Annotated in this window: 44 protein-coding genes (2 of these 44 cut by a window edge); 23 read left to right on the forward strand and 21 right to left on the reverse strand. The window is 60.4% G+C overall.

Features of this window, described 5'->3' with window-relative positions:
- The 6 genes from VSP_RS18180 to VSP_RS18205 form a co-directional block, all read right to left on the reverse strand.
- On the reverse strand, nucleotides 1–34 hold the beginning of the coding sequence (locus tag VSP_RS18180) for a dihydrodipicolinate synthase family protein (RefSeq protein WP_009962480.1). 917 nt of this gene lie to the left of the window's left edge; the window shows 34 of its 951 coding nt (coding positions 1–34); it begins with the start codon at nucleotides 32–34; its stop codon lies off the left edge, out of view.
- A gap of 8 nt (nucleotides 35–42) precedes the next feature.
- Complete coding sequence (locus VSP_RS18185; RefSeq protein ID WP_009962482.1) at nucleotides 43–1,338, reverse strand: MFS transporter; 1,296 nt, start codon at nucleotides 1,336–1,338, stop codon at nucleotides 43–45.
- 64 nt (nucleotides 1,339–1,402) lie between these two features.
- Entirely contained in the window at nucleotides 1,403–2,554 is a 1,152-nt protein-coding gene (locus VSP_RS18190; protein ID WP_044134566.1) for a sialidase family protein, read from the reverse strand.
- A gap of 82 nt (nucleotides 2,555–2,636) precedes the next feature.
- A complete protein-coding gene (locus VSP_RS18195; protein WP_156345429.1) occupies nucleotides 2,637–3,104 on the reverse strand; it encodes a nuclear transport factor 2 family protein in 468 nt (155 codons plus the stop codon).
- Nucleotides 3,105–3,136: 32 nt separating this feature from the next.
- Nucleotides 3,137–6,157: an exo-alpha-sialidase gene (locus VSP_RS18200; protein ID WP_009962485.1), complete on the reverse strand. Its 3,021-nt coding sequence runs from the start codon at nucleotides 6,155–6,157 to the stop codon at nucleotides 3,137–3,139.
- Nucleotides 6,158–6,197: 40 nt separating this feature from the next.
- A complete protein-coding gene (locus VSP_RS18205) occupies nucleotides 6,198–6,995 on the reverse strand; it encodes a GntR family transcriptional regulator (RefSeq protein WP_009962486.1) in 798 nt (265 codons plus the stop codon).
- A gap of 162 nt (nucleotides 6,996–7,157) precedes the next feature.
- Between VSP_RS18205 and VSP_RS18210 the strand changes: the two genes are divergently transcribed.
- The 6 genes from VSP_RS18210 (at nucleotide 7,158) to VSP_RS18235 (ending at nucleotide 15,863) form a co-directional block, all read left to right on the forward strand.
- Nucleotides 7,158–7,616, forward strand: coding sequence for a type III secretion system chaperone (locus VSP_RS18210; protein ID WP_009962487.1), 459 nt, complete (start codon nucleotides 7,158–7,160; stop codon nucleotides 7,614–7,616).
- A gap of 185 nt (nucleotides 7,617–7,801) precedes the next feature.
- Nucleotides 7,802–10,138, forward strand: a complete 2,337-nt coding sequence (locus VSP_RS18215) for a hypothetical protein (protein ID WP_009962489.1) — start codon at nucleotides 7,802–7,804, stop codon at nucleotides 10,136–10,138.
- Between the two features lie 354 nt (nucleotides 10,139–10,492).
- Entirely contained in the window at nucleotides 10,493–12,106 is a 1,614-nt protein-coding gene (locus VSP_RS18220) for a PA14 domain-containing protein (protein ID WP_009962490.1), read from the forward strand.
- A 45-nt stretch (nucleotides 12,107–12,151) separates the two neighbouring features.
- On the forward strand, nucleotides 12,152–13,615 hold the full coding sequence (locus VSP_RS18225) for a PQQ-dependent sugar dehydrogenase (protein ID WP_009962491.1): 1,464 nt from the start codon (nucleotides 12,152–12,154) through the stop codon (nucleotides 13,613–13,615).
- Between the two features lie 207 nt (nucleotides 13,616–13,822).
- A complete protein-coding gene (locus VSP_RS18230; protein WP_053332354.1) occupies nucleotides 13,823–14,389 on the forward strand; it encodes an RNA polymerase sigma factor in 567 nt (188 codons plus the stop codon).
- A 43-nt stretch (nucleotides 14,390–14,432) separates the two neighbouring features.
- Entirely contained in the window at nucleotides 14,433–15,863 is a 1,431-nt protein-coding gene (locus VSP_RS18235) for an anti-sigma factor family protein (RefSeq protein WP_009962493.1), read from the forward strand.
- 1,116 nt (nucleotides 15,864–16,979) lie between these two features.
- Here the strand turns inward: VSP_RS18235 and VSP_RS18240 are convergent.
- Together VSP_RS18240 and VSP_RS18245 are read right to left on the reverse strand one after the other, a co-directional pair.
- On the reverse strand, nucleotides 16,980–18,437 hold the full coding sequence (locus tag VSP_RS18240; RefSeq protein WP_009962494.1) for a DNRLRE domain-containing protein: 1,458 nt from the start codon (nucleotides 18,435–18,437) through the stop codon (nucleotides 16,980–16,982).
- Between the two features lie 55 nt (nucleotides 18,438–18,492).
- Nucleotides 18,493–19,020: a sigma-70 family RNA polymerase sigma factor gene (locus VSP_RS18245; RefSeq protein ID WP_232289492.1), complete on the reverse strand. Its 528-nt coding sequence runs from the start codon at nucleotides 19,018–19,020 to the stop codon at nucleotides 18,493–18,495.
- A gap of 104 nt (nucleotides 19,021–19,124) precedes the next feature.
- Between VSP_RS18245 and VSP_RS18250 the strand changes: the two genes are divergently transcribed.
- Both VSP_RS18250 and VSP_RS18255 read left to right on the forward strand, forming a co-directional pair.
- Entirely contained in the window at nucleotides 19,125–22,127 is a 3,003-nt protein-coding gene (locus tag VSP_RS18250) for a DUF1553 domain-containing protein (RefSeq protein ID WP_009962497.1), read from the forward strand.
- Between the two features lie 21 nt (nucleotides 22,128–22,148).
- Nucleotides 22,149–23,564 carry a DUF1501 domain-containing protein gene (locus VSP_RS18255; RefSeq protein ID WP_009962498.1) on the forward strand — a complete coding sequence of 472 codons (1,416 nt, stop codon included), beginning with the start codon at nucleotides 22,149–22,151 and terminating at the stop codon, nucleotides 23,562–23,564.
- Nucleotides 23,565–23,832: 268 nt separating this feature from the next.
- Here VSP_RS18255 and VSP_RS18260 read toward each other — a convergent pair whose 3' ends face one another.
- The 3 genes from VSP_RS18260 to VSP_RS18270 all read right to left on the reverse strand — a co-directional run bounded on the left by VSP_RS18260 (nucleotide 23,833) and on the right by VSP_RS18270 (nucleotide 26,876).
- Complete coding sequence (locus VSP_RS18260; RefSeq protein ID WP_198141183.1) at nucleotides 23,833–25,167, reverse strand: glycosyltransferase family 4 protein; 1,335 nt, start codon at nucleotides 25,165–25,167, stop codon at nucleotides 23,833–23,835.
- 150 nt (nucleotides 25,168–25,317) lie between these two features.
- Nucleotides 25,318–25,686: a 50S ribosomal protein L19 gene (gene rplS / locus VSP_RS18265; protein WP_009962501.1), complete on the reverse strand. Its 369-nt coding sequence runs from the start codon at nucleotides 25,684–25,686 to the stop codon at nucleotides 25,318–25,320.
- 302 nt (nucleotides 25,687–25,988) lie between these two features.
- Nucleotides 25,989–26,876: a M48 family metallopeptidase gene (locus VSP_RS18270; RefSeq protein ID WP_009962502.1), complete on the reverse strand. Its 888-nt coding sequence runs from the start codon at nucleotides 26,874–26,876 to the stop codon at nucleotides 25,989–25,991.
- 124 nt (nucleotides 26,877–27,000) lie between these two features.
- Here VSP_RS18270 and asnS point away from each other — a divergent pair, with 124 nt between their 5' ends.
- Both asnS and VSP_RS18280 read left to right on the forward strand, forming a co-directional pair.
- Complete coding sequence (gene asnS, locus VSP_RS18275; RefSeq protein WP_009962503.1) at nucleotides 27,001–28,365, forward strand: asparagine--tRNA ligase; 1,365 nt, start codon at nucleotides 27,001–27,003, stop codon at nucleotides 28,363–28,365.
- A 23-nt stretch (nucleotides 28,366–28,388) separates the two neighbouring features.
- Nucleotides 28,389–29,288, forward strand: a complete 900-nt coding sequence (locus VSP_RS18280; protein WP_009962504.1) for a protein-disulfide reductase DsbD domain-containing protein — start codon at nucleotides 28,389–28,391, stop codon at nucleotides 29,286–29,288.
- 844 nt (nucleotides 29,289–30,132) lie between these two features.
- Here the strand turns inward: VSP_RS18280 and VSP_RS18285 are convergent.
- The 4 genes from VSP_RS18285 to VSP_RS18300 form a co-directional block, all read right to left on the reverse strand.
- Nucleotides 30,133–30,606, reverse strand: a complete 474-nt coding sequence (locus VSP_RS18285) for a hypothetical protein (protein WP_009962506.1) — start codon at nucleotides 30,604–30,606, stop codon at nucleotides 30,133–30,135.
- Entirely contained in the window at nucleotides 30,603–31,550 is a 948-nt protein-coding gene (locus VSP_RS18290) for an LpxL/LpxP family acyltransferase (RefSeq protein ID WP_157210955.1), read from the reverse strand. Before VSP_RS18290 ends, VSP_RS18285 begins: the two co-directional genes overlap by 4 nt.
- 135 nt (nucleotides 31,551–31,685) lie before the next feature.
- Nucleotides 31,686–33,719: a BamA/OMP85 family outer membrane protein gene (locus tag VSP_RS18295; protein WP_081452593.1), complete on the reverse strand. Its 2,034-nt coding sequence runs from the start codon at nucleotides 33,717–33,719 to the stop codon at nucleotides 31,686–31,688.
- 67 nt (nucleotides 33,720–33,786) lie between these two features.
- The gene (locus tag VSP_RS18300; RefSeq protein WP_009962512.1) at nucleotides 33,787–37,950 is read right to left on the reverse strand and encodes a translocation/assembly module TamB domain-containing protein; all 4,164 of its coding nucleotides are present in this window, start codon (nucleotides 37,948–37,950) and stop codon (nucleotides 33,787–33,789) included.
- A gap of 331 nt (nucleotides 37,951–38,281) precedes the next feature.
- Here VSP_RS18300 and VSP_RS18305 point away from each other — a divergent pair, with 331 nt between their 5' ends.
- The gene (locus VSP_RS18305) at nucleotides 38,282–38,968 is read left to right on the forward strand and encodes a phospholipase D-like domain-containing protein (RefSeq protein WP_081452594.1); all 687 of its coding nucleotides are present in this window, start codon (nucleotides 38,282–38,284) and stop codon (nucleotides 38,966–38,968) included.
- A 250-nt stretch (nucleotides 38,969–39,218) separates the two neighbouring features.
- Here the strand turns inward: VSP_RS18305 and VSP_RS18310 are convergent, their stop codons facing one another.
- Nucleotides 39,219–40,139 (reverse strand): NAD(P)/FAD-dependent oxidoreductase, encoded by a 921-nt coding sequence (locus VSP_RS18310; RefSeq protein ID WP_198141184.1) that lies wholly within the window; start codon nucleotides 40,137–40,139, stop codon nucleotides 39,219–39,221.
- Nucleotides 40,140–40,355: 216 nt separating this feature from the next.
- Between VSP_RS18310 and VSP_RS18315 the strand changes: the two genes are divergently transcribed.
- Nucleotides 40,356–41,273 (forward strand): LysR family transcriptional regulator, encoded by a 918-nt coding sequence (locus VSP_RS18315; protein WP_009962516.1) that lies wholly within the window; start codon nucleotides 40,356–40,358, stop codon nucleotides 41,271–41,273.
- Nucleotides 41,274–41,414: 141 nt separating this feature from the next.
- Here the strand turns inward: VSP_RS18315 and VSP_RS18320 are convergent, their stop codons facing one another.
- Nucleotides 41,415–42,248 carry an arylamine N-acetyltransferase family protein gene (locus VSP_RS18320; RefSeq protein WP_009962517.1) on the reverse strand — a complete coding sequence of 278 codons (834 nt, stop codon included), beginning with the start codon at nucleotides 42,246–42,248 and terminating at the stop codon, nucleotides 41,415–41,417.
- Nucleotides 42,249–42,477: 229 nt separating this feature from the next.
- Between VSP_RS18320 and VSP_RS18325 the strand changes: the two genes are divergently transcribed.
- Nucleotides 42,478–42,798 (forward strand): DMT family transporter, encoded by a 321-nt coding sequence (locus tag VSP_RS18325; protein WP_009962518.1) that lies wholly within the window; start codon nucleotides 42,478–42,480, stop codon nucleotides 42,796–42,798.
- 889 nt (nucleotides 42,799–43,687) lie between these two features.
- Here the strand turns inward: VSP_RS18325 and VSP_RS18330 are convergent.
- The 4 genes from VSP_RS18330 to VSP_RS18345 all read right to left on the reverse strand — a co-directional run bounded on the left by VSP_RS18330 (nucleotide 43,688) and on the right by VSP_RS18345 (nucleotide 48,848).
- Nucleotides 43,688–45,136 (reverse strand): hypothetical protein, encoded by a 1,449-nt coding sequence (locus VSP_RS18330; RefSeq protein ID WP_009962520.1) that lies wholly within the window; start codon nucleotides 45,134–45,136, stop codon nucleotides 43,688–43,690.
- Between the two features lie 35 nt (nucleotides 45,137–45,171).
- Nucleotides 45,172–46,437: a vWA domain-containing protein gene (locus VSP_RS18335; protein WP_232289493.1), complete on the reverse strand. Its 1,266-nt coding sequence runs from the start codon at nucleotides 46,435–46,437 to the stop codon at nucleotides 45,172–45,174.
- Between the two features lie 117 nt (nucleotides 46,438–46,554).
- Nucleotides 46,555–47,793, reverse strand: coding sequence for a hypothetical protein (locus tag VSP_RS18340; RefSeq protein ID WP_009962522.1), 1,239 nt, complete (start codon nucleotides 47,791–47,793; stop codon nucleotides 46,555–46,557).
- A gap of 776 nt (nucleotides 47,794–48,569) precedes the next feature.
- Nucleotides 48,570–48,848: a hypothetical protein gene (locus VSP_RS18345; RefSeq protein WP_009962524.1), complete on the reverse strand. Its 279-nt coding sequence runs from the start codon at nucleotides 48,846–48,848 to the stop codon at nucleotides 48,570–48,572.
- Between the two features lie 158 nt (nucleotides 48,849–49,006).
- On the opposite strand from VSP_RS18345, the gene VSP_RS18350 reads away from it, so the two are divergent.
- From VSP_RS18350 to VSP_RS18395, 10 genes are all read left to right on the forward strand, one after another.
- A complete protein-coding gene (locus VSP_RS18350; protein WP_009962525.1) occupies nucleotides 49,007–50,701 on the forward strand; it encodes a GspE/PulE family protein in 1,695 nt (564 codons plus the stop codon).
- Between the two features lie 63 nt (nucleotides 50,702–50,764).
- Nucleotides 50,765–51,193 carry a four helix bundle protein gene (locus VSP_RS18355; protein WP_009962526.1) on the forward strand — a complete coding sequence of 143 codons (429 nt, stop codon included), beginning with the start codon at nucleotides 50,765–50,767 and terminating at the stop codon, nucleotides 51,191–51,193.
- A 45-nt stretch (nucleotides 51,194–51,238) separates the two neighbouring features.
- Nucleotides 51,239–52,474, forward strand: coding sequence for a type II secretion system F family protein (locus tag VSP_RS18360; RefSeq protein ID WP_009962527.1), 1,236 nt, complete (start codon nucleotides 51,239–51,241; stop codon nucleotides 52,472–52,474).
- 64 nt (nucleotides 52,475–52,538) lie between these two features.
- Nucleotides 52,539–53,003, forward strand: a complete 465-nt coding sequence (gene gspG, locus VSP_RS18365) for a type II secretion system major pseudopilin GspG (RefSeq protein WP_029190559.1) — start codon at nucleotides 52,539–52,541, stop codon at nucleotides 53,001–53,003.
- Between the two features lie 31 nt (nucleotides 53,004–53,034).
- Nucleotides 53,035–53,745, forward strand: coding sequence for a hypothetical protein (locus tag VSP_RS36115; RefSeq protein WP_009962530.1), 711 nt, complete (start codon nucleotides 53,035–53,037; stop codon nucleotides 53,743–53,745).
- Between the two features lie 8 nt (nucleotides 53,746–53,753).
- Complete coding sequence (locus VSP_RS18375; RefSeq protein WP_009962531.1) at nucleotides 53,754–54,191, forward strand: hypothetical protein; 438 nt, start codon at nucleotides 53,754–53,756, stop codon at nucleotides 54,189–54,191.
- On the forward strand, nucleotides 54,154–55,233 hold the full coding sequence (locus tag VSP_RS43625) for a PulJ/GspJ family protein (RefSeq protein WP_269724120.1): 1,080 nt from the start codon (nucleotides 54,154–54,156) through the stop codon (nucleotides 55,231–55,233). The genes VSP_RS18375 and VSP_RS43625 overlap by 38 nt, the downstream gene beginning before the upstream one ends.
- Before the next feature lie 11 nt (nucleotides 55,234–55,244).
- Complete coding sequence (locus tag VSP_RS18385; protein ID WP_081452595.1) at nucleotides 55,245–56,192, forward strand: type II secretion system minor pseudopilin; 948 nt, start codon at nucleotides 55,245–55,247, stop codon at nucleotides 56,190–56,192.
- Between the two features lie 10 nt (nucleotides 56,193–56,202).
- Nucleotides 56,203–57,420 carry a PilN domain-containing protein gene (locus VSP_RS18390; protein WP_009962533.1) on the forward strand — a complete coding sequence of 406 codons (1,218 nt, stop codon included), beginning with the start codon at nucleotides 56,203–56,205 and terminating at the stop codon, nucleotides 57,418–57,420.
- Nucleotides 57,421–57,471: 51 nt separating this feature from the next.
- Nucleotides 57,472–57,671: the beginning of a hypothetical protein gene (locus VSP_RS18395; protein WP_009962534.1), read on the forward strand. 487 nt of this gene lie beyond the right edge of the window; the window shows 200 of its 687 coding nt (coding positions 1–200); its start codon is at nucleotides 57,472–57,474; the stop codon falls past the right edge of the window.

Raw genomic sequence — 57,671 nt, forward strand, 5'->3', positions numbered from 1 at the left:
TGCCGTGGTAGGCGGGTGCAGATGATGTCTTCATGTCGAAATTCAGGGAGCAGCGCCACCGTCGCGCTCAGTGTCGCGGGGGCGGATCAGCAGCACCAGGACGGTGGAAAGCACGCAGATGCCGGCAAAGGTGGAGAAGATGATGTTGAGGCCCACACCGCGATCCCGCATGATGCCAAAGATCCAGTCCGCCATGCCGCCAGCGGTCATGCTCACGAAGTTCATGAACCCATAGCCCGTGGCCCGCTGTTGGGGACCCACGATCTGGGAGAGGATGGGCATGTTGTTGCAGTCAAAGAAGCCCCAGCCAATGCCGAAGAGGATCAGGCCAAAGATGGCCAGACCAAACGAGTGTTGCCCAGGGGCATTGCCGACGCTGAAGAGAGCGGGCACGATGAGCATCATGCCCATGGCGCTCACATAGATGCGTCCCCGCTGAGTACGCCGCATGAGCCGGTCTGCGAGGACCCCAGCCCCCACCGCCGCCACCAGAGCTGCGGCCTGCCAGTAGAGTGCGGCAGAGACCCCGGCATGCCCCTGGCTGATGTTAAACTCCTTCTGCAAAATGGCCGGCATCCAGTCCCGGACCACCCACGCGGCAATGGCCGGCAACGTGAAGTAGAGCACCAGCAGGAGGTAAGAACTGTTCGAGAACAAGGCACCGAGCGCCTTCCCCATTTTCCCAAACTCGCCCGATTTCGAAGGAGCCACTGGGACCCATGCCTCAACTGGTTTGTCTCGCAGCAGCATCAACAGCGGCACGGCGTAGAGCACCCCGACCAGACCCGTGACATCGAATGCAATACGCCACCCCAACGAAGGTGCGTCCGCAACATATCCCGCGAAGCCCCCCACGATCACGCCGCAATAGATGCCCATCTGGTGAATGCTGACCGCTTTCGACCGGGTGAGTACCCCATGATAGTCGGCAATCAAAGCCAGCGCAGCCGGAATATAGAAGGCCTCACTGATGCCCATCAGAGACCGGGCCCAGATCAGTTCCTCGAACGACTGCACATGCCCTGTCCACCAGGTAATCCCCGACCAGACGAACAAGCTCGCGCAGATGGTGTATCGCTTGCTGAATCGGTCGGCAATGTACCCGCCAACCACACTGAAGACGGCATAAACCCACTTGAACTGCGCCAGCATGTGCCCCCAGTTCGCCTCGGACCCCACGCTGGGAATGTCCCGCATGACGGAGACCTTCATGGAGGCGATCATCTGCCGGTCCAGGTAGTTCAAGAGGGCCACAGGAAATAACAGAGCCACCACCGTCCAGGCATAGCGGCTGGTGGTCATGGCGGCGGAAGGCTTGAGAGTGTCGGGATGGCTCATGGACTCGTTCTAACGACTGAGGATCTTCCGCCTCTTGCATGTCATAAAATCTGACAAGTTCAGATCAGGGGGCCAGCACCACGATTTCGCCCCGCTCCAGGCGGTCAATCTCATCCAGGCTGACGGAGACAACCTCAATGCCCCGCTTGCCCCGGGAGTAGGCAATCAGCAAACTCCCATCATGCTCGATGACATGGGGGTACTGCAGGGAAGGCACCTCTGCCACCGGCACGGGCAGTCGCCCCATGCGAGTGAAGGTCACGCCATCCCTGGAAACCGAAAGGCAGAGCGGATAGCGCCCGGCAGGATTGGCGTTGGAAACCAGCACATAGGAGCCTCGAGAGGTGCGAAGACCAAAGAACTTGGAGGTCGCATCGGGGAAGTTCGTGAGCTCTGGCGTGCTCCAGGTGCGCCCATTGTCGCTGGAGAGGGTGCGAAACAGCCGCTTGGAGCCGCCATTGTCGCGAATGATGCCCAGCGACCGGCCATCCGGCAACTGCCACCACTCCGGTTCATCAGGCTTGAAGGCATTTGCCCGGGTACGATCGAACACCGGACGGGACTCCCATTTCAACGGAGACTCCACCCCGCCAATGAGCATGGAGACATTGTTCAGGTGATCCCGCCGCATCATGGCCCACTCACCGGTGGCCAACTTCTGCGGAGGAAAGTTGTTGATGGCGTCGTCAAACATCACGCCTAGTGGCCGCCATGTACCGGAATCAGGCAGCCATTCGAAGGCGAGAAGCTGCAGGCTATTGCCAAAGAAATGCACCTTCCCCATCTCGTTGTAAGCCTCATCATGACTGGCCAGCGCGAGCAGTTTGCCATCCCGTACCCAGAATCCACGAGCGATGTAACGAAAGCCTTCTTTTGACGAGGAGGGCATGATCTCCTGAGGCTCACTCCACTTCACGCCATCCGGGCTGGTGGCATAGCGCACGTGCTGGGTGGGATGATCCTCCACCCGGGGGCCGTGGCTCCACATGCACCAGTACCTGCCGTCATAAAAGGCCAGGTAGTTGTGCAGGCGAAACTGCCAGGCGGCGTCCCCTTGAGTTACCAGAGCACAGGTGCCGGAAAGCTCCGGCAGGAGGTTGTAGTCGATCTTGGCGGGATCGGTGCCAGCCCCCGCCAGATCGAGCATGGGTGGCAGGCCCGAGGGGCCGGGCTCTGCCAGTGCGACACCGGCCATCACCCATGACAGCAGTGCCATGCCCAATCTTCGAGGAAGGACCGGGCGGCGCATGATGTCTTGGATGCTGGCCAGATGCATGGAGGTCTTTCGATCTTGACGATTATTTGGCTGGAGCTTCTGCCGGAGGCAGCTTGCAGGACTGCCAGGCAAGGAACTTCCACTGCCCCTTTTCCTCACGCCAAACGGCGAGGTAGCTCATGGCGAGGTCACTGGTTTCCGCGCCTTTGCCAACCTTCAGATTCACGCGACCGTGCATGAGGGCGATGCCCGGTGCCGGGAACGAGAAGTTCTGGCTCTCATAGTTGAAGCCGAGGTACTTCGTCTTGCCACTGAGCACCAGGTCAATGAGTGATGCCTTGGTATCCACCACTCCGCTGGAGTGGGCATAGTTCAGGTCGTCAGACAGCACCGCTTCCAGCGCCTCCTTGGTGGGGGCTTGCATGGCTTTCACGCGGGCGGCGTCAGCCGCCTTGACCGCCGTGAGTGCGGCGTCATCAGCAGCAGACAGGGATCCGGTGAGCAATGCACCGAGGCAAACAATAGCGGCGAAGAAGGAGGATCGGGTCATGATAGTAGGTAATTTCACAATGCCCAGTCTGCTCACTGAGGCCAGTTGCCGTCAACCAAGTCTTTTGGCTCAAGCTTTGCCGGATCGATCACGGCGTGCTTCACCTTCTCACGCTTCCAGGTGTAGGTGACATGCACCTTGCCATCCGGCGTCTGGATGATCGCCGGGTAGGAATACTCCCCCTTCTCACTCTCCAGCACCAGGGCGGCCTGCCAGGTCACCCCGTCCTTGGAAATGGCCAGATTCAGAGGCGAGCGCCCCTTGGACGTGTGGTTGTAGATCAGCAGGTGCCGTCCGTCCTTCAGTGTCACCGCATCCGTGCCGGAGTTGGGGTTGGGCAGCGAGCCGAGACGAATCGTGCCCCAGGTTTTCCCAAGATCGTTGGATTCGATCTCAAAGACCTTCCCCTGGGCAGAGCGGCCCAGCGCAATGAGCTTGTCACCTCCGGCAAGAAGGACGCTGGGCTGGATGGCGCGAATGGCCTCCCCGTCGTGAAGAGCTGGGGTCGCAGTCCACGTCTTGCCCATGTCGGAGGTCCGCTCAAAATGGACGGCCCATTTGCTGGGCTTGGTGGGAGATTCCGTGCTGGTCGGGCAGAGGATGTCCCCGTTGGCCAGTTGCACCGGCTTGTTCTTGATCGGTCCAAGGATGCCGTCAGGGAGACGCACGGCCTCACCCCAGGTCTTGCCACCGTCCGTGCTGGTGCGCAACATGCCCCACCAGGTTTGCGGAGAAGGTCCCACCTTGTAGAAGAGCCAGAGCGGGCCTTGCTTGGGCTGGAAGAGCACGGGGTTCCAGCAGGGATGGCGCGTGCCGTCTGCCTGCAATCCATTGGCCACTTCCACGGGCTCGCTCCACTTGCCACCGACTTGACGGGACACCCAGATCCCTACATCCGGCTTCCCTTCTGCGGTGCCGCCAAACCATGAGGTGAGGAGCGTGCCGTCTGCAGCCTGGGCAATGGTGGAGGCGTGACAGGACGGGAAAGGTGCCTTGTCATAAATGAACTCACTTGATGTCAGACCAGCCGCAGCCGCCTGAGTCTTCGGGACCGGGGCGGCCGAACCAGGATTCTTCAGGTAGTAGAAATAACCATCCTCCGCTCCACCCAGGAAGTCTGGCACTCCATCCCCATTGAAATCCACCACCGCAGGGCTCACATCATGGCCCTCGATGTTCATGGGCGAGATCAGTCCGCGGTCCTTGAAGTACCACTTGCCATCTGCCGCCGCCGTCTGCTGGACGAAGCTGGCATTGGCCGCATTGATCAGCAAGTCCAGCTTGCCGTCACCATCCCAATCCGTGGCACAGAGCTTGCGACGACCGCTCCCTCCGGCGATCTTTTTGTTCATCCATAGCGGTTCACCCCCACTGGCTTGGAAGAACTTCGGCCCGGCTTCGCCCTCATTGAGCTTGTCAGCAAGCATGACGCGCTGCGGGGCCAGGAGCTTAAGCTCACCGTCCACCTTCGCCCGTTGGAAGAAGGCCAGATACCCCTCCTGATCCAGCATCACCAAGTCCGGCAGACCGTCCTTGTTCCAGTCCACCCCCACCGGGGTGGTGCGCCACTGCGTGAGGAGGGCCTTGCCCTGCGGGCGGAGCCAGCCGTACGCCAGTTCGGGTTGTTTCCCCTTCCACTCCACCGCCACAGGCTTGGCGGCAGCGAGTTTCGGCGCGGTACGGGTGCCGGTGTTTTTGTAGAAGAGCACCTTGCCCCAGATGGAGTTCACCAGCAGGTCCGGCAGGCCGTCCAGATCCCAGTCCACCACGGTCTGGGTGGTGTAGCCCCACTTGGCCTCGCAGGGCCCCTGAATGCTGCCATTCGGTCCGGCCATGATGCGGAGCACCTTGCCACCAGCCTTGAGCAGCTGTGGTTTGTTCCACTTGGGCTTCTCGACGCCTATGCCGCTAAGGTTTTCAATGAACGCAATGTTACCGGCGGTGTTGCCGCTGATGATGTCGATGTCGCCATCGCCATCCCAGTCAAATCCCACCGGTGTGGCCAGGGAGCCGAACTTCACGTCATCCGCCTCCTGCTGGAAATAGCGCGGGGCCAGAAACAACGGCGACTTGTCTTTTTCCTCGAACTTTCCGGTATTCTCCACGAACGCGACGCGACCGTCTTCATCCCCCACGATCAGATCCAGGTCTCCGTCCTTGTCCCAGTCGATCGCCGTGGGAGTGATCATCTCCAGATCCATCTTGAGGTACTTGCCCTCTGCCGTTTTGACTTTTTTGCCGTAGGCGTACTTTGGCTTGTCCCGCGTGCCGGTGTTCTGGAAGTAAGTGAAGCCATCCAGGAATTCACCGCAGAGCAAGTCCAGATCCCCGTCGCCGTCGAAGTCGGCAAAGTTTGGCGAGGGCCAGCCGAAGGTCTCCACCGGTCGATCCATAGCCATCACCTTCACGGGATTGGCATACTTGGGCTGCTCATTCGTGCCCTCATTGCGGGCCACATACACGTACCCGCGAATGGGTCCATTGCACCAGTGACCGTTCTCATCGTAGGCATTGTCCCAGCCGTACTCTGTCCAGTCGCCCACGCCCACAATGACGTCCTGCAGACCGTCGCCATCGTAGTCCACCATGCGCCACATGTTGGCCCGGACCTTGTTGGGATGCACATTGGCGGGCAAATCCAGCTTCGTTCCCTGATCGATGCCCGTCTTGAGGAAATCGGGATGGATCATGCCAGGGCTCATCACCACCGGCTTGCCATCCACGTAGGAGACCTGGACGTTCTGCATCCCCTTGCTGATGCGCCGCCCTGCCTGGAAGACCGGCATCTTGTTCTTGGCCGTGTCCCCAGCCGCATTTTCAAAGAAGTACGTGCCATTGTAGGGCTTGTCTGGGCAGTTCACCACCAGGTCGAGGTCACCATCGCCGTCGAAGTCCATCGGCAACGGCCAGGCCCACAGCCCAACACCCAGGTCCACCTTGAGACCTGGGTTGTTGTATTTGAGGCGTTCCAGGCCGGAAGCGGCCCCTGCACAGAGCAAGGAAAGCCCGGCCGCAAGCACGGGAAGACGTGAGGATACGTGTCTCAGGTTCATGGATTGGTTTTAGGAAACTTGCAAGAATGGCAATAGGGCATCAGGCGGGGCGGCTCCGGCGTCTGGTCGCACCGGGCTTGGCTTGCTTTTCGATGCGGTGAAACTCGGTGAGCAATTCGTCCGGCAATCCCAGCGACATGTCCTGGGTGCCGATCGCAGCGCTCCGCGTGTCATAGTGCTCCAGCGCCTCCTCCATGCTGGCGCGGATGTGCTCGCTCATCAAGCGGCGGGCCTGCTCGCCCTTGCCCGTCTCCACCGCCTGGAGAATCTCCACGTGGTAGCGGTAGGTCTGCTCGATGACCTTGAGGTCATGCTCCTGGCGGGAGGTGGTAAAGATGCGCGCCAGCACCCGGCTGTCCGCCACGATCTTCATCATGCGCCGGTTGCCCGCTGCGCGGATGAGGAGCTGATGGAAGGCCATGTCTGCGGACATCAGTCGTTTCATCATGCCCGCGTCTGGGCGGGTCTTGCCCTTGTGGCGAAGTTCCCCAGCAATGGTCTTGAACTCCGCACACAGCGCGCGAAGGCGGTCGCGGTCCTCGGGCACCAGTTTCCCGGCTGCCTGCGCCACGGCATACGGCTCCAACGCTTCACGCAGTTCGTACAGTTCCACCAAGTCGCGCCGGTCCAGCGCCTTCACCCGGGTGCCAAATCTCGGCACCTGCTCCAGCACCCCCTCCTGCTCAAGGTTGCGAAACGCCTCCCGCACCGGCGTGCGGCTGATGCCCATCTCCTGCGCGACGCTGAGCTCAGAGAGCACATCCCCGGCGGCCCACTCCCCGGAGAGGAGCTTGCGCTGGATGTGATGATAGGCCTTTTCGCTCAGGGAGTCCGTCATGGTGCACTACTGGTATACCAGAGATATACCAACAGTACTTCACCAGGCCAAGCACTCTTTCACGCTTTTCATTTATCTTCTCCGACTTCCTCCTCCACGTGACACCTTTGGCGAAATCCATCAATCCAGTTGCCATCACAGAACATCCGGGGAGGTTGCGGCATGGAGTTCCAACTTCTGTTAGACTACCTTGGGAAGCAACTCGGCCTCGACACCCTGTCGCTCAATGGAAACGGCGTGGCCAGCCTCAAGTTTGGGGATGATCTGGTGGTCCATTTGGAGCCCGACCCCAAGCTGCCCGCAGCCCATCTTTATGCCCCCTTGTGCAAACTGAACGCCGCCACTCGCAACACGTTGCTGGAACCGCTCCTCATTGCCAACGCCTTCGGCAGGGGCACGGCGGGAGCCTTCTTTTCCATCGATGAACCCCAGCAGGAGGTACTGCTAGGCAGAATCTTCGACCTCAACCAGACAGAGCCGGAGGCCCTCTACCGGCACCTCAAGGACCTGGTGAGCGTCCTCGTCATCTGGAGACGTCGGTTGCCCGATCTGCTGGCCAAACAGGATGCGCCCACCGAGTTTCCGCTGACTGAACCTCCAGCGGGGTTCATTCGCGCTTAGTTCCGCGGGCTCGGGAAAAGACATGGGGATAGGGGTCCTCACCGGCCATCGCAGGAGTGGCGACAGGAGAAAGCTTCATTGTCACCCTGCCCATTCTGGCATCCTCGTCACCAAGTTTTAGGTAACCTGCAACGCCGGTTCGGCTAGATGCTCACAACAACGACTCGTCACTCCGCCCCCGCCTCATGAAAGTTGCCGAAGCCACCCTCTCCTTCCAGGCCATGCCCACCCTCAAGGTGGACGGCGAAGTCCGCGCCTTTGCGGAAATCGAAGTGAATGGCGAGAAGTTTCAAGGCGTGGATCTGGGAAACGGCACCTATGCCCGGCTCGCCGACCGCACGGAGGGCCCGTACGACGTTACTCTTTTTCATGGAGAGAGCGACCATGACATCTCCAGCCTCAAGGTCTCTGTGACGGGTGGTGGAGTGAGCCGATTGAAGGATACCGAGGGCACCGAACACCGGTCAAACGTCGTGCACACCCTGGATCACGAGTCCATCATCTTTGGCGACGAATTTCTCGCCAGGTTCCAGCACGAGGCTGCGCACGTGGAGCGCACCGAGTCGCCCGAGATGGATCCTTCTTCCGGCATACAAGGAAGCGATTCACCTCCTGTTCCGCAAGAAGATCCACCCAAGCCCGCCATCGTTCCCCAAGCGGAATGGAAGCCGCCGGTGGGCAAGACAGGAATGTCCAAGTTCTTCTCCGATCTCACCACACCCAAGGAGACTCGCACTACAGAGAAGACCTCTGCCTCATTGCAGGAAGTGGACAAAACCACTCTCGAGATGCTGAAGATGCTGTCCAGCATGCCGAAAGGGTCCGTGGTGAACGCCTCCAAGCACCCCAACTTTGAGGCCTACATGAAGAATATTCACCTTGCCGCGCAACCTGCGGTCAAGCGCGGCATGGACCAGGACACTGCGGCGCAGGAGTCCTTCGCAAAGCAGATAAAATCCCTGAGTTCCACAGAGCTCTCCGCCCTTGCCGAGGCCTTTTCGTCTGGGGTGGAGGGCAGCCCCTTTGCTGGCCCTCTGAAGGACCTCGCGGGCATCATCCACAAGGAGATCAAGTCCCGGCAGGGCAGCTTCGAAACGGAGGCGCGGGCCTGGACCGACTCCCTGAACAATGCACTCGCCGTCCACGAAGGCCGACTTCAAGGAACGTTGGTGGATCGCGAGAACTCCATCCACAAAGTGACAGACTCCCGGGAGTCTGTCTCCCTCGCGTTCCGGGGCCTCATACAGAGCTTCAACCGGGCCATGATGGGAGAGGCAGATCCGGAGAAAGCCCGGGCCATGGTGGCCCGGGTGGTGGGCGGTCTGGGCACGGACGGACGCAAGGTCCTGCTGGAGGCACTTATGGAGCACATCCCCAAAGGCACGCCGCTTCCCTTGATGAAGATGGCTCTCAGGGACGGCCCCTACCCCGAAGTCCTGGACCCCGAGGGAACCATCGCCAAGGCCCAGGCGCGGGTGCGAGAATCCGCCAACAACCATGCGGCCAACATTCAAGCCCAACTGACGGATCTCGCCGCCGAACTGCTCACCGATTTTGGCGAAGATGACTTTGTGGACGACGCCCCGAAGAAGCCCGGCACGCACAAGCAGGAGTTTCTCTCCCACGTCATGCGTTTTCAGGCACTGGTGGACGAATACGAACGATCCAACGGCCAGCTCGGCACCAAGCCCCCGGAGGACTTCGAGAAGTTCAAGGAGTCAATCCGTGACAGGCTTTTTGAACTGGCAATCGACCTCGCCGGTGCGGCAAGCCCGTTGGAAGGTTTCCCGTCCGAGCAAATTCCCCAGTTGGAAAAGGCCCTGGAAAAACTCAAGATCCCCTCTCTGAACGACGCCATCACCGGCACACAAGCCGCCCGGCGGAAAGTGCTGGAGGACAGCTTTCAGGCCAGGCTCTCCCCTGGCATTCAAGCCGGGGTCGCGGGCAACTTTGACGGCATGGTCAAGGGCATGCTGGGCCTCATAGATCAGCGGAACCGGAGCGTGGAGACCGCCCTGGGACTCTCCAGCAATGCCAAGTTTGGCCACCATTTTCACAAAGGGGTCAATGTGGACCTGCTGGGCAGCTTTGCAGATCCCGAACTGAATGTTGCGGTGCGCAGACATTATCTGACGCAGGCCATCGAATCCGGCAACTTGTCCAAGGATGACATGGCTAACCTTCAGCGTGAGATCCAGTCAAACGGCCCCCTCATTGCACTTCTCATCGTGGGTGGCAAAGGCACCCCGGATGATGACGTCCGCTGGGGCCGGCTCACCGCCGAGTGGCTGGTGACGCTGGATCAGGTCCTGGCCGACAAGACCGGCGTTCCCGCCATGAATGTTGAGTTGCAGACTGAAAAGATGAAGCAAGACCCGGGCAAGTTCATGCGGGATCTGTCACCCGCGATGAAACAGGTGTACGAAGACAACTTTGGCTACCGGATCGGTGGCGGCGACACGGTGACCCCACGCACCGACCGGAGCTTTGAGCAAATCATGAAGGGCATCCGGGGTGAGTAGAGCTGGGTGATGTTGCGTTCGCGGTGGATCAATCGAACGAAAAGACGAGCGTGAAAGGCGTGGAGTGGCTGCCTCTGCATTGAACGAGGAAACCAACACTCCCCCGCGCCAATGAAGAACGCGCGTCTCGCATTTGCCCTCCCACGACCATGCGGCCACTGCCGCATTCAGATCATTCCATCCCGCCTTGTGGAAATATGCCACAGCCAATCTCCCACCGATACTTTCATGTCCTAAAGTCCACAAAATATGTCAGTCCAACCATTAAGACTCCGCGGTGCAAATGCGTTTTAGTTCATCTCTTTTTCTCCGCTCCGGCAGAAAAGTACCATCTCGACACGTTTCCCAGCACCCATGCATTTTCGCCCACCTGTACTCACCCTGCTGACGGCCTGCGCCGCGGCTCTTCCCCTTTCGGCCGCCGCGCCCAAGGATGTCGCCGTCACCATCAAGACTCTGCCGGCCCAGATGCGGTATGACACGGAGGCGATCATCGCCGAACCGGGTGCGAAGGTGACCATCACACTGGACAACCTGGACGACCTGCCGCACAACGTCGTGGTCTGCCTGCCGAAGGACGGCGGCGGCAATGACAAGGGCATGGAGGTAGCCCAGGTAGCGTGGAACCTTGGCGAAGCCGGGATGGTGAAGCAATGGATCCCCGAGCACAAGCGTATCATTGCGCACACCAAGATGGTGGATCCTCACCAGAAGGGCAGCATCAGTTTCACCGCGCCGGAGTGGGAAGGCGAGTACCCGTACGTTTGCACATTCCCCGGTCATGCCATGGTCATGAATGGCCTGCTCACCGTGGCCAAGGCGGTGCCTCCGATCCGGAACCTCCACTTCCGCTATTACACGGGCAGCTTCAACAAGTTGCCGGATTTCAGCAAACTCACCCCTCTGGCTGGCGGCCCCCTCCCCGCTGGGAAGTGCGACATCAGCATCAACAAGGAGAAGAACAAGTTCGCCTACGAGTTTGAGGGCATGATCGACTGCCCTAGGGACGGGGAGTACAAGTTCGTAGCCGGTGGGGATGACGGGATTCGCATCTTCATCGACAACAAGGAAGTGATCGAGGCGGACGGGATCCACCCATTCGGCATCAAGGAGAAGAAAATCAAACTCACCAAAGGCGAGCACAAGATCCTGGCCCACTACTTTCAGGGCGGCGGCGAGGCGGAGTTTTACCTCGGCTGGTCCGGGCCGGGATTCAAGGAGACGGCACTCTCCGAGTGGGTGCCCAACACGGATCGTCGTGAAACCGACGAGCAGAAGTACCAGGGCCTCCCTCTGGTGGTGAAGGACGAAGCTCTCATCTACCGGAATTTCATCAAGGGCTCCGGCCCCCGCGGCATCGCTGTGGGCTACCCGGGCGGGGTGAACCTCTGCTGGGATGCCGACCAGATGAACCTGGCGCTCGTGTGGCAGGGTGCCTTCATGGATGCCAAGCGGCATTGGACGGGCCGCGGCGCGGGCGACCAGCCCCCACTGGGCTACGATGTAGCCAGCCTGGGCCAGCAGCGCGCCCTGGGCACGCTGGACTCCGGCTCCGCCCCCTGGGTGGCGGCCTACAAGAAGGACGAATTCCGCAATGCCGACTACCGGTTCCACGGGTATGAGCTGGACGCCAAACGCCAGCCCACCTTCAAGTGGGAGTATCAAGGGGTGAAAGTGGAGGAGTCCTACTTCCCCTCCGGGACCTCCAAAGACGGCAACGCCTCCCTCAAGCGCACCGTGAAATTCGCCAGCCCCGGTGGCAAGAACGGGCTTTATTTCCTCGCCCTCGCCGGCAATGTGGAAGAGAAGGGCCCGGACTTCCTGGTGGACAAGGTGGTGAAGGTGACGGTGGCCGGCGGCGAGCCACTGGTGCGTAAGGACGGCGGGCGGACGGAGGTGCTCCTGCCCGTGGAATTCAAGGACGGCCGGGCAGAATTCACGCTGACCTATGCGTGGAACGCAAAGTAAACCGCACCCTTTCCGTTTCTTCATCGAACCCATTTCGACACGTCCATGAAAACTTTTGCCTTTGCCCTTGCAGCACTGCTGCCCCTGGCGCCCAGCGCCCTTCGCGCCCAGTCCCCTGCTCCGCAGGAGTCTGACTTTTACAAGATCGAGCCCTTCTCCTTCCCTGCGGACATCGTGGCCGAGGTGGGCGCGATCGAACTGCTCCCCGAGCATAAACTCGCTGTCGGCACCCGCCGTGGCGATGTGTACATCGTGGACAACGCCTTCACCACGGATCCCGCCAATGCCAAGTACCAGCACTTTGCCTCCGGCCTCCATGAGGTGCTGGGCCTGGCCTACAAGGACGGCTGGCTCTATGTGACCCAGCGTCCGGAGGTGTCCCGACTCAAGGACAAGGATGGTGACGGCCGCGCCGACATCTTCGAGACGGTGAACGCCGACTGGAACATCACCGGCGATTATCACGAGTACGCCTTTGGCTCTCGTTTTGATCCCAAGGGAAACCTCTGGGTGACCCTCTGTCTCACGGGCTCATTCCACTCCAATGCCCCCTACCGTGGGTGGTGCCTGCGCATCACCCCAGATGGCAAATCCATCCCCACCGCAGCGGGCCTCCGCTCACCTGGCGGAGTGGGTTTCTCGCCGGATGGCACCGCCTATTATGATGACAACCAGGGCGTGTGGAACGGCTCCAGCTCCCTGAAGCCGCTGCTGGTGGGCTCCTTCCACGGGCATCCGGAAACACTGAAGTGGTGGGACAACGCGCTGGGTGAAAAACCCCTGGAAAGCGTGACTGGAACCCGCATCACCCAGGAACGCGAGCGTAATCCGAAGTTCGCCCCACCAGCGGTAATCCTGCCTCATGCCAAGGTGGGAAACTCCCCCACGGCCTGGGACTGGGACGAAAGCGGCAAGTTTGGCCCCTTCACCAAGCAACTTTTCATCACCGACCAGTCCTTCTCGGTGGTGAATCGTGTGACACTGGAAACCGTGAACGGTGTGAAGCAGGGCTGTGTATTCCCTTTCCTGAAGGGTCTGCAAAGCGGCCCCATCGGCGTGCGCATGTCCCCGGATGGCGTGCTCTTTGTGGGCGGGTCCGACCGCGGTTGGGGTGCACGAGGCGGCAAGCCTTTCGACCTGGAGCGCATCACCTGGACGGGCAAGGTTCCGTTTGAGATGCATGAGATCAAGGCCAGCCCGGAAGGGTTCGAGGTGAAATTCACCCAGCCAGTGGATGAAACCACGGCCAAGGACGCCAACAACTACAAGATGCGCGCCTGGACATACATCTGGCAGGCCAGCTATGGCAGCCCTGAGGTGGATGAAGTCCTTCCCAAGGTGGAAGTGGCCTCGGTCTCCGCTGATGGCACAATCGTGAAGCTCAAAGTGACCCCGCTGACGAAGGGCCACGTTCACCAGCTCGATGTCCCGGGCGTGAAGTCCAAGGACGGAGCGCCAGTACTACACCCCGTGGGCTACTACACGCTCAACGAGATCCCCAAGTCCTAGCCCGCAGCGCTGGCTGACCCGCCTTGGCCGTCGCTCCACAAAAGCCCGCTCCGATCCCATCGGGGCGGGTTTTTCTTTCTTTTCAATCCACTCTCTTTTTGTTCGGGCTTGCCATTGTGCCCGAGCAAGTGACAGTATCCAGACGTACCCTTGGGGACGCCGCTCATTTTCTTAAGAAATCTTAAGGAGGCCTAATAATACCATCCCTTGATCGTTCCTGCTGTGAGCAATGCCTTCATGCCTCCACAGCCTAGTGATCCAACAGCCAGCGGGCTGGTGCGGGAAGCCCTCGCCCAGCATGAGAGCAGCCTCATTGCGTACGCGTGCAGCATCTTGGGAGGTGATGAGGAACGCGCCCGGGATGTCGTACAGGACACCCTCCTCAAGCTCTATCTCGCCGACCCGATTCGGGTCCGCGAAAATCTCAAAGCATGGCTCTACGCTGTGTGCCGAAATCGGGCTTTCGACGTGCTCCGCAAGGAGCACCGTCTCGTCCTCACGGACAACGACGACCACCTCGACTGGCTGGATGAATGGCAGCCCGATCCCAGTGAGGACGCCAGCAAGGAGGAAATGCTCGAGCATGTCTGGCAGTGCATGGAGCAACTGCCCCTCAACCAACGCGAGGTCATTCGCCTCAAGTTCCAGCACGGTCTCAGCTACAAAGAAATCTCATCCGTCACCGGCCTCAGTGTCACCAACGTGGGCTTCCTCCTGCACACCGGCATCAAGCGACTGCGAAAGCTGATGCATCGCACCTACAGCGAGATCTGAAGCCCCTCCCCCCAAATCCCCTTTACCCGATTCTGCAAATCCCATGAACTACGAAGATCACCCTGACCTCACCGCCTATGCCATGGGCGAGTTGAATGCCGCGCAGACCACGCGGGTATGTCAGTGGCTTGCCAGCTCCCCGGAAGCCCGGGCCGAGCTTGAGCTCATTCAAGAAACGCTTTCCGTGCTTCAGGAGGCACCCTCCATCCCACGGCGCACATTGAACCCCCGTCAGCGGGAGACTGTGCTGGCCATGGCCAGCACCCCGGCCCGCGATGCTGCGGTCATCCCTTTTGCCACCCCAGCCCAAACCTACCGCCGCCCCATGTGGAATGCGGTCAAATATGCCGCCGCCGCCAGCCTGGCAGTGGGAGCCTTTGTGGTGGGCCAAAAGTCTGCCTCACCTGGTGCGAGCACTCCCGCTTCCCCAAGCTTGGCGACGACCAACGAACCCATCCCGGCCAATCCTGTTCCCGCAGCGCCGGTTGTGGAAATAGCCTCGATCTCCACCCGGGTGGAACCCCTGGACTTCGTTCCCGTCATGGCCCCTCCCGTCATCGCGCAGGAGTCCGCTGCCCCAGTGGCCATGCATGTAGAAGCCGCGCTCGACGGCGTAGTGCTGACGCCTGAGGTGCGTGCCTCCGCGCAACTCGCAGTCCTGGCGGAATCTCCCGCCAGCAACCCTGCCCCCCGCCCAGCCCCTCCGGCCTTCTCCATAAAGGCCTTTGCCATGGCTCATCGCACGCAACAGGATGCTATCTCTCTACAGCCCAAGCTCCTCCGCCCCGCCAAACTTCCTGTTCCAGATGAATTCGCCGGGGTAAAGCTGGCATCTCCTATGTCTGGTGGTCAAAAACCAGGTCCGGAGCCGCTTCGCAAACCCGATCCCCAACCTGCGCTGAACATCCACTCATGGAAGGCAGAAATCGCTTCCTGCCCATGGGATTCCAGCCGCCGCTTGTTGCGCTTTGTCGCCCGCGTACCGGTGAACCAGCCAGGAGTGGAGGTGAACGAAGCCACCTACCAGCTCGTGGCAAAGTTTGACCCTTTCCACGTGCAGGGCTATCGCCTTGTGGCGGAGAAACATATGCCTCCCACTGCTGGCGGCACCCTGGCCACCCGTTTTGCCTGGTACGAGATCATTCCCTCCCGGAACTTCGCCGCTACCACGGAACGACCGGTAACGCTGGGCACTATCGAGTTGGCCCAGCCGCGGAGCGCGAACGTTGCCAACCCGACCCCGCTTAAGATTCTTGATCGTGGCCAGACTTGGCAGGATTCACGTGAGGACTTCGTGTTTGAGACTGCCATGGTCGGATTTAGCCTCCTTCTCCAAGGCACGGAGAATGTGGGCGCCCTGAACCACAAGCTGGTGCTCGACATCGCTGAAGGCACCAAAGGTGCGGATCCGCAAGGTGAGCGGGCCAAATTTATCCAAGGGGTACGTCAGGCTCAGCGCATTGCCGGGCTTTGAGGTCGGTTGCACTTGGCGATCATCCCCATCACATGCAAAGGGAGTCCGATGAGGGCTCCCTTTTTGCTTGGGTAGAGGCCCCCCTTTCACGACACCATACCTCCCATAATTCAGACGCTCTCTCGCGACTCTGACACAGGTCCAGCAACGCGGTTTTTCCGAGCCTGGCCTCGTTACCAACCCGCTTCACACGAGATTACCCACAAGTTATTCACATCTTCCTCACACTGGGTGCCAGACCACGGAGAGTATAGCCTGCGGGGTCAGCCCTGAAAGGCCAATTCAGCGCTCGCACCTCGATCGCGTGGAACGCCCGAATTAATTGCGTGGAACGGAAAAATCACGCCCGCTCATCCTCCGTTACACGCGCGTCACACAGTCAGATTCTGCCTATCAAAAGCCTGTTTTGGCAATTGTTCGTCACCATTCTTCATAACAGATTCTACGCCAACGTTTTAGGCACATATCCAAAATGTCGCAAAATTCCCTTTTCACCTCTTGTTCAAGCAGTTGCAGAGGGTTTGGACGGTTTGCGTTGAGGGTTCGCAATGTTTGAACCCAGCACTGAAAGGTGTCGCGATCTTCACATAGGCAAGATGGAAGGTATGGCCACTCCTCCATGCAATATCCATATAGGTCAACGTTCGGGCAGATCACTGGCAAGCTGAAAGTTGCCAAAATTGCTGTCGTAGCAGCGGAAGTTGCGAACAAAATTCGAAGTTATTCACAGTGAGCGATTGCTTGACAGCTGCCGCAAAGATATCTGCCTAGGCCGCACGGTTGAAGGAAGCTGTAGGGTAGATTGGTCAGGGCTAACGCGGCAAACTAGTCACCCCGAACCCGTTGTCACCACAGAGAAGAAGGGCCGTCGTTAAGGGGTGGCGGGATCTCCGGTCCCGCGGGCGAACTGAGGGTTTCGGGTGCTTTCGGACGATTCGTATGAGGCAGTCGCGATTGACCTCCGGGGCTCTGCGACTGATCGACGCTGCCCCCCCGCCCCCTTTATTCCGTTTAGCTTGTGCTGGCTGGAGCCAGAGGGGCCTAGCACGCAGCAACCTCCGCCGATTGCCAATCTGCGCTACGTTGCCGCTCTATCGCCCACGAAGGCAGCAAGGCTCAATCCAGCACCAGACGCAACGTTGGAGGCTTGAGCGTAGGATGGTTATTCCCCGCAAATCCGTGCACCAGACCGCCACCTACACTCTCGGGCGTATCCCGCACCACCACCAGCGTCGCGTAGAGGTTCTTGTCATTGGTCAGGAAGCGGGCCAGCGCTTCACCTCGGATGGAGAAGGCACCGGCCACATCCCCGCGCGGGATCGTGAAGCTGCCCAGTTTGACGGCTTTGGAAAGGTCTGCCCCCTCGGACTGGGGATCGTTTCCTGGGGCATTCTCCCAGTTCACAGTCTCCTCAGTCCAAGCATCCAACGTATCATCGGTCACACCGTACACGCTAAACTCACAGTCGGGAAGCAACGAGGCATAACCCCAACCAGTAGGCTCGAACTGCAGTGTCAAGGATGCCGAGCGGACCTCCCGCCCCTGAAGCAGGGAGAGATCGAAGCCCAGCCAAGCTTTCCGCCGACAAGCCTTCTGCGTGGTGTGCTTGAGAAGCAGCAGTGTGTCGGAAAAATGGGTCTTCGTATCAGGTGACCACACGTACGCAGCCTGTCCCCGCCCCGAGTTGGTGGTGAGCGTGACGACGTCTGCGCCCTCCGGCACCACCCGGCGGGTGTCCGGTCGTTCTGATTCGAGATCCCCGCCGCTCCGGCGCAGGTCCTCTTCCGTGATGCGGGCAGCCTGACGAGTCAGGAGGTTTACCTTCTCGCCACTGCGATGGTGCTGGAGTTCCACCTCGCCATGGAACACCTGGACTTGAGCTTGTCCGTCTGCGCCAGTGCTAATCCCAAAGTCAGTACCGTGATCGATAAGGCGAGCGTGAGCCGTCTCCACCATGAAGCCTACCGCTGGCGGCGGCACATGCGCGACCAGAGCTCCGCTGTGCAGGTAGCACCTCTCAGGGCTCAGCAATTCCAAGTCGGCTGGTCCTTCCAGAGTCAAGCGAGCCCCTTTCTCAAACTCCAGGGTCGCCAAACCCGCAGCCAGACGGAGACGCCCCGTGGAAAGCACCGCCCCCACCTCCGTGGGCAGGCTGCCGCCGTCCCAGCGGGCCCCTTTTACATCCACCAGGGTCGCCACGGCAGCCCCAGAGAGGGCGCTCACGGCCTGCTGCCCCTGCCACCGCCCCATGCTCCAGCCGACCGCCAGGATGACGACGGCCGCTGCCGCTGCCATCCCCTGCCCCCACCGGCCAGACCACCGACCTCCCACCCTCATCCTCGGTGCAGACACAGGTAAATTCACCACTTCGGCAAGGGGGGTGTCTTTGTAGCGCACATCCCCCAGCAGGGACTGGAGCTGCATGTATTCCACATAGGCTCTCCGGGCCCCCGGATCATCGATGACCAAGCGTTCGAGCCGTTCGCGATCCTTCACGTCAAAGCTGGCATCATCCAGCATGCGATCGCAGAGCTTGATGACTTCTTCTTTGTGACTGGGGGAGGCTGGATTCATGGGCGGTCAGAAGGGATCAAAAAGAAAACAGATTCCAGAGTCGGAAAGCAGTGCTTCAGTTGGCTGCCTCCTCGGCGTGGCTGACCTGGCGGGTCACGCACTCATGCAGCACATGCCGGACGCGGCTGAGCTGTCGGTACAGGGCTGCCACAGTACGCTGGAGCTTTTCGGCCATGGCCTCCAGGGAGAAGCCCTCCTGGTAGCGCAGCTGGAGCACTTCCCGGTGATCTTCCGGGAGCTTGGCGATGCAGCCGTGCAGGGCGCGCTCACGATGCTCAAGGTCCTCAGCGGAGTTGTCGTACTCACTGGCCACCGTGTTGAGGAACTCATCGCTGAAATCCAGGCGGTCACGTTTGCGCCGCTTCCGGTAGGAGAGCACCTGGTGGAAAGCCACTTTCCGCGCCCACGCAGAGAAGTTCGTACCAGACTCGAACTGGGAAAAACTGCGCCACATGCGCACCTTGGCCTCTTGCAGAATGTCATCCGCGTCCTGCACATGAGGCACGAGCGCATGCACGTACGCGCGAAGCATCCGCTCGTGGCGGGCTAGCAAAAAGACGAATTCCTCGGCGGGCTCGGGCATGTTCATTCCATACACGGTAGTCCTGACTTTGAAAAAATGGACAAATTTTCCATTGTCCAAAAAAACGAAAGAGGACCTTCCCAACGTAAGTTCCCATTCTCCAGATGGCAAAACACAGCATCCATCCTTCTGTTGGCCGCCCCGCCAGGGCACCCAAGGCGCTTGCCGCAGCCAGCCGTCCCCACCTTCTCCTGGCGGGAGCCGCCCTGGCCCTCACGGGCACAGCCTCCGGGGCGGCTCCGGCAGAACAAATGGAGTTCTTCGAAAAGAAGGTGCGCCCGCTTCTGGTGGACAAGTGCTACAGCTGCCACAGCCCGGAGCACAAGGTCAAGGGCGGTCTGCGCCTGGATACGCGGGAGGGCTGGGTGACCGGCGGAGATTCTGGGCCGGCCCTGCTGCCCCACCAGCCGGAGACCAGCCTCTTCATGTCTGCCGTTGGCTACACGAACCGCGACCTGAAAATGCCCCCCAAGCAGAAGCTTTCGGACGAGGAAATAGCAGTGTTCCGCGACTGGATCGCGATGGGGGCTCCGGACCCGCGGACAGGGACACCGGAAACGGCCAAACCGGCGAGCAAGGGCATGTCGATCGAAGAGGGCCGGAAGTTCTGGGCCTTTCTCCCGCCCATCAAACCACCGTTGCCGACAGTGAAGGACTCCTCCTGGCCAACCACAGATGCAGATCGCTTTGTGCTGGCGGGCCTGGAATCCGCCGGAATGGAGCACGCCGCCGATGCCCCCCTGGAGGTGCTGGCACGCCGGCTCTACTTTGACCTCACCGGCATGCCCCCCACGACGGGAGAGTTGCACGAATTCCAGCAAATGGCCGGACAGACGCAAGAGGCTGCACTTGCCACCTACGGAGGCATTGTGGACCGCCTGCTCTCCTCACCCCGCTTTGGCGAGCGCTGGGGCCGCCACTGGCTGGATCTGGCAAGGTTCGCGGAAAGCAGCGGTGGAGGCCGCACCCTCCCCTTCAAGGATGCCTGGCGCTACCGTGACTATGTGATCGAGAGCCTCAACCAGGACATGCCACTGGACCGCTTCGTCTCTGAACAGCTGGCCGGGGATCTAATGCCTGCGGCCACCCCGGCAGATCGCCGTCGGCAGCTCACGGCCACGGGATTCCTGGTTCTGGGCCCCACAAACTATGAAGAGCAGGACAAGCAACTCCTGCGCATGGACATCGTGGATGAGCAGATGGATACGATGGGCCGCGCCTTCCTGGGCATGACCCTGAGTTGCGCCCGTTGCCACGATCACAAGTTCGACCCCATCCCGGCCAGTGACTACTACGCGCTGGCGGGCATCTTCCGCAGCACCCGCACGCTGAAGAACTACAAAGACAACGTGGCGCACTGGATCGACACCCCCCTGCCCATGGAGGGTGAGGAGGAGACACAACTACAGGCCCATGAAGCCCGGCTGGAGAAGCTCACTGCCGATGTGGCCACTGCGAAAAAGCGCATCAAGAAGCTGTCTCCCAAGGTGGAAGCCAAAGATGCAAAGGCCCGCCCCGTCGCACCGGATGAGCTGCCCGGCGTGGTCGTGGATGACACCCAGGCGACAGTGGTGGGCACTTGGAAAACATCGACACGCTATCCCACCTACGTGGGAGATGGCTACCTGCATGATCAGAACGAGGACAAAGGTGCCAAAACGCTGACCTTCACGCCCAAGGTGCCCCGCGACGGGCGTTATGAGGTGTGGCTCTCCTACACGGCCCTCAACGACCGCGCCGACAACGTGCCGGTGACGATCCTTCATGCCGATGGCGAGGAGACGTTGCGCGTGGATCAACGGGCAGAACCCACCGTCAACGGTCGCTTTGTGTCGCTGGGACAATATCGGTTCGTGGCCGGTGGCGAAGGTTATGTGCTGATATCGAATGATGCCACCAACGGCATCGTCACGGCAGATGCCGTGGTCTTCGTTCCACTGGATGAACTTGCCAAACTACAGACGACGGGTGCTCCTGCTAGCGCAGACAGCACTGGCACCGTCCACACTCAACTCCATGCCGCGCAGGCCCAGCTCAAAGACCTGGAGAAGGAATTGAAGCAGCTCCAGGCCTCTCCTCTGGCCCGTCCTGAGGCCATGACGGTACAGGACGACAGCGAACCGGAGGACTGCAAGATCCACGTCCGTGGCAGCATCCGCAATCTGGGCGCGGAAGTGCCCCGCGGTTTCCTGAAGGTGGCGCAACATGGCCCGGCCCCGGAGATCCCAGACGCAGAGAGCGGGCGCAGACAACTCGCGGAATGGGTGGCAAACCGGAACAACCCACTCACCGCCCGTGTGCTGGTGAATCGCACGTGGATGTGGCTGCATGGCGAAGGCCTGGTGCGCACAGTGGACAACTTTGGCACGACGGGTGAAAAACCCACCCACCCTGAACTTTTGGATGCGCTGGCAGTCGAGTTTATGGAGGATGGCTGGAGCCTGAAGCGTCTGGTCAAACGGCTTGTCATCGGTCGCACCTATCGCATGGCCTCGACGGGGCCGGACGCGAGTCTTCAGGCGGATCCAGACAATCGGCACTGGTGGCGGCAAAACCGCCGTCGCATGGATGCTGAATCCATTCGCGACTCCATACTGGCGATGAGCGGCCAACTGGACCCCAAGGTGGGCGGACCGAACGTCAAGGCAGATGCCATCGATTCCAACTCCGGGGCTGCGCAGAACCTTGAGTACAACTACGTCTTCACAGACGTGCGACGCAGCGTTTACACCCCGGCCTTCCGCAACAAGCGCCTGGAACTCTTTGAGACCTTTGACTTTGCGGATATCAACCAGCCCATCGGTCGTCGCAGCAGCAGCACGGTGGCCCCGCAGGCACTCTATTTCCTAAACCACCCTTTCATGCTGGAGCAGTCCCGGCTGGCGGCGCAACGCCTCGTCTCCACCCAATCGAGTGATGAGGCCCTGGTCCGGCAGGCCTACCGGGAAATCCTGGCCCGATCACCCGGCCCGCGTGAACTGCGCCTGGCGCTCGATTTTGTCACCGTCTCCGCCTCCGAGCAGGACGCCGAAGCGCGCCGTCTCGACAACTGGTCCCTCCTCATCCAGACGCTCTTCGCCTCTGTGGACTTCCGCTATCTCAACTGACTTCTCAGCCCTTCTCCCACCATGCTTGACCGCCGCCACTTCCTCCAGACCACCGCCTGTGGTTTTGGCTCCCTGGCTCTTGCCGCCATGGCCCAGGGCGCCCCCAATCCTCTTGCCGCCCGGCACACGCACTTCCCTCCCAAGGCGAAACGGGTCATCTTCCTGTTCATGGCTGGCGGCGTGAGTCATGTGGACTCCTTTGACTACAAACCCCGGCTCATCCGCGACAATGGCAAGATGATGGAGTTCGAGGATCAACGAGCCATTGCCAAGACCGGCATGGGCGCCGCCCAGCGCATCATGCAGCCACTCTGGGAGTTCAAGCAGCAGGGCGAATCCGGACGCTGGACCTCCAGCCTCTTCCCGCACATGTCCCAGAAGGTGGATGAGATGTGCTTCGTCCACTCCATGCACACCGAAGGCGTCGCCCATGGTCCGGCCACTCTTTTTCTGCATACGGGCACCACGAATTTCATCCGTCCGAGCATGGGCTCTTGGATCAGCTACGGGTTGGGCACGGAGAATGAAAACCTGCCTTCCTTCGTCAGCATCAGCCCCAGTCTGAGCAACGGCGGCCCGCGCAACTACGGCACCGCTTTCCTGCCCGCCGTACATCAGGGCACCACTCTGGGCCGCGCCGGGCAACCCGCCCGGGAAGCCACCATCCGGAACCTGCGCAACCCCCTGCTCACACCAGAGCAACAGCGGCGGCAGTTCGACCTGCTGCGCTCCCTCAATGATGAGCAGATGCGTCGTGCCACGTCCTTGGAACAAGGTCAGGCGGACGCAGAACTCGATGCGGTCATCAACTCCTACGAACTCGCCTGGCGTCTCCAGACGAACGCGCCTGACACCCTCGACGTGACCCGCGAGTCCCCCGCCACCTTGGACCTGTACGGGATCAATGAAAAGGTCAGTGAAAATTTCGGCCGCCAGTGCCTCATGGCCCGCAAGCTCGCCGAGTCTGGCGTGCGCTACATCCAGGTGAACTACACAGACAATTCCAACAACCCCGCCTGGGACCAACATTCCAATCTGTCCAAGCATGCCGACCACGCCGCCGCGGTGGACAAGCCCATCGCAGGGCTGCTGGCAGATCTGAAGCAGCGTGGGCTGCTGGAAGACACTCTCGTCTGGTGGGGCGGTGAATTTGGCCGAACCCCCTATGCCGAGCGCAACGGCACGGGACGCGATCACAACCCCGTGGGCTTCACCCAATGGCTCGCTGGTGCTGGCGTGAAGGCTGGCTATGCCCACGGTGCCACCGATGACTTCGGCCACTTCGCAGTGCAGGACAAGGTGCACATGCACGACATGCACGCGACGATCCTGCATCTACTGGGACTGGATCACGAGAAGCTCACGTTCAGATACGCTGGGCGCGATTTCCGACTTACGGACGTGCACGGACACGTGGTGAACGAGTTGTTGACGTAGGTCACCCCCTCCGCTTCCCAACCCGGCTGGGGACAACCGGACTACGCCCTCCGTTCCGCTACAGGGTTGGAGTTCCGCGTTTACGCGGTCAGGATGCGTTACCCCTGACGCGCCAAAGCGGTCAGCACGAACAAAGAAATTTGCACATCACCCCTCTCCGCTCCCAACCCCGGCTGAGGACAGCCAGACTACACCCTCCGGTCCGCTGCAGGGTTGGAGTTCCGCGTTTACGCGGCTCAGGACGCACTCCCCCCTGACGCACCTATAATCACTGCACCACAGACTTCAGCACTTTGTCAAAGTCCGCCGCCATCCTCTCCGCACTAAATCGCCTGCGAGTATTCTCCCTTCCCTTTTGGCTCAGTGCTGCCCGGTGCTCGTGATCCACCAAAACCTTCTCCAGAGTCTGGCTGAGACTCTTCACATCATCTGGATCACACAACTCGCCACCCAGGGTGATTTCCAACAACTCCGGGAATGCCCCGTGCCTTGGCTGCACGACAGGCAGACCGGCCGCCTGGGCTTCCACAACATACAGACCGAAGGCTTCACCATAGGTGGCCGGCACGGAGAAGACGGTGACCTCGTGAAGAAACCTGGTTTTTTCCTCGAAACTCACGTTCGGCTCCCAAGTGACGCGTTCAGCAAGACCGGCAGAGGCCAGCTTGGACTGCAGCCCTTCAATGTACTTGTCGTCCGCCGGAGTCTTCGCGCCTGCGATGCGCAGCTTCACGCCGGGCACCCTCCCACGGCGGTCAAGTTCGATGAATGCATCCACCAGAGTGGTGAGCCCCTTTCCGTGGATCATACGGGCCAGATAGCCGACGGTAGGCGTCTCCGGCTCGCGGCGGTCATGCGACCAGCCCTCGTAATTCAGCCCGTTGTACACCACGCTAATCTTGTGCCCCGGGACCGCAAGACGTTCGGCCATCACTTTTGCGTAGAAGTCACTGGGGGAGATAAAACGCGCTACAGACTGGGCGTTCTTCTGCATGAGATCCCAGGCCTGCGTGCGATAAGGTTCAGTGAGCGTGTCCAGGAAGGAATCCTCACCCTGGAGGGAAACGACCACTGGCACCTTGACCCGGCGAGCCAGCGCGGGAGCCAGCCCAATCAGCAGGGAGTTGGAAAGGGAGACCACCTCGGGCCTGCCCTCGGTCTCCAGCCATTGAATGAGGCGATCCCACTCTGACCATTGACGCCCCCCCTCGCCCAGCAGGCTGCCCACGGTCATCTCACCCAGGTCGCGGGCGCTGGTCATACCCATGAACCGCGAGGCCCAGCGCAGAAGCTTCTCACCATCCAGCCAAGTGCGCAGAAAACGCGGCAGAAACCGGAATCCGGGCAGACGCTGCTGCAAGTACAAGGAAACTCCCCCCACCTTCACCGCCTGCTCGGGGTTCGCCTCCTCCGCATCTGTCACCAGCGGGAGGTAGAGCGGGATGATCATCGCATCATGCCCCCGGGCTCTGAGCGCCTTGATGAGGGCATTGTCTCGCAGACAGCTTCCGCAGTGAAAGGAACCGGTGCCAGGCGTGAGATGAATGATGCGCATCGGGCGGGACAGGCAGGAAAGGTCGGTGACGATAGGGTAAACGGCCAAGTGAAGTCAGGAAATACGTGCGCGAACGCGCATCCCTTCCGTGGTTCTTACGTCCCACAACATCGGAAGTGTCCTGCCTCAGACAAACAAAAAGCCGGAAACCTTGCGGAATCCGGCTTTGAGAAAATGTCTTGGAGACGTCCTGCTAAATTAGCTTTCGGCGCTGGGGCGTTCGTTGGCGCGCTCTTTCACCGTCACAGCTTCCTTGCCGAGGCGGCCACGGAGGTAGTGCAGACGGGCGCGACGCACCTTGCCCTGACGGACGATCTCGATCTTGGCGATCTTGGGGGTGTGAAGGGGGAACACGCGCTCGACGCCTTCACCGTTGGAGATTTTGCGAACCGTAAAAGCCTTATTGAGACCGCGACCTTTACGGGCGATGACGATACCGGCGAAAATCTGGATACGCTCTTTCTCGCCCTCAATAACGCGGGTATGGACTTTGACGCTGTCACCCACATTGAATGCGGGGATGGTCGACTTCAGTTGTTCTTGTTCGATCTTGGCGATAATGCTCATGACGGGGTCTCCTGCGATGAGGGTGGCCGCTTCACAGCGGCGGGAAAGGGCGCATAGACTGCCAGCATTCCTATTCCGTGCAAGTCTTTTGTTTCGGAAATCCGAAGGAGCGAAGCTGATTATCCACGGTCGCCGATGTCCTGCAAACCCTGATAATTTTACAATCTTTACACCATGCGAGCGCAGCCGCAAGATTCACCGAGATAATTCTTAAATAAAGCTGGCCACGACAGAAGTGAGAGAGATTCTCCCGCCATCTGGCAGGAATGCGGGCACATTCTCTAAAAATTCCCCCCATCTTCTCACTGCCCACCGGTGGCGCGAATTTTGGCGATTTCTGCTTTAATCTGCTCAATCCGATTCTCGGAGCTGGGGTGGGTGCTGAGGAACTCAGGTGGCCCGCCTCCTCCCCCGCTGGCCCGCTTGAGGATCTCCATCACCTTGATAAGAGCCTCGGGGTTGTAGCCTGCTTCATAGAGGAACTTCACCCCCAGCCGGTCGGACTCGAGTTCATCATCGCGGCCATATTTGGTGTTCACCACCTGGTTCACCAGTTGAGCCAACTGGGCATTGGTGTTGCTGGAGCCATCACTGGAGGCTACAACGAAGGCCGTGGTCAGACCGCCGACGAGCTCGGATTTGGCGATCTGCTCGGAGCTATGCCGCCCCACCACATGGCCAATCTCATGCCCCAGCACCCCAGCCAATTCGTCCTCCGTCTTGAGCAGGCGGAAAAGCGCCTCCGTGATGAAGATCTGGCCCCCAGGGAGTGCGAAGGCATTTACCGTGTTGCGATCCGCCAGCAGATGGAATTCAAACTTGTACGCGGTCTCGTCGGCATCCGTGTCCCGTACCAGCTTCTGTCCCACGCGGTTGACGAATTCCCTGGCCTGAACATCTTTGGAGAGCCCGCCATGCATGGCAGCCATCTTTTGCCGCGAGGCCAGGCCGAGTTGAATCTCCTCCTGGGGATTCAGCTTCAGCCGTTGGTTGCGACCAGTGAAGTTGTTGGTCTCTGAACTGGTGCTCCCGAAGTAACTGAAAAGCGCAAAGGCAGCAATGGCCAGGCCGATGGCTACTCTCATGCCGCACCCGGACATCTGCGGCCGACGCCCTCCGCTGTATGCGTTCTCATACGCACTGTGCATGGTGGGTGCCATCGACTCGTCCAGGATGCTCCGGAATTTCATGAGATTGTGGGTGGTGTGCTTACCTTTGTATCGCGTTTAGTGGGACAAGCCAAGCTGCAAACTTTACCGGGTGTTCCGCAGGATGGTAGGTGTTGCTTTTCCCCCGGCCTGATTACCTTCGTACATGGTCACTCCCAACATTCGCAGCCTCCTCGCTTCCAAGGAACCGGTTCAGGACGTCACGGTGCAGGGCTGGGTGCGAACCCGGCGGGACTCCAAGGCCTGCACCTTCATCGAACTCAACGACGGCTCGTGCCTGCGTGGGTTGCAGGTCGTGGCGGACAACTCCCTGGCCTGCGCGGGGCTCTACCCTCGCGTCCTCACGGGAGCTTCCGTTCGCGTCACGGGTGACCTGGTGGCCTCCCCGGGCGGCAAGCAGGCCTTTGAGATCCTGGCCAAGAACGTGGAGATCATCGGTGAGTCTGATGGCACCTATGTCCTGCAAAAGAAGGGGCATACCCCAGAGTTCCTTCGCTCCATCTCCCATTTGCGTCCACGGACGAACCTTCTCGGCAGCGTCTTCCGTGTGCGCAGCCGCATGGCGTTTGCCATCCACAAGTTCTTCCAGGAGCAGGATTTCTTTTATGTGCACACCCCCATCATCACCAGCAGCGACTGCGAAGGTGCGGGTGAGATGTTTCGCGTGACCACACTCCCACAAGGCGGCGCAGCGAAGCCGGAGGAAGACTTCTTTGGCAAGCCCACGTTCCTGACGGTGAGCGGTCAGCTCCAAGGTGAGGTGTTCGCCTGCGCCCTCAGCAAAATCTACACCTTCGGGCCCACATTCCGGGCCGAGAACTCCAACACGGCACGGCATGCAGCGGAATTCTGGATGATCGAGCCGGAAATGGCCTTCTATGATTTGCAGGCTGATATGGGCCTGGCCGAGGCCAATGTGAAGTACCTCCTGAAATCGCTCTTTGAGACATGCGGCGAGGAGCTGGAGTTCTTCAACAAGTTCGTGGACACCGGTCTCATTGCCAGACTCCAACACACTTTGGACAAGCCCTTCCAACGTGTCAGTTACACGGATGCGGTGGACCTCCTGCTCAAATCAGGGCGCAAGTTCGAGTACCCGGTTGAATGGGGGCAAAACCTCCAGTCTGAGCATGAACGCTTCCTGGCAGAAGAGCATTTCCAGAGTCCGGTGACGGTCTTCAACTACCCCCGCAGCCTGAAGCCCTTCTACATGCGGCAGAATGATGATGGCCGCACCGTCGCCGCCATGGACGTACTGGTCCCCGGAATTGGCGAGATCATTGGCGGCAGTCAGCGCGAGGAGCGGTTGGATCTTCTTGAGCAGGCGATGGCTGCCCATGGTCTGAGTGAGGAGAACTACCGCTGGTATGCGGATCTTCGACGCTTTGGCACCGTGCCTCACGCCGGTTATGGCATGGGATTTGAGCGTTTCCTCATGTTCGCCACCGGCGTAAGCAACATCCGCGATGTCATTCCCTTTGCCCGGACGCCCGGGCACGCGGAGTTCTGATTCGATCTTCCCTATTTGATTTAATGCCTGCCTTCTCCTTCATCTCCCCCCTCCCCACCCTCCTGGCGTTTCCCGCCGCTCTGGTTCTCACCCTTGCTGGGTCCCCGGCGCGTGCCGCCGAGCCTTTGGACGTGACCTTGGTGGCGAATGTGACCCAGGTGCAGCCCGGCGTGCCCTTCTACGCCGGGCTGCACCTGGTGCATCGCGAGGGCTACCATACCTATTGGAAGTTCCCCGGCATTGTTGGGGTGCCCACCAGTATGGATTGGACCCTCCCTCCCGGCTGGAAGGCAGAGGACATCACCTGGCCCGAGCCGAAGCAGGTCCACATGTTTCAGATCCGGGCGCAAGGGTACCACGGGGACATGCTCCTGCCTGTGCTTCTTACGCCACCCAAGGATCTGGTGCCCGGAACAAAGGTTACCCTAAAGGGCAAGACCTCCTGGATGTGCTGCGGTCGGGACTGCAATCCCGGGTTCAATGATTTAACTCTTGATCTGCCCGTGGCGGCAGCGGGCGCGGCCCCGGAGACCTTGGTGGATACGAAGTGGCAGGAGCGCTTCGCCGCCGCCCTGGCCTCCAGCCCCAAGCCGCTCAAGGGATGGATCATCGCAGCGAGCCGGGATGACAAGAGTGTTGTCGTCAACCTGACGCCAACTGGCGAAGACATCCCAAAAGGCAAGATCAAAGACGTGCTGTTCTTCACCGATGACGGTCTGGTGAATGCCGACAAAGATCAGGTGCTGGAGCAACTCCCCAATGGAGCCCTGAGGCTGACCCTTGAGGTTTCCCAATATGCCGAGCAACCCTTGGCCAAACGACTGGTGGGCGTGTTGCAGTCAAAACAGGGTTGGGATGCAAAAGGCACGAACTCCGTGGCGATTGATGTGCCGTTGATCGTCCTCGAACCGGTGGATCCATAGGCGAACGCGAATCTCGTCGCTGTGGTTGTCAAAGTGCGGGGGGGGGTGGCGGCCTGGCGGCGGGAACTGCCCATGCTGGGTGACTTGCAGCCGGACCGCGTTTTGACAAACGCAGCCACACTCAACTGCTGCGAAGGCAGTTCAGGGTTGGTAGCTCGTAGCTGCACTTGTCAAAGTGCGGGGGGGGGGGGGGGGTGGCGCGGTCTGACGGCGGGAACTGCCCATGCTGGGTGACTTGTGGCCGGACCGCGTTTTGACAAACGCAGCCACACTCAACTACCGTGAAGGCGGTTCGGGGTTGGTAGCACGAAGCTCGTAGCTCGTAGCTGCACTTGTAAAAGTGCGGGGGGTGGCGCGGCCTGGCGGCGGGAACTGCCCATGCTGGGTGACTTGTGGCCGGACCGCGTTTTGACAAACGCAGCCACACTCAACTGCCGTGAAGGCGGTTCGGGGTTGGTAGCACGAAGCTCGTAGCTTGTAGCTGCACTTGTCAAAGTGCGGGGGGGTGGCGCGGCCTGGCGGCGGGGACTGCCCATGCTGGGTGACTTGTGGCCGGACCGCGTTTTGACAAACGCAGCCACACTCAACTGCCGTGAAGGCGGTTCGGGGTTGGTAGCACGAAGCTCGTAGCTTGTAGCTGCACTTGTCAAAGTGCGGGGGGGTGGCGCGGCCTGGCGGCGGGGACTGCCCATGCTGGGTGACTTGTGGCCGGACCGCGTTTTGACAAACGCAGCCACACTGAGGCGGTGGCAAGGCCGATCCTGGGACGCCAAGCCAGATCGAATGGATGCCAGCTCTTTACACTGACACCTCGCGCCCTTTGCTTCTCTCGCGCAAAGCGGGCTCAATTCTCCGGCTTCAATTGCAGGCTCCCGTCGGGCTCCTCGGCCATGGACCTGCCGAAGGCGTGGATCAACAGACAAAATGCGAGACCCGCCCACCAGACCCAGCCGAGGAAATGCGCGGTTGGTTCCAGATCGCCCAGCAGCACGAGCGAGGCGAGGCCGAAAAAGCTTAACAGCATCACGCATGCGAGTCGGTCATACTGCGCGCGGCCAAACTTCAGCCAGCGGCTGGGAAGCACCGCAAGGCACAGGGCCGCCATGGTAATGCCCACCAGCACGACAAAACAGACCACCGGAACATACAGAAACGTGAGGGCAAACCTCACCGTGCTGCCCCCTGCCCAAAGGGAGAAATAGTGCTCAATCACCAGAAAGGTCCAGAGTGATACCCCAGCGGCAAATCCATACGCTTCCTTCTCCAGGCGACGCACGCTGGCGGGAATGACCGTGTCGATGGCAGGATCGTGGCTCATATAGCGGGAGGAGCAGTTGGGCTTTTCGCTGCATCCGAATGGGATGCAAAGACATCTTCAAAGACAAACCACTGATACCAGTACTGCTCGATCACAGAGCGCAGCACCTCGTTCCACTGGCTCGCGGCTTTCATCTGGGATTCGTTTCTGTCCAAGCCTGCGATCGCCACCCCAAAGGAGGACTCCGCATGCACCCGATAGCGGCGGTAACCCATACGGATGATAAAAACAGGGTGGATGGTGGTGCGGGCCACGGTGGCGAGAATGAACGGACCACGAGGAATGTTCCACTCCACGCCGGGCTTGAAGTCGAGGCGCATGGGTGAGACGTCGAAGAGCACCCGATCTCCCTGAATGGCGACAATACCCCCCTCACCAATGGCCCGGGCGAGTTCTACACCGAGCATGCTGCCAGGCTCATTGTAATGCACGACGAAGTCTTCTGACTCCTGCCGCTCTCTCTTGTTTTTCTGGAATTCCTGACTCTCCCGCATACGCTCGGGAGCGCGCACCATATGGATCGGGCACTTGAACCGATTGGCGAACATTGGGGCCGCGACATCGTAACTGCCCATGTGGGCGGTCAACAGTACGGCACCGTCTTCTTTGGCCTGCAGCTTGAGCAGGTCGGGCATGCCAGAGACCTCCCAAGTAATGATGTCGTCCCCGTTTCTCACGTGGGCCAGATCCGTCATGGTCCAGGCAAAATTCCAAAACACGCGAAACGCTCTAAACTGGTTGCCCAGCAGCGAAGTGCCGGGCAGGACAAAGGTCAAGTTGCGTGCCACCGCATTTCGGGCGCTACCACACAGCGCCCAGAAGATGAGGGTGAATCCTGCCATGAAAACTGGCTCCATAAACCATGGGCAGTGCCGGGCTCCCCAGTGCAGGTAGCGCATCCAGAAATCCCCATAAACAGAAAAACGACGCAACCAGCTTAACATGTGCTCGGTGGAAAAAGGGAACGGGGATGGAGGGACAGCATCGGCAGGGGGCTGAGAAAAGCCGGTTTCGTGCATCATTCAACCAATGCTTGTGAATGAGGTCGGCTCTGTGACAGCCCAAAGCCGGAATTTCCATCAAAACGCAAATCCGAAGGTGATGTGCACAGCTCCCAGGTCCTCCCCCTCCCTGCGGTCAGGGTTGAAACCATAGTCCAGGCGGAGAGGCCCAATGGGCAGCTTATAACGTATGCCCAGACCGACGGCGTACCGCAGGTCGGTGGGCGAGGCGAAGACGTTGTCTTCCTCACTGCTCACCGTGCCCGCATCACCAAAGAGGGCCAGTTCCAGATTCGGCCGGATCTCGTAAGACAGCTCCACACTGAAGACATGGGTGGCAGTGCCACCCAAGGGTGTGCCCGACTTGGACTTGGGCCCCATCTCGCGTTCCGCGAAGCTGCGTACCGAAGTGGCACCGCCATTGAAGAGGCGCAGGTCGATGGGCAGTTCGTCCACGCCCCCGCTAATCTGTACCGCACGGGCCCGGGCAGAGGCAGCGACGCGGAGCTTCTTGGTGAGAGGTTGATAAACCGCCAGAGAGACTTCGCTCTTGAGAAATTGCACATCCCCACTGGACGCGGTGACGCCTGCACTGGCCATCCATCCATCCGTGGGCACCACGGGGCTGTTCCGGTAGTCAAAAACCAAGGCCATGCCCACGGCCCCCAGGTTGTACTCATCCGGCCCCAGTTCCTCAGGGGTCAGTTCGGTTGACTCGGTGCTGTTCGCAGAGACCTGACCAAAGAGGCTGGAAGTGATGTGCTTGTTCCAGCGACGCTCCAGAGCCAGCTTGCCGAAGTAGGATTGGCGGTCGTAGTCGAAGATGGAGAACGTCTCGGCCCCCACCTCCGCGGCGAGACTGTAACGGGAGCCAAAGAGCGCGGGGTCCAGCAATTTCAAGGAACCATTAATACCCCGGCCGGTGTACTCCGCCTTTGCGCTGGCGGTGTTCCCGCTGTCCATGAAGTTCACCTGCCGCACCTCCGCGCCGATGATGGGCCCCTGGAAGGTCTCGTAGCCCCCGTAGAATCCCACCGTAGTGCGCATGCCCTCCTCCCCCTTCACTTGTAGCACGAGGCTGCCCCCAGGCAGAGCCACGGGCTCGAGCTCCATCCGGGCAAACACTCCCGTATCCAGGAGGCGGCGGTTCATCATCTCCAACTCGGAGGGTGAGTAGGTGGTACCCACCGCAGGCTTGAAGCTGGCCTTGATGAGCCGCTGGGCTCCGGCGGAGAACTTGGGATCGATCTCCACCGCACTGATCTCATAGACGGGGCCCGCCTGGATCTGGTACACCACCGGCACAGTGCCGGTGGTATTGGCAGCCGGATCGGCCACCGCATTTACCGCGGCAGTAAAGTGGCCGCGCATCTGATACACACTGGCGATCTTCGCGCGGGTCGTTTCCACTTTCACCTCGCTGTAGGGTTGCCCTGCCAGTTCTGACACGGCCTCCCGCAACTCCTTGTCCCTCCCCAGAAGATCTCCCGTAAACTGTACGTTCCCAAAAAGGTACTTCCGCCCCTCCGTGATCTTCACCAGAACACCCACCTGCATGGTGGTCTTGTTGTAGTCGAACGTCGGCTCCGCCACCACGGCCTCCAGGTATCCCTGAGCCTGAAAGTAGCGCTGCACCAGTTGGGCCCCCGCCCTGATGTCCGCCTCCACAAAATCTGGGCTGTCACTGCTGCCGCCCAGTTTGTCATGAGTGGGGCGCAGCAGGTATCGCGTGAGCCGGGCCTCTTCCTGACTGGTATTTCCCTCGTACTGGATGCCGCCCACCTTGAAAACATCCCCCTCTGTCACCGCCAGATGGGCAGCACCGCTCTGGATCTCCCAGTTCACCACGGCATCGGGATACCCCAGATCCAGATACCGCTGCCGGACAAAAAACGCCAGGTCATCTGCCAGCGGCGGACTGATCACTGTGTCCTCTGTGAGCTGGATCTGTTCCTGCACCACTGCCTTCACATCATCCGCCGCCCGTTTGCCCACGCCCGTGAGCTCGACCCGCAGCCCCTGAGTTTCTATCACAAATGCCTGCCCATGCGCCAGCCCGGTCATGGCCAGCACCATGACCAGCATCATCAGACACGGATGGAGTAATTTCATAGATACTCAGTTGGCGGCTTCAAATTCAATTCTGCAATATTTGTCCATTCATTCCCCGCCTTCAAAGCTACCTAAACCTCACCAAGTAGTGGAGCAGCCCGCGGAAGGTCCCCCGCTCGCCCACCTCGCCGATAGCCTGGAGCCTGGGGCTGATCTCATAGGTGGCCGTCACCGCGCGCTGCGTATTGCCCGTGCTGATGGGGGAGAAACTGAAACTCAGTTTGGGTGGATCCGCATTGATCCGACGGGGGGACGCTTTACGGAAAAGCTTGCGATATGTCTGACTCAGCAAAAGAAACGCGGCACGATTTGCCGCCACGCCCTCGGACGAGGTGAGGTCCCCGGCGGTTGAACCGGTGGCCAGCAGCGTGGCAATCTCCCCCTCTGACAAGGGCGGGTTCGAGGTAAACCTCACCTTGGGCTTCAGGGCCGGGCCGTAGGCAAAGAGCGTGACCACGTAATTTCCCACCACTGAGTCCCCTTGGAGATCCAGCTCTGGGTCCAGCGGGCGATCCTTGGTAAAGAGGACGTTTCCCCGCGTGATGTTCAACCGGCTGAAGGGAAGCTGCACTCTGGCGTTCTCCAGTGTGGAGCGGCCCGTCACCTCCGGGCTGCCGCCCGTACCGCCCACATGAAGGTCCACCACGAGAGCGCCGTTGAGCACATTGCCCAGCAGACGCACGGGGTCACGAGTCACCACCTTCACGTCCAGCTTCCATTTGTCGAACGGCGGAGGTGCGGCCGGTTTGCTTGTACTGCGCTTCACGGGCGGCGGAGGCGGCGGCAGTTGATCTGGCAGGGACAGGGGCAAGAACTCGATCTCCTTGAAGACACGTCCACGCACCAGTTCGACCCGGCCGGAGACAGACGCCCCATCCAGCGGCCCCCGAATGGCCAGGTTGCCATCGGCACGCAGGCTCATCGTATCATCCCGCAGGATGAGCGCCTGCCGCGCCATCACGTTCACGTTGATTTCCGGCTTGGCGAGGTCCTCCACATTCACACCTCCCGCAGCACTTATCTCCCCGCCGGCGAGGATTGCTGAGGCATCCTCGATCGTGATTTTCTTTTCCACAAAGGAGAGATTCGCCCGCACATCCCTCACACTCATCTGCCCCTTGGCGAGCTCGGCCGAGGGCACGTTCAGCCGCAGTCTGCCCTGCCAACTGGGCCTCCGCAGAGGTCCCTCCAGCTTCACGTCCACCCCCACCGTGCCCTGTACACGCTGAATGGTGGGCACCACGCTGGCCAAAAAACCCAAGTCCGACTCTGGCAGGCTCAGCTCTGCCTGCAAGGGGGCGTCCTGTAGAATGGCGGGCTCGGCCAGCACCTTCTCCAGCTCCAACGGAAGGGAAGCTTTGATCACCATCGGCTTCAGAGGCCGTTGCACCGCCTCAGCCTCCACCGTCAGTCTGCCCGGCACCAGCTTGCCTTGCAGATGCACGCTGGCGGGCTCCAGCTTGCCTTTGACCGCTGCAGACGCCAGGCCCTTCACCTTTACATCCACATCTCCCGTGAGCTCGGCCAGCAGCCCCTTTAGCTCCACTTTTCCCGCCACGGTCCCGCTGACCAGCGGCGACTTCATGCCCAGTGCGGCAAAGAGCTCCTCAAACCGCAGGTCCTTCATCTCGAGAGCCACATCCACGGGCCGGGCGCGGTCAACTGGGATCTTGGGTCGCGGGCTGGCCCCGAGCGCCAGCGGTACGGATACCCGGCCTGAGACCAGGGTAAGCGCCCCCGATTCCACAGACAGTTCGGTGAGCTTCAGATCGGTGTCTGAGACCAATCCCGCCGCCTCCAGCCGAAACTTCCCAAACTGGGCGGAGAGACGGGTGAGTTCCGCCGTGCGTCCCGCATGCCGTGTCTCCAGGTCCAGATTGTAATGATTGGGATTGCCCGCCAGGGCAAAGTCCTGGACCCGCACCACGCCGTTGCCCTTCACCTCCAGGGGTTTAAGTTTCCCTGAACCTGACCAATCCAGAGCCACGGCCCCGCTGTTGATGGCGGGCCCTTTGAACAGCTCCAGCCAGCCGGAAAGACCGGGCAGGTCCGTGAGTCCCCCTTTCAGATCGGCGGTGAAAGCATTCGGTTGGGCCAGCTCCACGGAGGCCACGCCGTGCACCTTGTTTTTTTCATCGAACTGGACGTCCAGCTTCTTCGCCGAGAGCCATCCCTGCTGCACCTCCATGTCCACTCTGGCCTCTGCCAGCGCGGCATTGAGCCACTGCACCTCCTTCAAATTAAAGGTCGCGGAAGCCGCCAGACGGCTGAGCTCCCGAGCCTTCAGATCTGCGAGACTGACACTGGCCCACCCCTCGGTCAACAGCACCCCGGCCTGCGGCGGGGGCAGCGCATCCACCGACTCCGTCTGGAGCCAGCTTGTAATCACGGAGATCTGGGCGAATTCCGCCTTCCATGCGATGTTCAATGGCCGAGGCTCGTCCAGGCCCAGGTCCGCAGTGAGAGACAAGGTGTTCTGGCTGTCGAAGACGAGATCCAGCGCATGGACCAGCACCTTGTTTTCCTTGAACTCAAAGTTTGCCGTCCCCTTCTCCAGGGAGCCCTGGTTCCACTTCAGATCGGAGAGTGCCACCGTGCCTGTAGCCTGCACCTGGCTGAAGTTCTTCTCCCGCAGGTCAGCGACCTCAAAACGGACGTCCACGGCTCCATCCAGCGCCCCGGCGGCGGGTGGGTAAATGTTCAGCCACTGCTTGAGATCAGACAGGGTGTTAAGGTCTTCGCCCCGCAGTGTGACCTTCAGCGCGGCTTGCTGGCGCCCCTCCAGATTCACCTGTCCGGCCACGACCGCGCTCGTCTGCTCATTCAGGTTGGCGCGAATTTCATGAACCGTGACCATCTTCGCATCGGTGGAGACATTGACTTGGAAATCGCTAAAGGAGTATTGCGCGATCGCGAGGTCACTGCTGCCCAGCTTGAGATCCGCCCCGGCCAGAAGGGCATCTTTCACGGAGACAGTGCCTCCGCCTTTGACGCCACCCTTCAACATCGGGTGTCCGGGTATCAGTTCCTCCAGTGCTTGCGCGTCCAGCTCAAACTTCACCGTTGCGGGACTGCTCGATGTCTGCCGCCATGAGGGAGGTAAATCAGCCTGTCCCGAAAGTTTGAGCAGGTTCCGCCCCGCTTTGATGACAGCATCATGAATCTCAAGCCGACCCGACTTCATGGTGAGACGCGTGTTGAGATCATCCACCTTGAAGCCATCCTGTCCAGTGATGAAGGAGGTGGCGTGCAGCGCCAGGTCTGCCGTCAGAGAATGAGGCTCTCCAGGAAGACCGGAGACATGCCCAGCCAGCCGATTCACCTGCCAGGTCATCCCCACGGGCAAAGCCACCCACCGGCGCAGCTCCCCGTCTTCCAGTTGGTCCACCGTCAGGTCCAGATCCAGAGAGAGATTCTCCCGGCCCACCCCTTTCAGGCTGCCCTTGGTCTGGAGGCGGCTGGTACCTGAGGAAAGCTCCAGTTCCAGAGGCAGATCCCCTTCCCTTAGTTGGGAGAGGTTGACCGCCAGTTTCTGGATGGTGAGGTCTGGCATCACCTGCAAGTCCTGCAGCCGGATCCAGCGATCCTGCAGGGCAGTGTTGCCCCGCACCTGCTCGATATGCAGGCTCCTCTGAGGAACAACCAACTCCTCAATCCGCAGTTCCCCGGTCTGCCCCTGCTTGAGCACGAGGGTGAGATTTTTCAGCAGAATCTCCCCGTCCTGCGTGATGGCCCGCACCGTGACATTGCGCAGGGCCAGATCATCCAGCCAGACATCAGGGAGGCTTTTCCTTTGGGTGGATGGCAGAGGCTCCGTCCGGGGTTTCTGGTTGCGCAGATCCAGCACCACCACCGCATCTGAAATTTCAAAGCGATCGACAAACCGCCCTCCCCCCCGCGACAACAGCTTCACGAGGTTGTACTCCGCACCCGCGTTTTTGAGCTCAATAGACTGCAGCACCGCCCCTTGAGGTCCCACGACGCGGACATCGCCCAGCTTGAAGCCGGTGATCACCGGGCCGTCCAACTGCCAGTCCAATTGATAGCCGGCCTTCCCTGCAAAGTGGTGCGCCCCCCAATCCACCCCCCACCTCAGAAGGGGACGGTGAAAAATTACCACCAGCAGCACGAGAGCCGTAATGCCCAACAACACCCGCTTCAGCCAGATCCGCCAGCGAGAGCAGGGCGCTATGCGGCGCACTTGGGATTCGGCAAAGGTGTTCTCACTCACAGTTGTCTTGTTTACGGATTTGGCGGGCGAAATGAGCGCAGAGAACCCGCGAGGAGCCCTTCTGGAATCTCGCCCAGGAACCGCCCTTTGCGCAACCCGCGGGATACTCTCCTTGTCAAAATCGCCACCTACCCCAACTTTCCGCACGCCTCCCTATGGCCCGCCTGCCAGACCTTGACCTCCCCCTCTTGCTCTGTGCCTCCTGATGCTCTGCCTGGGGACAGCCTGCCGCACTGCCAAGCCTCCCGCGAGCAGCATCCCCAGGGGGGGGAGCCGCTGGAGAATGCCGCGCCAAGCCGCACAGGGAAGGGAGACAATACTCTGACCCGGCATGTGCGGCGGGAGGTACAAAAGCCGATGTCTGGGCCCGCACCAGCACCCCGCATCTGATGCCCCAACTCATTCCCCTCGCGGACAAGACGCAGAAGGAACTCTTCATCGTCTCCGCCTATTCATCCCAGGCAAGGACGGCATGAGGCACCTCAAGAAGCTGCGTCAACGGGGTATTCGAGTGGTGGTGTTTACCAACTCCCTATCCTCCACGGAGGTGCCCTGGGTCCATTGCGGGTACGCCAGGTACCGCAAACCGCTTTTGCGCATGGGAGTGGAGCTGCACGAGGCCAAGCCCAACGCCTCACTGATCTCCCGCTCGCCCACTGGAGCTCGTCGCGCCGGACTCAGGGGATCCTCCGGTGCCAGCCTGCACGCCAAAACCTTTGTGGCCGACCGCCATCGCGCCTTCATTGGGTCCCTCAACTTCCATCCCCGTTCGCTCAGCCTCAACACCGAGCTCGGCATGGTGTTTGAAAATCAGGAACTCGGCACCCGCATGGCCCAGGCCATCAATGACCACCTAAAAACGGACTCGTACAAGCTGCAACTGGAAGGCAACCGGCTCGTGTGGGTGACGCTGGAGAACGGCAAAGACATGCGTTATCTGGACGAACCTGCCACCACGTGGAGCAAGCGTCTGTTTATCCGCACCGTGGCGCTGTTGCCGATTGAAAGTCAGTTGTAGGCCGCTTCGCGCCAGACACAAGACTGGAAGACATGAGGTGACGCTGTACCGGAGATCGCCAGCAAACGAGGCGCTCGTAGCTGCACTTGTGAGAATGCGGATGCCTCCAAGCAACCTTGCGCGGCCATCTTACCCCCACACGCTCAAGCCACACCAATGACTGCGTTTTTACAAACGCAGCCACGAATGCATTTGCGCCATAGGAAACTACACCTTCTACCGGTTGCCATCTCAAGACGAGCACCTGTTTCTACCGCATAAACTCCCCGTAAAGCATATCAGACACGATCCCGGCCCCGGCCGTCACACCGTGACCGCTGGCATGAAGCACAGAATGCTGCCGGGTCATATTGTCCCCTGCCGCGTACACGCCTTTCACCGTGGTTTCGTTCATCTCGTTCACCTTGAACAAACCCAACTCGGTCTTCTCGCAACCCAGCATTTCGCCCAAGCTGGACTTGGTCTCAAACGGCAGCATGGGGGCCGCAAAAAGCGCATCGCGCTTGATGATGCGACCATCCTCCAGCGCCACAGCCTTCAGAACCGTTTCCTCATGCAACAAGGCTTGGATACGCGTTTCCACCAGCTCAACCTTGCGGTGAACCATGGCTTCCCGGAGCTCCGCCGGCAGATCCGCCGGGCCGTTGGTGAAGAGCACCAGATCCTGGGTCAGACCAAAGTGCATGGGCAGCGCATGCGCCGCCATAGCCCCATTGGCCACCGTTCCCAGTGCCAGTCCCCTGGCTTCATAGCCGTGGCAGAACGGGCAGTGAAACACCGACTTTCCCCACAGCTCCTTGAAGCCTGGGGCGTCTGGAAGCCGATCCTGCAGGCCATCGGCGAGGATCACTCTCCGAAACGTTTTGCGGTCACCTGTGGAAAGCTCCGCGATGAAGCCTCCCTCATCTGTCCGCTCGATTGACAGCACCCTGGCATCGACAGTTTGGATCGTGGAATACTTCTCCAGATTCCTGCGGGCCTCCTTTCTCCACTCCGCCGGATGGATGCCGTCACGGGTGGGAAAGTTGTTCAGGTGCGCTGAGGGGGCGTTTCTGGGACGTTGATCATCACAAATCAAGGCAGACCGCAGCATGCGGCCCAGGGTCATGCCAGCGCTCAGCCCCGCAGGACCGCCGCCGACGATCAAGACATCGTGGTCGTATTTCATCATAATATGGGATTGAGCCCCCTTCGCCCCCACGATTGCAAGCGGGCTTCTGAAAAGCACCCCAATGACGAGCACTGTGGCCCTGAGGACTTGGCGTCGATTCAGGGCTGGCATGGGTGGAAAGGAAGGCGGACTGATGCCCCAGCTTACTTGCTGGTTCGGACGAGGAGAATTGCCAATGGGCTTGACATTTTGATACCCAAACTGCATCAATACGATATGGACCTCTCCAAGCTCAGAGCCTTTGTGGTGGTGGCCGAAGAGCTCAACTTCCGGCGTAGCGCCGAGATCCTCGGCATGACGCAACCTCCCCTCACCCGGCTTATTGCCGGCCTGGAGGACGACCTGGGTGCCAAGCTTTTCGAGCGGACCACGCGTCAGGTGAAACTCACCGGCACTGGTGTCTTCCTGCTCAAGGAAGGACGCGAAATCATCGCGCGAGCGGAAAAGCTGGAGCACGAGGTTCGCGCCATCAGCCGCATCAAGGGTGGCGAGCTCTCCGTGGCCTTCTCCACCACCGTCTTCCTGGCCAGCCTGCCGAAGATCATGGGAGCGTTTCAAGAGCGGTTCCCAAAGGTAGTGATCCAACTCCACCAGGAGACACGACAACGCCTCTTTGCCGGGCTGCGACAAGGGCGATTCGACGTCGGGTTTGTGGAAGGCAGTGTGGACGAGGAGGACCTGGCGTCCGACACGGTGCACGACGAGGCACTCGGCGTGCTCCTGCCCAAGCAGCACTCGTTCGCGCGCAGGAAACAGGTCGAGCTTTCTGAGCTAGGAGGCGAGACGATCATCCTCCATCCCCGCAGGGACAATGATCGCTTTCACGATACCGTTCATCTGCTTTTCCGCCAAAGCGGCATCAAGCCCAAGGTGTATGTGAAAAACGACTGGGAGAGTTGCCCCGTGCTGGTGGCCATCGGCAAGGGAGTGTCACTGACGATTCTTGGCACTCAGCAGTGTGCGTTTCCCGAAACCAAGTTTGTACCGATCAGGCAGTTGTCAATGCCAGTGTCTGTCGTTTGGAATCCGGAAAACACGAACCCCGCTCTCAAAGGCATGCTGAGCTTTGTGGCGGAGAATGCGGCCTTGCGCAGGAAGAATGCGGTGTGTTTGGAAGAGGGCTTGAAGTTTTAGCAACGCCTGGGTTCGGGAGACGCACGACGGCGTTCTCACCCTCCGCTCCCAATCGCAGGGTTGGAGTTCCGCTTTTAAGCGGTCAGGACGCATAACCCATGGTGTCGCCAACCGCAAAGTTAGCCTCCAACCCCACCATTCCTACGCCAACCCCGCCAACGCCGGCACATTGAACCGCACCTCCGGATCGAGCCTCAAGCCGAACGACTCCTCCAACACAGCAAGGAGTTCTGATTTTGTCTGCACTTCCCGCTTCATCGCCTTCCCCTCTGCATCACGCACGGAGAACTCGGTGTTCAGCATCGTCATCCGTCGCCCCTCGGATGCCGCCCTCGCTACCATCAACCGATCCCGGAAATGCGACTGGGGGTGCATGCTGGTGTACCAATTGGCCACTTCGCGATCAATCGGTGGCATGACTTCCAGGGTGAACTCGGAGACATCCGTCCAGTCATCCCCCAATAGCGCCTGATGATAATACACGCCATTTTCGTGGATGATCCGCCGCGTCTCGTGTGGCGTTCTTTGCGGAACGTTGAGTTCCAACCGAAGGGCGGTGGTGGCGCTCAAGCCACCCACCCCGACATCGGCCAGCCATGATTCCCCTTCGATCTCAACGCGCACAAACAAATGCGTGCGGGGCGGAGTCATCTCGCGGGTCCGGCCAATGCGCACCCGCGCACTGATGGGCTGGGCGTCAAACCCCATGGCGAGCAGCACCTGCAACAACAACCCGTTCTGCTCAAAACAATAGCCTCCCCGCCGTGACTGAACGAGCTTTTGCTGCACGGAAGCCAGATCGAGCGAGACGCCACGGCCTGAGATCACATCCAAATTCTCAAACGGGATGGCTTGGGCATGGCCCAGGACAATCTGACTCAGGGTCGGTAAGCTGGCCTCACGCGGGCCGATGTAGCCGATGCGGGCAAAGTAGGCGTCGAGATCCAGCGAATGAGGGTCTTGCGTTTCGGACATAGGTGGGGAGACAGAGCGATGCCAGTTTGAGGATGTGTCTGGATACGTCCCGAAGCGCCGCGGCGGCAGAACGCAGAAAATAAAATGCAGCCGCTATGCATCTATTCCCGCCCCCTCCCCGTAGCCTCAATATCCGGCGACACCGGTTTCTCATGAGGACGACCTCGTGTAGCAACTCTTACCTCCAGGACGGCCTGGAAAAAGCACTTGCACACACTTCGTACCTCTTATGGCATGGATCATCCTTCTGTTGGCAGGCATCTTTGAGGTTGCCTGGACCATTGGCCTGAAATACAGCCAGGGCTTCACCAAGCTTGGCCCCTCCCTTTGGACGGGAGCAGCCTTGATCATCAGTTTTGCCTTGTTGGGCAATGCGGTACGCACCCTACCCCTGGGCACCGCCTACGCCATCTGGACAGGCATTGGTGCCGTGGGGGCCATCATCGCTGGCATCGTGCTATTCCACGAACCGCTGACCCTGACGCGTTGTCTGTTCGGGATGCTCATCGTGGTGGGCATGGTCGGGCTGAAGTTCACCTCAGGGCATTGAGTTCGGCGACTCGGTAATCCGGTGGGTCAGCAAGTCAGCAAACCTGGAGGCACCTCGAGGACGTGGCGGGCGTCTGCCGCAGGGCGACCCGAGGGGCCTACCGCTCCGCGGTAGAAGCTCTCGCTCTACATACCATGGGTTGCACTCGCTACGCTCGCTTCACCCATGGCTACGCATGGCGAACCCTCCGGGTTCATGAGCCAACTCATCTGAAGACAGCCGGACCTCGCGCCACGTCCCACACCGGGGTTGGAGTTCCGCGTTTATGCCAATGCCATCAGGGAAATAAGTCGCTTCATCGTGGCACCTCCCAGGGGGTGCAAGTTGAGGGCTGAAAGCCCGGAATAATTCCAGCCTTGGGCAACGCCCAAGGTCATTGGGGAATAGAGATGCTCAGGGCTGTAGGCCCGGTTCATTCAGGGATGTTTGTCGTGGGCAGGTTTGATGAGGTCGGGCCTTCAGCCCTCAATGAGTCTTTGATCTGCAAACCTTGGGCGATGCCCAAGGCTGCAATGAGGCCGGACCTTCGGTCCTTTTGAACCTGTGATCTCACCAACTGGAACCTCAATGCGCCAGCCTGACGCCGATCCAATTCTGAAACCCATTGAAAGTCAAAACAGCGGTGCCATCACTTTTCCCTGATGGCATTGGCATTTATGCGGTCAGGACGCGCTACTCCAGACGCAGCAGGCGTTGGCAACGACAATCCGTACGATCACGTACCTTCCTCCGCCCCCAACCTGGCTGGGGACCGCACCGGGGTTGGAGATCCGCGTTTGCGCCGTCAGTGCGCCCAGTGACATGGCAAGCAGTGATGACAACCCTCCACAAAATGACGTCATCACCGCTCCACTGAATCACTTTCCTACCGAATTACTGATTTACCGAATCACCGCCCTCCCGCGCGCATGCGGTCCAGCGGCGACTCGTCCATCATGGACTTCTTCACTTCGAACACGGGGATGTTCTCCAGTTCCAGCTCAAATTCGGGCTTGGTGTTGATGAACTGCTTCATGCGCTCAATGTCGCCCACATCTGGCTTGGTCGTGGTAAAGACGGGCAAAATGGGGCTGCCATCCGGGCGTTCACGATACTTGCCCTTCTTGCTCTGCACGAGCAGCAAGCCGCCCACGCGGCCACCGGGGCGTTCGCCCACCACAATGTCAATCTTGGCGGGTCCGGTGAAGCGCACCCATTTCCCGGCATAGCAGCGCTGGGTCCCGGTCAAAACAGGCGGGCCACCGAAGGCTTGCTTGATCTCGGGATCAGGAGTCTGCACACCGTGATTGCCGATGTTCAACCACGAACCGTCGAACACACACTTGTTGTTGATGTAAACCACCAGGGCGTCGTCAAAGTTCCCGACGAAGCGCCACTCGCCATTCGTTGGTGGATTGATCACCCCGGTGTAGTGCACATACCAGCCGCGGGGCTGCACTTCTTTTTCCACGTTGAAGGCCTTGGGCCCTTCCTCGGCCGCCATGTAAGGCACCGTCAGGAAGGTGAAGCTCATCTGCTGGCTGGCGTGGTAGTACTCCTTCATCGCTGCAGGAGCGAACTTCTTCTCGGCCGCCTTGGCGACGATGGCCGCGTAGTTGTTCGGGTTGTAGTCAATGGGCTTGCGGTCGCCGTCCTGCTTCAGGTCGTAAAGCGTGCCCGCCAGGCCGTCCCCACCCCGCTTGCCGAAGAAGGTGACAGGCGCGAACCCGCTGACACCGCCAATGCCCTGCCCGGTGCCGAAGCCGCCGCCGGCCCCGCTTTTGCCAAAGCCACCACTGCCTGCCATGCCACCCATGAGGCTGCTGGTGTCTGGCAAGGAGAGACTGTCCGCCGGGGCGTCTGGCAGCGAGATGGCCGCATTGGCATTCTGGGAAACAATCCGCCGCACGGGCATCGACTTGTTCAACGTGGAGCGCTTCTTCTGCTGCACCTGCTGGCTCAGGGCATTCGAGGCTTCCTGGCCCGCCTTGCTGCCGCCCCCCGGCAGAAAGTCCACCTTATTCTCCTGCACGATGGTCTGCACCATGAAGTAAGCCCCCACGAGAATGCCCACGTGGATCAGCAGACTGAGCGCCAATGATCCACCACCCACCTTGCGCCAGTACCGAACGACCACATTGGGCTGCTTGGCCGCGGCGATATGACTGGCACCATGGTAGTGAACTGGGCCCGCCGGAGCGGTCACCACCACCGGCTGAGGAACTTGCGGCACAAGAGCGGCAGACCGGACCGTGGCTGAGGGGGCAACTGACTCCGCGACGATGCCGGAGGCGGTTCCAGAAAGGCTTTGAATCTTGACGGGCCGGGAGGCTGGCGAGGGTGAGTTCTGTAAATCCATGGTGCGATGAAATAGTCAAAGCCGAAGGAGGATCGCTACTCCTTCAGCTCCTTGTCATACTTGGCCTTGTTGGCGAAGTACATGTCCCCGGGGATGGTGGCACCATCGTTCTTCACGATGGTGAACCGTCCGCCGGTTTTGTCAGCGATCTCTTTCATGAGCGGTGCCCCCGCACTAGTGTGCATGAGGAAGGTGTTGAGCGTGGCCTTGGCCTTCCTCTTGTTGTAGTCCAGAATGAGCTCCACATTGGAGCCGCCCAGTCCGTCCGTCATGAAGTAAACGACCTTCGGCGGCGGGCTCATGTTTAGTGCCGTTTTAAAGGCCCAGCGCCAGTCCGTGCCGCCCCAGGTTTCCTTCTTGTCGAGCTCCTCCATCGTACGCCCCACATTCACAGCGTTGGAGGTCAACCAGTCATCCTTGGGCAGCTCGTTGTCGGATCCATCGAAGGCGTAGTCTGTATGCGACTTGGTGGGAGAAAAGAAGCGATACTTCTGTTTGCCCCGATGCACCATGATGCGCTCGAACGTGCTCGGCTGCTCCACCTTCCAGTTGCGGTCCGCAAACCGGGCACCGCCCGCGAAGAGGATCACCTGGTACTGCGAACGCATGGGCAGCATCTTGAGCGTTTTGCCCATTTCATTCACCACGAGCTCCACCTGATTCTTCTTCATGGAGACGGAGAAATCCAGCACGAAGACCACGCGATCCAGCGGCGTGGTCATGCCGAAGAAGGTGACCCCCTTCATACCGCCGGTACCGATGCCCGTGCCAAAGCCACCACCTGCCCCCTGGCTGCCAAATCCGGCGCTGCCCGTCATGCCGCCCCCCATCAGGCTGCTCATCTCCGGCATCTCCAGATTGTCCGAAGGCATGTCTGGTAGAGCTATGGCAGCGTTCGCACTGGTACTTACCACCTTGCGCATGGGCAGCATCTTGCTGATGTTGGTGCGCTTCTTCTGCTGCACCTGTTGGGCGAGGGACTGGGAGGCCTCCTGACCCGCCTTGCTGCCGCCGCCGGGCAGGAAGTCCACCTTGTTCTCGAGGACAATCGTCTCTACCAGGAAATAGGCGCCCACCAGGATTCCCACGTGGATGAGCAGACTGAGCGCCAGCGATCCCCCGCCCACTTTTCGCCAGTACTTCACCACGGCGTTAGGTTCTTTGGAGGCGAGGGGTGGAGCGCCCCCTTGCGGTGCCAGGGGAGCAACATGCACCGCCATCGGAGGGGCCGCAGGGGCAGGATTTCCGCTCACGGGCGGCACGGCGGCGTCAAGCGCGGCGGCAGTCGGTTCAGTGCTCATATTGTAAGGACAAGGTTCCTTACAAGAGTTGTCGCCATGCAGAAGGAACAGCACTTCCAGCGCTGTTCCTTCTGACACATTTCTCTGGGCGACCACAACCATTGCCAAAATGCTTTATCAACGCATGGGGAGCAGGCCCAACCCCCGAGGATTCTCATCGCTCAGGGCAGAGCGGCGGACGCCAAACACCGGAGGATTTGCCGCCATCTGCACGCGTTTCGCGAAGGGGTCATTCTTCAGCCGCGTGAGGTCGGCCATTTCGAGGTTGGCGGTGGTGAATATTGGCAAGATCGGTGTGCCATCGGCACGGACCTCGTATTTCTCATCCTTGTTCTGCACCATGAGCAGCCCCCCCACCAGTCCTCCTGGCGTTTCGCCGACCACGATGTCGAGTTTGAAGGGCTCGTTCATCTTCACCCACTTGCCAAAGTAGGCTGTGCGGCTTCCGGAAATAGACGGCCCTTTGAACTCCTGGCGGATGTCCGGATCACGGTCTTTCCCCTCACCTGCCATCGGCACCCAGGATCCGTCCAGCACCGGTTTGTTGTTGACGTACACGATGAGCAGGTCATCAAAGAACCCGACAAAACGCCATTGGCCCGCCTTGGGGGGTGTGACCATCCCACTGTAGTGGACGAACCACCCACGAGGTTCCACCTCCTTTTCAGCATTGAAGCACTTCGGCCCTTCCGCTGCGGGAAGGTTGGCCGGTACGAGGAGATAAGTGAAGCTCACCTGCTGATTGGCTTTGTAATAGTCCTTCAGCGAGGTGGGCGAGAAACGCTTGTCAGCCGCCTTGTTGATGTTGGCCGCATACTCGGGAAAGGAGCCCGTGTAGGGCAGCGGCTTCCGTTCGCGATCCTGCTTCATGTCATAGAAGGCACCCGGCAGACCGTCGCTCTGCCCGGTACGGCCAAAGAACGTCATGCCCGTGAAACCCTTTACGCTGCCCATGCCGATGCCATTGCCCGAGCCACCGCCCGAACCCATGCCACCAAATCCGCCGCCGCTCATTCCGCCGCCCATGGGGCTGCTCGATTGTGGCATGTCCAGGCTGTCCATCGGGGCATCCGGCAGGGAAATCGCCGCCATGTTCGACTGGGTGACCACCCGCTTCACCAGCATGGACTTGTTCAGCGCGGACTGCTTTTTTTTCTGTACCTGCGTATTGAGGGAGGCTGAAGCATCCTGGCCTGCCTTGCTGCCACCGCCGGGGAGGAAATCCACCTTCTTCTCCTGCACAATGGTCTGCACCATGAAGTAGGCGATCACCAGGATCCCGACATGGATAAGCAGGCTGAGTGCCAGCGATCCCCCACCCACCTTCCGCCAGTAGGACACCAGGAGATTGGGCATTTTATGTTGGGATGGGTAGCCCGGCGGAGGCAAAACCGGTCCGGGCACATGCTGCACCTGCACCTTCTGGATCGGCACGGGTACGGACGAGGCTGCGGAAGTTTGGGCTGCGCCTGGCACCGCTGGCGGGCTCGTTTCAGACTCGCAGGCTCCCATCGTGCCAGTCAATGACTGCACCCTGATTTGAGGGGCAGGACCGGTTCCTGTGGAAGGTATTTGGGAAGAGGAAGATGCGTCCATACAAGCGTAACTTTCAGAAGGGAAATCTCTTTAAAAATAGTCGGAAAATTCCGAGGGATCTGGTCCTAAGGCAAAGCGCGTGCCAGAGGCGCAACCAATCCATTATTCCACTGATACAGAGACACATATGAAGACTCTCAGCTCACCGAGGTCACCAGACTTGATCAAGAATTACCCATGTTTTTCACCCAAAAGAACAACATCCATCCACCTTCACAATATGCGCAGACGTGATGGTCAAATTGCGCATATGACGGGGTACTAAGTGGGCGCGATTGAACGCGAAAGCGGGCTGCTGCTCGCCAAGCCTGTCTTCTGACATAACCGTCCCTTGATCCCCTTCCAGCTCCGCCCACTCGACAGACCGCGGGGCCGGAGACCCCGCCTCCTTTACTCCGCGCCAAGTCACGAGTAGCTTGTTTCCTGGCACACGAGGCGGGGGTTCCCAGCCCCGCTCAGGCGCGAGCACCCTGAGATTGACCACAGTGGGCGCGTCCAAGCATGCGCCAGCACTCATGTCTGACGTCTTGTGTCTTCTAGTCTGGCGTCTCCCGCGCAGCGGGTCGGGATTCCCAGCCCCGCTCACGCCGCAACTGCTGCTTGAGCCGTTGCAACTCGGCAGCCGCGTTGGCATTTCGGATCTTCTTCCTCCCAAGCTCTCTCTCCAGAAGGGCCAGCTCATTCTTTGCGGCGGCGCGGGCATTGCAGAGGACCTCGGCCGAATCGCGACGCTCCTCCCATATTCCCCATAGTCCACCGACAAATGCCCCCCCGACAAAAACCAGAACGACTCCGAGTGCAGGCTTGAGTTTCATCGCAGGCTCCTATGTAATTCGGAGGCTAACGGTCCGGAGTCGCAGCATCAAGTTCAAATTCCCCCGCAACCTGTTCGGCGCCGGGGAGTTGAAGCTTGTTTGGCTGGCTCTGTTTTTCGCAATTCCTGACTGCTTGCTGCGTTTAGCGTTCTGTCCCGATGTCTTTTTCCCTTACCGATCTCCTGGCCCAGACAGCTTCCGAAGCTGGATGCACCCAGTCTCAACTCTGCCGCCAGACCCTGGAGGAGGCGGTTTCCCGTCGTGGCTCCCTGGTGGAGGCGCTGCTGGATGCTAATCTGGTCGATGAAGACCTCTTTATCGAGCATCTCGGCCGGTCGCTGAGCCTGCCGTTCACTTCGGACGAAAGTCTGGAGCCTGCGGACAATCTCCACAACCGCTTCCCAGCCAAGCTGGCCCTGCGCCACCGGGTGTACCCGGCCCACCTGAGCGGAGCGGACCTGACCCTGCTGACCTACGACCCCTTCAACCTGGATGCCCGACAGGCCGTGGGCCAGGAGGTGCGCAAACGGATCACCTGGGGCTTGGCCACCCGTAGGCGCATTTTGGAAGCCCTGCACCAGGGCTACGGCGTGGGGGCGGAGAATTTCGAAGAACTGCTGGAAGGTCGCGATGGCGACTCCAGCGAGAATGACATGAAGCAGGAGGTGAACGTCCTCGATGAAGCGGACGAGGAAGCCACGGTCATGAACTTCGTGAACCAGATCTTCCGCGAGGCGCTAAAGGAACGAGCGACTGATATTCACGTGGAGCCCCTGGAGCGCGACCTGCGAATCCGCTACCGCATCGACGGCAAGCTACAGGAGGTCCCGGTCCCGCCCAACATGCGGCTGCTGCAGGCCTCCCTCATCTCGCGCCTCAAGATCATGGCGCACCTGGACATCGCCGAGCGCCGGCTGCCCCAGGATGGTCGTATCAACCTCGAACTCGATGGCGACCCGATCGACGTCCGCGTAGCCACCATCCCCTCCGTCAATGGCGAGAGCGTGAGCCTTCGTCTGCTCACCCGCCAGAAGTTCGACTTTGAGAAACTCGGCCTCACGCCCCACATCGAGACCAGCATCCGCCGCCTCCTGGGCTCGCCCAACGGCATCATCCTCGTGACGGGCCCCACCGGGAGCGGGAAGAGCACCACGCTCTACACCTTCCTCCGGCAGCTCAACACCAAAGAACGCCGCATCGTCACCATCGAGGATCCGGTGGAAAACAAGCTGGATGGCGTGATCCAGATCGCCGTGAAGCCGGAGATCAACCTCACCTTTGCCGCGGGTCTGCGCAGCATCCTGCGCGGCGACCCCAACGTCGTGATGGTGGGGGAAATGCGCGACTTGGAGACCACCGAGATCGCCATCCGCGCAGCACTCACAGGTCACCTCGTCTTCTCCACCCTGCACACCAACGATGCCGTGGGCGGCATCAGCCGTCTGCTGGACATGGGCATCGAGCCCTTCCTTATTTCCTCGTCCGTCCGCGCCTTCCAGGCCCAGCGGCTCGTGCGCACGCTCTGCCCCTTCTGCAAGCAGCCCACCCAGCTTGAGAAGAGCTACCTCGAAGCCATCGGATTCCCCCTCTCTGAAGCAGACAAACTCCGCCGTCCTGAAGGCTGCCGCCAGTGCCGTGGCACCGGTTTCCAGGGCCGTCTCGCCATCATGGAGATTTGCGAAGTCACCTCCCAGATGGGCGAGAAGATCAACCTCCGCGCCCCGATCGCCGAACTCAAGGCCCAGGCCTTCAAGGACGGCATGATCCCCATGCGCCAGTACGGCTTCATGAAAGCCATCCAGGGCGTCACGACCGTGGAGGAGGTGATGACGGTGACGGCAAGTTCGGATTGAACACTACAGGAGATGAAGAACGGGGTAAGTGGTGAGAGGTAAACGGTAAGCAGTGGAATACTCATGGACTTGGAAGCAACAGGGACATCAAAGCGCGCAGGTGGATTTGCAGAATCGTTCGGCGATCTGGAAGTCTACAAACTCGCGTTTGCATTGCAGCTCGACATCTACAAAGCCAGCCGCGCCTGGCCTCGCGAGGAGACGTATGCTCTGACGGATCAGATCCGTCGCAGCAGTCGCTCTGTGGGAGCCTGCATTGCGGAGGCTTGGGGAAAGCGCCGTTACGAAGCCCACTTCTACAGCAAGCTGTCCGATGCTGACTCGGAGTTGAACGAGACCTTGCACTGGTTGCGTACCGCATTCACCTGCCAGTATATCGCATTGGAAGAATGCGAGCCCTTTGCCGACCGCATCAAATCGATTGGAAAGATGCTCAACCGAATGATGGCGAATGCCTCTTCTTTCTGCCTGCCGAATCCCTATCGTGCCTAGCGCCATCACCACTTACCCACCTACCACTCACCACTTACCGGACTGATGCCCGCTTTCGCCTACACTGCTCTCGACACCTCTGGCAAACAGGTCACGGGATCGCTTGCCGTCTCGACCCGGGCGGAGGTCTATCGCCAGCTGGAATCGCAGCGGCTGACGCCGATCAAGGTGGCAGAGGAAACGACTGCGGCGGCAAAGGCTGCCAAGGAGGAGGCGAAGGACAACTCCCCCGCCCCGGTGCTGAAGCGGGCCCAGTTGATCCTCTTCACCGAGGAACTGGCCGACCTCATGGATGGCGGGCTGCAACTGGAACAGGCGTTGCGCGTGATGCATGAGCGCCAGGAGTCTCCCGTACTGCGCAAGGTAAGCGGCCGCATCCGCGAGCAGTTGCGGGAAGGCGCCACGTTTTCCAAGGCACTGCTGCAGGCCTCGCCCAGCTTTGATGAGATGTATTGCAACCTCGCCACCGCCGGTGAGGTGTCAGGTTCCCTGCCCCAGATCCTGCGACGCCTCTCCGCCAGCATCACCCAGATGCACGACCTGCAGAGTCGCGTGGTCGCCGCCCTGGTGTACCCCGCCTTCATGTTCGGCGCGCTCATCATGCTGCTGATCGTGTTCAGCACCGTGCTGCTGCCCGGCTTTGTGGACATGCTCTCAAAGAGCCGCACGAAGCTCCCCTTCGTGATGGAGATGCTGGGGACCTTCTCAGACCTGGTCAAACACTGGTGGTGGCTGGCCCTGGCGGTCATTGTCTCCTCCGTGCTGCTTTTCCGCTCTTACATCGCAAAGGAGTCCGGCAAAATGTGGTGGGACCGTGCGAAACTTAAGATCCCCCTCTTCGGCCCTGTGCTCACGGCCCGTTTCAACGCCCAGTTCGCCGCCTCTCTGGGGAATCTCGTTAACAACGGCATTCCCCTGCTCAACGCGCTCAAGCTCACCGCGAAGTCCACGTCCAATGTCTTCCTGCGCGGTCTGCTCAATCAGGCAGCTGGCATCATTGGCGAAGGGGTCTCTCTCTCCTCCGCACTGAGGAAGGTCGGGCACCTGCCAGTGTTGCTGGTGGACATGGTCGCCATGGGCGAGCAAACCGGGCGACTGGGAAAATCGCTGGAAAAGATTGCCGCCCGTTATGACAAGGAACTGGATGGCAGGGTCAAACGGGTGACAGCTCTCATCACACCCATCGTTCTCGTCATCCTGTTTGTGGTGGTGGGCGTCGTCGCCATCTCCATCGTCACCGCCATCTTCGAAACCATGACCAGTGTCCGCGCGCATTCCTGATCCCCTTTCCTTTCTCCTCAACACAACCGCAACCCACGCCCCCTCCAAACCTACACCCACCCGCATGAATACGACCTCCATCTCCCCTTTCCGCCGCCGCCGATCTGCGAGAGGCTTCACCCTCATTGAACTCGTGCTCGTGCTCACCTTGCTGGCGCTCATCATGGGCGCGGCCATCACCGTGCTCAATCGCGGTGGCCTCGTGGAAGGAGCCCAGGCGGATCGCGTGAAGGGCGACATCCAGACCATCAGCACCGCGCTGGACGCCTACTCCTACGGCGCAGGCCGCTACCCCACCACGGAGCAGGGCATTATGGCCCTCACGGAGAAGCCCACCACCGCGCCGTTGCCTGAACGCTGGAACCGCTACATGAACGAGATCCCCAGTGATCCGTGGAAGCAGCCCTACAAGTACCGCTACCCCGCCCAGAAGTCCAAGGACCCCTATGACGTGTATTCTGTGGGCAAAGACGGCCAGGAGAACACGGCCGACGACATCGGCAACTGGAAAGCCGCGGAAGCCAAGTAAGTCAACGGCTCCCTTTCCAGAAAAAACCCGCATGTCCCCCCGGATCATCAGGCACGACCAGACCACTGGAGGCCCTCTATTAAAGAGCGGCATCCGGTGGGGTGATCGCGCCGGTGCCTCCCCGGCCTTCACGCTGCTGGAACTGGTGCTGGTGCTCACCCTGCTGGCCTTGCTCATGGCCGCCGCCATCCCCAGCGTTTACGGGCTGCGTGAAGCCGCCCAGGCCCGCGAACCGCTCAACTCCCTGGCCAAGCTGGCCAAAGAGACCCGCTTGCGGGCCATGAAGGACCGTCGGCCGTATCAGATTGCCTTCACCAGCACCGGGTTCAAAGCCACCCGCTACATCAGCCCCTATCTACAGGCTGCGCAGATTGAGGAGTTCATCCAGCGCTCTGCCATCGAGACTCAACAAAAGGAGGAAGCCGGCCTGCTGCCCAACGACCAGTCGCCCGTGGCCTCCACCACGCTCAACCCCGGCGACGCCGCCCCAGCCCCGGCCCTCGTCTTTAAAGATTGGGTGGAGTCCGTCCCAATGCCAGAGGGCATGACGGTAAGCGTGCGGGAGTGGCATGAGTCCGAACCCGTGCCCATCGCGGCCGACGCGGTCAAGCTATGGGTCTTTCAACCCAGCGGCATGGTCACCCCTATTACCGTGACCTTGCAATTGCAGAACAACGTCTTCACGGCCGACTTCAGCGCCCTGACCGCCGACATTGTGAAGGAGACTTCCACCACACTCTGATCTCCGCCATGAAGACGCACGCCGCCCCCTCCTCCGCCGTCGGTTCACGCCGTCGGCCCGGCGGTTATGTGCTGCTGGAGCTCATTCTTTCCCTCATCATCTTCTCCATCGCGGTCATGAGCCTGGCCCGCACGTTGCAGATGGCCATCCAGACGTCCTCGGTGCTGAACCGCGAGAACGACATCCGCATGGGTCTGCGCTCTTTCCTGGAGGAGGTCCGGCGCAAGCCCCTGTCCGAGCTGACCCAGGTTTACACCGATCCACGCCTGGGCGTGACTTACAACAGCGCGGCCGAGCCCCTCACTTTGAAAGACCGCAATGGCACCGTGCTCAGCGACCTCTACACCCTGCGGGTCGCAGTGACTTATGACGTCGGGGCCGAGCAGCGGGAGGAGGCGCTGGACATCTATGTTTACAAGAAACAGACCCAATCCAGCAGCAACTAGCCGCGCATCTGCAGGTGGGTTCACCCTGCTGGAGATGATCATGGCGCTCACTCTTCTCGCCCTGCTGAGCGGCATGGTCTTTGGCATCGTGCGTGTCTCGGTCCGCACTGCCGTGGACACCCGGCAGATCCAGCAGGAAAACGACGAGGTGAACCGGTACGTCGCCCTGTGCCGACACATGTTTCAGAACCTGCCAGTCACCGCCATCCTCTCCCTGAAAGTCACAGAGACAGCGACACCTCCTATTCAGGAACTAACCATCAGCGGTGCCCCGGAGGCCTTCAGCTACGGGTACTCGCCCATGAGCTACAAAGACACCATTCTGGGCATCCGGCCGGACTACGCCGCCACGGAATCCGCAGAAACCAATCCGCAGGGAACCCGTCTCTATTATCTCGGCCTGAGCCGGGAGGACATCATCCCCACCCAGGTGGGCCAGTCAGCAGGCGTCACCCGGGCCGCTGGCGATGGGCTGGCCGCGCCAGATGACCAGGGCCGCTACTGGATGCCTCTGCTCAGCGGCGTGGTGAGCCTGAACTGGCGCTTCTACAAGCAGGATGAAGACGTCTGGGAAGAAGAATGGGAAGACACCGATCTGCCGCCACTGGTGGAGATGAACCTTCTGCTGAAGGATCGCACCCTGCCCCTGCGCGCCGTTTTTGCCCTGCCTACCACGAAGCTGACTGAGGCCAACGCGGCCCTGCGGCCCAGCACGAGCAGCTCCAGCTCCACCCAAACCGGTGGCGGCAACAACAACAACGCTGGCGGTGGTGGGAACAACAATCAAGGTGGCGGTGATCGCGGTGGGCGTGGCGGCGGCGACCGGGGTGGACGTGGAGGCGGTGGTGGACGCGACGGCGGCGGTCAGGGCCAAGGTCAAGGCGGCCAAGGTCAAGGCGGCCAAGGTCAGGGTCAGGGAGGCCAGCGTGGCGGCGGCGGCGGTCCCCGTGGCGGTGGCGGTGGCGGTGGTGCCTCCGGAAATTCTGGAGGCGGCGCGCAACCAAGCGGCGGCGGCGGTGGTTCAACCGGAGGCGGCAGGTAGAAGTTCCTCAAATGGTGACACTTGCACATGACAGAACAGCGGCGGGAAAACGCGGGCACAGCCCTCGCGGTTCCGCCCTCATGCTCGTGCTGGCCGCCATCATCATGATGTCCATCACCGTCATGGGCACGGTGGAGTTCATGCACTACAGCCAGGCGGAAAACGGCCGGGAATCCCAGGCCTTCCGCGCGCTGAATCTGGCAGAGTGCGGCATCGCGGTCGGGCTGCACCCGCAGATCAAGCCCGGCGATCCGGTGCTGAAGCAGCAGACCGGCACCGACAGCGGTTTCGAGGTGGTTATTTCCTCAGAAGGCGCCCGCATCCCCATCAACTACATCACCGACGTCAAGTATCGGGAAATAATCTACAATCTCTTCATCCTCTGGAAGCTCACGCCGGAGGAAGCCAACGTGGCCGCCGACTCCCTGGCGGACTGGGTGGATACCAATGAGGACCTGCGCTCCCAGGGAGCGGAGAAGGACTACTACGAATCCCGCGGATTCGCCGACTTCCCCCGTCAGCAGGGCTTCACCTCTCTGGAGGAGATGCTGCTGGTGCGCGGCATGGATGCCGTGGAGCGGGCCAAGCCCGACTGGCGGAACTTCTTCAGCATCTATGGAGACGGCTTGATCGATCTCAATTACGCCCCGGCTGACGTCCTCATGGCGGTGGCCGATGCCGAGCAGGGTGATGCCGACACGCTCATCCGCGAACGCAGCGGACCCGATGGCGTGGCCGGCACGGAGGACGACGTCACCCTCACCACCTCCAAGGCCGAACAACTCCTGGGCATGGACTCTGCCACGTCCACCTCCCTGGCCTCTTACATCACCACCGATCACCTCACCCGCCGTGTGGAAAGCACCGGCCGGGTCGGTGAACAACGGTACAAAATCGTCGTGATTGCCAGACGGCAGGATGACGGTTCGTTGAACTATCTCGCACGCACCGAAGAGTAGCCCTTCTCACATGTCCTCAGGCGCCGCCAGCTTCCTCCTTCCCGATTCCGAGCTCACTTGGAGACTTTGGAAATCCACCTCTGCCACCACCTCTGAGCAGGTGGAGGCACCGGCAGAATGCCGCGAAACCTCCAAGCCCATCGTCGTCGGTCTCCCCGCCACCGCCTGCCGCACCGTCGGCCTCATCCTCCCGCAGGTGGAGATTGCCCTGCTCGGCTCGATGGTGGAGGCCCAGTTGGAGCGCCGTGGCATCTTGGTGGAGAAAGCTCCTGTGCCCAATTTTGCGTGGCATGTACTGGGCAATCAAGGGGGCCAGATGTTGGTGAGCGTGGATGTACTGCTCCAGCCGTTCCCAGCCGAACTGGCGGTGAAGCATGCGGCCAAGTACACCGCCGCCCTGCGCCTGCTGGCACTGCCGCCGGGAGAGCTCGTGGTCGTGGAAGAGCAGGGTCATCTGGTCCTCGCGGCCAGCCAGTCGGGCAAGCTCTGGCACTGTCACATCCTCGGCACCAGCGATATGGCACCCGTGGATCTCGCGCGGGAACTGGAGATTGCAAGACTCAGTCTGGAGGCTCAGGAGGGCTTCGGCGTCCTGCGTGGTGCCACCCTGGTAGGGGCTCATCTGGGCTCCCTGCGTACGGAACTGCGCAAGCACACCCCCATCGCCCTGGAGCATGTGCCCACGCTTCAGCCCAACCGCACGCAGAATCTTGAGACCTTCCCCAAGCTGCTGCCGGCAGCGGTATTTCAGGCTCAGGCCAGCAAGGAGAAACGACGTCGTCTCATGTCGGTGCTCATGCTGCTGGCGCTTATCTACGCCGTGATCTGCGCCATGGCCTGGTGGTACTTGCAGCAGTTGCAGCAAGACGCAGCCACGCTGGAAAACCAGGCAGCCGTGATCAAGCAGCCAGCTGCGGATGTGCGCTCGACCGCGCAACGCTGGAGATCGCTGGAGGCAGCCACAGACGTGCAGCGCTACCCCATGGTGCAGCTCAGCCACATCACGAACCTCATGCCCCCCAGCGGCATCGTGTTGAAGCGTTTCGAAGCCAAGCTGACCGAGGTCGAACTCCGTGGCGAAGCCCGCGATGCGCAGACCGCCTCCCAGTTTCTGGAGGACTTGAAGAAACACCCCACGTTGAGCCGGTACACCTGGTCCATGCCCACCCCTACCATGAAGGACAAGGTCGCCTCCTTCCGCATCCAGGGAAAGCTTGAAGGTGCCTAGCACCCGGCACGCAAGACGGCCAGCCAGTTCTATTTCCCACTTTATCCACCAGTGAAACGAAGCCTCAACACCCGTGAAAAACGCCTGCTCACGCTGTGCGTCGTCACCATCGTTATGGGCGTCAATGCCTATGCGTTCCAGGAGTTCAACTCCCGCCGCAAAGCTTTGACCTCGAACCTGGAAACGCTCAAGAAACAGACGGTGGGTGACAGCATGCTGCTCAACGACCGCCCCTTCTGGACCAAGCGACA

Origin of the sequence: Verrucomicrobium spinosum DSM 4136 = JCM 18804, assembly GCF_000172155.1 — a bacterium.
GTDB classification, from domain to species: Bacteria; Verrucomicrobiota; Verrucomicrobiia; order Verrucomicrobiales; family Verrucomicrobiaceae; genus Verrucomicrobium; species Verrucomicrobium spinosum.

Excerpts from the sequence above, each read along its gene's own strand:
- VSP_RS18210 (WP_009962487.1), top strand. The coding sequence starts at position 7,158 with ATGGAGTTCCAACTTCTGTTAGACTACCTTGGGAAGCAACTCGGCCTC.
- VSP_RS18360 (WP_009962527.1), top strand. The coding sequence starts at position 51,239 with ATGCCCGCTTTCGCCTACACTGCTCTCGACACCTCTGGCAAACAGGTC.
- VSP_RS18240 (WP_009962494.1), bottom strand. The coding sequence starts at position 18,437 with ATGAATCCAGCCTCCCCCAGTCACAAAGAAGAAGTCATCAAGCTCTGC.
- VSP_RS18250 (WP_009962497.1), top strand. The coding sequence starts at position 19,125 with ATGGCAAAACACAGCATCCATCCTTCTGTTGGCCGCCCCGCCAGGGCA.
- VSP_RS18215 (WP_009962489.1), top strand. The coding sequence starts at position 7,802 with ATGAAAGTTGCCGAAGCCACCCTCTCCTTCCAGGCCATGCCCACCCTC.
- VSP_RS18190 (WP_044134566.1), bottom strand. The coding sequence starts at position 2,554 with ATGGCACTGCTGTCATGGGTGATGGCCGGTGTCGCACTGGCAGAGCCC.
- VSP_RS18390 (WP_009962533.1), top strand. The coding sequence starts at position 56,203 with ATGTCCTCAGGCGCCGCCAGCTTCCTCCTTCCCGATTCCGAGCTCACT.
- rplS (WP_009962501.1), bottom strand. The coding sequence starts at position 25,686 with ATGAGCATTATCGCCAAGATCGAACAAGAACAACTGAAGTCGACCATC.
- VSP_RS18305 (WP_081452594.1), top strand. The coding sequence starts at position 38,282 with ATGTGCGGCGGGAGGTACAAAAGCCGATGTCTGGGCCCGCACCAGCAC.
- VSP_RS18345 (WP_009962524.1), bottom strand. The coding sequence starts at position 48,848 with ATGAAACTCAAGCCTGCACTCGGAGTCGTTCTGGTTTTTGTCGGGGGG.
- VSP_RS18385 (WP_081452595.1), top strand. The coding sequence starts at position 55,245 with ATGGTGACACTTGCACATGACAGAACAGCGGCGGGAAAACGCGGGCAC.
- VSP_RS18280 (WP_009962504.1), top strand. The coding sequence starts at position 28,389 with ATGCCTGCCTTCTCCTTCATCTCCCCCCTCCCCACCCTCCTGGCGTTT.
- VSP_RS18245 (WP_232289492.1), bottom strand. The coding sequence starts at position 19,020 with ATGCCCGAGCCCGCCGAGGAATTCGTCTTTTTGCTAGCCCGCCACGAG.
- VSP_RS18350 (WP_009962525.1), top strand. The coding sequence starts at position 49,007 with ATGTCTTTTTCCCTTACCGATCTCCTGGCCCAGACAGCTTCCGAAGCT.
- VSP_RS18290 (WP_157210955.1), bottom strand. The coding sequence starts at position 31,550 with ATGTTAAGCTGGTTGCGTCGTTTTTCTGTTTATGGGGATTTCTGGATG.
- gspG (WP_029190559.1), top strand. The coding sequence starts at position 52,539 with ATGAATACGACCTCCATCTCCCCTTTCCGCCGCCGCCGATCTGCGAGA.
- VSP_RS18200 (WP_009962485.1), bottom strand. The coding sequence starts at position 6,157 with ATGAACCTGAGACACGTATCCTCACGTCTTCCCGTGCTTGCGGCCGGG.
- VSP_RS18255 (WP_009962498.1), top strand. The coding sequence starts at position 22,149 with ATGCTTGACCGCCGCCACTTCCTCCAGACCACCGCCTGTGGTTTTGGC.
- VSP_RS18285 (WP_009962506.1), bottom strand. The coding sequence starts at position 30,606 with ATGAGCCACGATCCTGCCATCGACACGGTCATTCCCGCCAGCGTGCGT.
- VSP_RS18355 (WP_009962526.1), top strand. The coding sequence starts at position 50,765 with ATGGACTTGGAAGCAACAGGGACATCAAAGCGCGCAGGTGGATTTGCA.
- VSP_RS18375 (WP_009962531.1), top strand. The coding sequence starts at position 53,754 with ATGAAGACGCACGCCGCCCCCTCCTCCGCCGTCGGTTCACGCCGTCGG.
- VSP_RS18205 (WP_009962486.1), bottom strand. The coding sequence starts at position 6,995 with ATGACGGACTCCCTGAGCGAAAAGGCCTATCATCACATCCAGCGCAAG.
- VSP_RS18235 (WP_009962493.1), top strand. The coding sequence starts at position 14,433 with ATGAACTACGAAGATCACCCTGACCTCACCGCCTATGCCATGGGCGAG.
- VSP_RS43625 (WP_269724120.1), top strand. The coding sequence starts at position 54,154 with ATGTTTACAAGAAACAGACCCAATCCAGCAGCAACTAGCCGCGCATCT.
- VSP_RS18225 (WP_009962491.1), top strand. The coding sequence starts at position 12,152 with ATGAAAACTTTTGCCTTTGCCCTTGCAGCACTGCTGCCCCTGGCGCCC.
- VSP_RS18335 (WP_232289493.1), bottom strand. The coding sequence starts at position 46,437 with ATGAGCACTGAACCGACTGCCGCCGCGCTTGACGCCGCCGTGCCGCCC.
- VSP_RS18340 (WP_009962522.1), bottom strand. The coding sequence starts at position 47,793 with ATGCCCAATCTCCTGGTGTCCTACTGGCGGAAGGTGGGTGGGGGATCG.
- VSP_RS18315 (WP_009962516.1), top strand. The coding sequence starts at position 40,356 with ATGGACCTCTCCAAGCTCAGAGCCTTTGTGGTGGTGGCCGAAGAGCTC.
- VSP_RS18310 (WP_198141184.1), bottom strand. The coding sequence starts at position 40,139 with ATGATGAAATACGACCACGATGTCTTGATCGTCGGCGGCGGTCCTGCG.
- VSP_RS18325 (WP_009962518.1), top strand. The coding sequence starts at position 42,478 with ATGGCATGGATCATCCTTCTGTTGGCAGGCATCTTTGAGGTTGCCTGG.
- VSP_RS18185 (WP_009962482.1), bottom strand. The coding sequence starts at position 1,338 with ATGAGCCATCCCGACACTCTCAAGCCTTCCGCCGCCATGACCACCAGC.
- VSP_RS18330 (WP_009962520.1), bottom strand. The coding sequence starts at position 45,136 with ATGGATTTACAGAACTCACCCTCGCCAGCCTCCCGGCCCGTCAAGATT.
- VSP_RS18195 (WP_156345429.1), bottom strand. The coding sequence starts at position 3,104 with ATGACCCGATCCTCCTTCTTCGCCGCTATTGTTTGCCTCGGTGCATTG.
- asnS (WP_009962503.1), top strand. The coding sequence starts at position 27,001 with ATGGTCACTCCCAACATTCGCAGCCTCCTCGCTTCCAAGGAACCGGTT.
- VSP_RS18270 (WP_009962502.1), bottom strand. The coding sequence starts at position 26,876 with ATGAAATTCCGGAGCATCCTGGACGAGTCGATGGCACCCACCATGCAC.
- VSP_RS36115 (WP_009962530.1), top strand. The coding sequence starts at position 53,035 with ATGTCCCCCCGGATCATCAGGCACGACCAGACCACTGGAGGCCCTCTA.
- VSP_RS18320 (WP_009962517.1), bottom strand. The coding sequence starts at position 42,248 with ATGTCCGAAACGCAAGACCCTCATTCGCTGGATCTCGACGCCTACTTT.
- VSP_RS18220 (WP_009962490.1), top strand. The coding sequence starts at position 10,493 with ATGCATTTTCGCCCACCTGTACTCACCCTGCTGACGGCCTGCGCCGCG.
- VSP_RS18295 (WP_081452593.1), bottom strand. The coding sequence starts at position 33,719 with ATGAAATTACTCCATCCGTGTCTGATGATGCTGGTCATGGTGCTGGCC.